Raw genomic sequence first — 51,195 nt, forward strand, 5'->3', positions numbered from 1 at the left:
CCATCGGTATACCACTCTCTTGAAACAAACGCACATACTTGCGCACTGTGTTGCGGGATAGCTCAAAGGTCGCGCTGATACCTTTTATCCCCATCCCCATTGCATAGCAATGAAGAATGTTTGCTAACTTTGTTGTCATTGTAATTTTAGCTTTAACCCATCGACCAGGACGGGAATCTAAATTACATAAAAATCCCCTGTTGGTTTATATTCCGACAGGGGACATTTTTATTTTGGCGAAAAGGGTCAAACATATTTTGGTACATGGGGGCAATTTAGACTGGCACGAGGGGGCAACGCTCACTGGATTTTCCAGTTGCGTTTATGCTTGCAAAGTCAAAAAACGGTCTGAGATCTTAATATAAATCGGTACTTTAATAGAGACTATAAAATACCGATTCGAACTTCACTATTTATACTATATGGAATACGATATACTTAAATTTCGATTTCCTTACCCTGATAGAAATCAAGGATCTTACTTCTGAACACAAAATCGTACTTAGCCTGTAACTGTTCCGATTTACTGCTTATCAGCTTGGTTTGCGACTCGCTGTACTCAAAAACACTGGTCTTTCCTATTTGATAACGTTCCTCAGCATATTTAAAAGATTCCAATGCTGCATCATATGCTTTTTCAGTTGAGATATATTTAGCCTGAGCCGACACTGCATTCTGATACGCCTGCTGTATTTCTTTATAAAGAGCAAGTTTTACATTATCAAGATTAAGTTCCTGATTCTCGATATTCAATCGAGCCTGACGAACCTGATTGCGAACCTCAAACCTATTAAATATAGGAATAGACAGGCTGAATCCTATATACTCACTACCGTTATTATTAAACTGATTCTTGAAACTTACATTATCTGTATTATAAACTCTCTGAAATGCCGTACTATATCCTAAATTAAAGCTTAGTGTAGGCCAATACCCCGATTGTGCGACCTTTAGATTTTTCTTACTGCTTTCGACATTAAAGGCTGCCTCTTTCACATGTGGTTTGATATCCAATGCCCGTTGATATACCTCATCCGGACGCATCAAGCCCGCAAGCACATTATCAGCCAACTGAACACCTTCTACATCTGGAGCTTCTACATCAAAGCCTTCCGCCGATTGTAAGTTTAAAGCCTGAGCCAGATTAAGCAAACTGTTTTTCAGATCATTATCCGAGGTTGTTACATTCAGTTGGTCCTTTGCCAATTGAGCCTTAATATCATACAATTGAGACAATGCCACTTTCCCACTTTCAACCAGAATACTTGTACGTTCTTCTTGTTTTTGTGTCAAGGTAACCTGCTCTTCATACACCTTCAATATTTCTTTTTTGAAAAGCACATCCAGAAAATAGGAAGTTATCTGCAACTCCATATTCTCTTTTGCTTTTTTCAAACCTTCGGTTGCAGCCAAAAGATCAAATTCCTTCGCTTTTATATCATTGGTAATCTTAAAACCTGTAAACAAAGGAGTCGACGAAGAAATACTTATGGAAGTATTAGCCATGTTAGTTGCCATATAACCATTTGTTGACGGAGATATAGCACGCCCGAAGTTAAATGTATGGCTAACAGAACTGTTTAAATTAGGGAGGCGACTGTTTTTACTTGTATTCAAGTCTACCTCTGCTCCTTTTACCTTCAATTCTTCCTGTTTGATTTCTATATTATTCTTCACTGCATAATCGATACATTGCCTCAACGACCATGTAGTTTGGGCTCCTGCTCCTATAGTGCAGAATATCAAACAAGCTGCTACAAAATATTTTCTCATGACTTTACTTTTTTTGTTCTTCCGATTCGGTATTCGGCTTATCACTCTTCTCATTTCCTCTGATCTTATCTCCTTTTTTCAATCCCGATTTCACTTCGATATTGATACCATTAGACAGACCCAATGTGACATATTTTTTATCGAATACCTGCTTCGGCTGTTCTTCTTTCAGCGTATATACAAAAGCAGAGTCGTTACTGAACGAAACACAACTTTCGGGTATCGTCAATACTTTATTTGCCTTTGCAAAGATGATCTGAGCATTGGCACTATAACCTGCACGGATATCAATAGTATCTTTGATCTGTGCAGCAGCCTTTATTTCAAATAATATAGCTCCGTTTTCTTCCACTCCTTTAGGAGCAACATATTCTAACTGAGCATCAAATTTTTTGCCGTCAACCGCACCGATAGATAATTTTATAGGCATTCCTACACGTATACGACCAACTTCGGTCTCATCCACTTTTCCTATAAATATCATATCATTCATATTGGCAACAGTAGCTATGGTAGTACCATCATTGAATGTATTTGCCTGAATAACCGAATTTCCCACTTTTATAGGCACATCCAGAATCATACCATCTATTGTAGAGCGTACCTGTGTATTACTGAACTTGGCAGTAACTTTTGACACCCCGGTTTTGATAATATCCAGATTATTTTTTGCATTTTCGGTATCTTCCACAGCTTTTTTATATGTAGTTTCCGACTGCTCCATTTCTTCTCGGGCAATCACCCCTTTAGCGAATAACTGCTTCTGGCGTTCGTATTCGTTCTTTGCCTGAGCCAGATTGATTTTAGCCACACTCAATTGTGACTCCCCTGCACTCAATTGCGATGACTCCGGTACAACCTGTATCTTTGCTATTACCTCTCCGGCTTTCACAAAATCGCCCGCTTCCTTAAGTACCTCAGTTACAATACCCGATATCTGAGGCTTAATCAGTACTTCATCTCGAGGCGATACTTTTCCGGTTGCTACAGTAGAGCTTTCCAGATCTCCTTCCTGCACCTCCACTATATCATACACCGTTTCTTTAGGCTGACTCTTTTGCCATAGGAAATAAAAAAAACCTACGAAAATCACTCCCAGTAAAGTAAGTCCTATAATGCTGAAAACCTTCTTTACAACACTTTTCTTTTTTCTACCTTGTTCCATATTCTATTTTGATATTTATTTCTCTTTTCAAGGTCTGAGACCTATTTTATTGTTTTGGCAAGGAAAACACACCCAGCCTGTCTAAACTACAAACGCCATTAAATACTATCCAACAATAACTTATCCCTAAAAGGTAACAAAAGTTACACACAAATTGTCCATTTTTCATTGTTACTTTATGTCTCCACGCCCTCATTATCTAATGTATAGATAAAAAACTACTCTTCTCTGATAGCATCTATCGCTTTAATGCTTAATGCCCTCATCGCCGGTATCAGACCTGCTAATAATCCGGAGAAAATTAAGATAGAGATAGAGATCATCGCAGTACCAAAAGAAACGAAGGGTGGAATAAAGATCATTCCATCATCGGGCATACCTTGCATTCCCATATTGATAATTTCCAAAATACCTGCACCTAAAAACAGGCCTCCGAAACCGGCAATAAAAGTAAGAACAAAACTTTCACTCATCACCTGAATCAAAATAGCAATCGGTTTTGCCCCGAGCGCACGTCTCACTCCTATTTCCCTTGTACGTTCCCTGACGGTTACAAGCATAATATTACTTACCCCGATAATACCCGACATCAAAGTACCGATACCGACAAACCAGATCAGCCAGCGAATGCCAAGAAACAGATTGACAAAGGTTTTAAACTCCTGTTCCATATTAAAGCTTCGGGATGCCTTCTCGTCATTGGGTGCTATATTATGGTTTTTCTTTATAATATCTTTTATCTGCTTTTCTATCGCAGTAACCGGCACATCAGCTTTTGCTGTTGCAGACATAAAATAAATAGTATCTCCTTTATTGAATGTTTTTTGCATAGTTGTAAAGGGCAGATAAACTGATGTCTTGGCATCCCCTCCTACCTGAGCCTGAGAATTGGGACGAATCACGCCCACCACCTGAAAATAAATTCCGTTTACACGAATATACTCGCCAACCGGATTCTGATCTTTCTCGAAAAGGTTTTCAGCGACAGTACGCCCGACAAGAGCCACTTTACTCTCATTTTTTGCGTCCAAATCATTAAATAAACGTCCGTGAATGACAGTTTGTGTCTGTATTCTGAAATGCTCCGGATAGACACCCGTTACCTGAGCTCCGGTAGACTTCCGTCCCCAGACAACGTTTTTCGCTGAACTTTCACCGAATAACATAGGCGACACGTCTTCTACTCCTTTAACCTGAGCTTTAATCGTTTCCACATCCTTTCCGTTCATTACCCAGTTCCGTCCTTTTCTGAAACCTTTATATGGTTCACTTGTTGCGTTTGTCCAGAAAAAACATGAATTGGTAGCAAATCCTTTTACACTCTTCATAACTCCACCTTCGAAAGCATTGCCGATACCCACCAGAAGAACAAGCATCAGTATTCCCCAAAACACCCCGAAACCGGTCATTATACTTCTGACCTTATTTGCGGTGATGGTATTCCATATTTCCTGCCACTTATCTAAATCAAACATATTTTTCGTTTTCTATTTTTTATAAAAAGATCTGCCTCTTACTCAGCTCTCATAGCCTCGATAGGGCTTATACGTATTGCTTTTATCGCAGGAATACTTCCGGCTATCACTCCGGCAACAATAAGTATACCGGTAGAAATCATCACAATCCCTAAATCGACCGAAGGATTCTTAAATACCGTAGGGCCGGTGTCTGAAGCGGCAGAAGCAGCACTCTCCATTCCATGATTGATCAGCTCCATCAGTCCTATACCGAACATCATACCTACATAACCGAAAATTGTGGTTATTACGATAGATTCCAGCAGTACCAGATTCAATACCGATATCGGACTTGCTCCTATCGCTTTACGAATACCAAATTCTTTTGTCCGTTCCCTGACAGTTATCAGCATAATATTACCAATACCGACAATACCGGATATCAGCGAACAAATACCAATAATCCATATGACGAATGTTATTCCATTTAATATATTTTCGGTTTGAGCAACATCTTCAGCCGTATTCCATATAGATATGGCAGCTTCGTCCTCCGGATCGAAATGGTGAAGCGCACCGAGTTTCGCTCTCAGTTCTTTTATGAACGCTTCATTCTGCTCTACCGTGGTCAAGCCTTTAATCGTAAAGTCGAGCCTATCCGTTCCATAATTTTTACTGTAAATGGATTGCGCTGTGGAAAAAGGAATGTACGATGGGATATTAGTCCGTCCCGTATTATCTTTATACACACCTATAACCATATAAGACACTTCTTTGGCTATCACAAATTTTCCGAGAGGATCTGTATTAGGAAACAGAATATCTGCTATCTCGGTATTTATCACAATCACTTTTCGCCGCTTCACAATATCAAGGTCATTGATAAAGCGACCTTTTCCGGTCGACATATCTATACTATTTATATATGAAGCATCCGGATGTACACCCAGCATATTCCACGTACCGTAATTATTGCCATTGGACAATATGGAACTGTGGTATATCTGCCCCGACACATGGTCTACTCCCGGTATTTTATATCTGAGCATATCCAGATCCTTATCATCAAACTTGACAACCCTATCGAGCGGCAGCCCCTCGAAGGGTTTGGATGTAGATCCCGGCCATACGCTGACTGCGTTCTTGGCTCTCCTCGAAAAATTCGAAGTGATACCATTCTTCAGTCCGTTACCGGCTCCAAGCAAAGCGATCAGAATGAATATCCCCCAAGCAATAGAAAAGCCTGTAAGGAAAGTTCTTAATTTATTTTTCTTTATCGTGGAACCTATCTCCCGTAGTGAGTCAAAATCTAACATAGATTTAAATATTTACCCGTTTACTGATTTAATCAAAAGGTCTGAGACCTTATTTCTTTACCTCTATCGAACCTATTATACCATCTTTGATATGAATAATCCGATCCGTAGCATCCGCCACGGCCTGTTCGTGTGTTACAATAATCATGGTAATGCCATCTATTGTATTTACCTGACGCAAAATATCCATCACCTCCTGAGATGTTTTACTGTCCAGAGCTCCGGTTGGCTCATCAGCAAGAATGATCTGGGGCTGGGCAATCAATGCCCGGGCAATGGCAACACGCTGTTTCTGCCCTCCGGATAATTCATTCGGCAAGTGTTCGGCTCTGTCTGCCAACCCCATCTTATCGAGATATTCCATTGCCAGCAAATTACGTTTTTTACGGCTTACTCCCTGATAATATAGAGGTAAGGCTACATTCTCCATCGCATTCTTAAACGTTATCAGATTGAATGACTGAAAGATGAAACCGATCTTCTTATTTCTCAGTTCGGCAGCTCTGGTTTCACTGAGGTTTTTTATCAACACATTATCTAGATAATACTCGCCAGTATCATATGTATCAAGTATTCCCAGAATATTCAACAAGGTAGATTTACCAGAACCGGAAGATCCCATTATCGAGATAAATTCACTCCTGTCTATTTGCAGATCAATTCCTTTTAATACATGAAGCGGTGCGCCTCCGTAGTAGGTTTTATTCAGATTTTTTATCGTTATCACTTTTCCTTATTTATAGATGTTCGTGAACTTTATCAACAGATATTTCCCTATATGTCTAAAAACAAATAGAAATATCACACATTGTTGATTATTTTTTCGAGATATTTTACAATTGTTTATTAAATAGACAACCAATGGGTTCATTAGGTTACAAAAAAACAGCATTATTTTTAAAAATGCTTTGCAATATAATAAAAAGGTCTGAAACATTTAATTAAGATAATTTCTCTTTCATGCTCCGATTTTCGCATTATCTTTGTAATAGTTTTCCGAAGGGAAATTTATCTATAAATACTTATTTTTCTTTAAGTACACTGCAATGACAGAAGCGTTAAAGCATGAATGCGGGATCGCAATGATCCGTTTATTAAAACCACTTGAGTATTATCAGGAAAAATACGGCACGTGGCGATATGGACTGAACAAGCTGTATCTGCTGATGGAAAAACAACACAACCGAGGGCAGGAAGGCGCAGGATTAGCTGTTGTAAAGCTAGATGCAACCCCAGGCAACGAATTTATATTCAGAGAAAGAGCTACCGGCTCGGGCGCTATATCCGAAATATTCGGGAATGTTCTGGGCAACTACGAAAAAATACCATCCGATAAATTGAATGATCCGGCTTATGCAAAATCTAATTTGCCATTCGCCGGTGAACTTTTTTTAGGACACCTCAGGTACAGCACAACCGGAAAAAGCGGGATATCGTACGTACACCCGTTCATGAGACGAAACAACTGGGCTTCCCGAAACCTTGCTCTAGCGGGAAACTTCAATATGACCAATGTTGATGAAATATTCGCCGATCTGGTTAAAGAAGGACAACATCCACGCGACTATGCCGATACATTCGTTCTTCTCGAGTCACTAGGACATCATCTAGACAGGGAAGTTCAATACCAATTCGATAAATACGGAAAAGAAACCGGAGTAAAAGGACAGGAATTAAACGATATAATAGAAAAGAATCTGGACATCCCCTTTATGCTTCGCAGTGCCAGCAAAAACTGGGATGGAGGATTTGTTATCGGCGGGCTGATAGGCTGCGGAGATTCTTTCGTATTTCGCGACCCATGGGGAATACGTCCGGCGTTTTACTATATGGATGACGAAATAGCAATGGTAGCATCCGAACGGCCTGTTATCCAGACAACTCTTAACATGGACGTTGCCGATATTAAAGAATTACCTGCCGGACAAGCCATTGTCGTAAAAAAAGACGGCTCGGTATTATTCCCTCAGATCATGGAACGAAAAGAAAACTATGCTCCATGTTCTTTCGAACGCATTTATTTTTCCAGAGGTTCCGATGCTGACATATACAGAGAACGGAAAGAACTGGGAACACTCCTTCTTCCGGATATACTGAAATCAATCGATTCCGACCTTCGTAACACTGTATTCTCTTTTGTACCCAATACTGCCGAAGTAGCCTTTTACGGAATGGCACAAGGACTCGAAAACTATATGCAGCAAGTAAGGTTCCGCAAAATAAAGGAAAAAGAAGACAATATAACAGACGAAGATCTGGCTCGCATACTGGCAATGAAAGTCCGTACTGAGAAAGTTGTCATCAAAGATATCAAACTACGTACTTTTATTGCTGAAGATAAGGGAAGAGACGACCTTGCCGCTCACGTATATGATGTGACATACGACTCGATACGTCCGTATGAAGATAACCTTGTGGTGATTGACGATAGTATTGTCAGAGGAACAACTTTGAAGCAAAGTATTATAAAAATGCTTGACAGACTTCATCCTAAAAAAATCGTGATCGTATCTTCTTCTCCTCAAATACGATATCCGGACTGCTACGGGATAGACATGTCAAGAATGAGCGAATTCGCGGCATTCAGAGCAGCAATCGAATTGTTAAAAGACCGAGGTATGAAAAATCTTATAGATGAAGTATACCGCAAGTCGCTTGAGCAAAAAGATAAACCAAAAGAAGAGATTATCAATTACGTAAAAGAAATATACGCACCTTTTACCGACGAAGAAATATCCGGCAAGATGGCAGAAATGCTGACTCCTGCAGGCACCGAGGCCAAGGTAGAGATAGTGTTCCAAAGCATCGAGAATCTACATAAAGCGTGCCCTAATAACAACGGTGACTGGTATTTCTCAGGAGACTATCCTACTCCCGGAGGAAACAGAATGGTAAATACTGCATTTCTGAATTACATAGAAGGTATAGACAAAAGATCATATTAAAGAATCATTCTGCTTAAGGCTTTGCCAAGCAGGATAGCAACAGCCTGTTAAAACAGGGAAGCACTTCTTTCATTTTATGTATTATGAAACAAAAAGAATCCGCAGTATCTTATATACATACAGACTGCGGTTCTTTTTTTAACTTATATATAATACGAATTTCGTTCTAAATCTCTATTTTTGTAGTTAGCAATCAACAAAAAATAATTATCTTTGTTGAAGGATTCTCGAAATTCGCCCGCATTACTAAAACGCTATTATTCATGAAGGTATTAGTTCTCAATGGTCCAAATCTCAATCTTTTGGGAAAACGTGAACCGACTATATATGGTAATACTTCGTTCGAAGAATATTACCATGATTTAGTGTCGGCTTACCAGACCTCTTGCGAATTATTTTACTATCAATCAAACCACGAGGGATCATTGATAGATAAACTACATGAAGTTGGTTTTGAATACGACGGTATTGTCCTCAATGCCGGAGCATACACCCATACATCCATTGCATTACACGATGCGATAAAAGCTATAACCACTCCCGTAATAGAAGTACATATCTCGAATATACATACACGTGAAGAGTTCAGACATAAGTCGATGATAGCACCTGCGTGTAAAGGCTCGGTTGTGGGATTAGGATTGGAATCTTACAAATTGGCGATTGAATACTTTGTACGGAATGCAAATTAATTTAGGCTTCGTCCTCTTTATAATAAAGAGCATCGATAACTTTCGACATTATCGTTGTCTTTAGCCAGAGAAAAAAAATGGAAACAGGTCAGAGACCTTATTAGAATTTACTATTACATAATATATTAAAAACTAGTTTTATGTTTAAGAAAACGAAAATTGTTGCAACAATCTCAGACATGCGTTGTGATGTTGATTTCATCAAATCGCTATATGCTGAAGGAATCAACGTTGTGAGAATGAATTCAGCTCACATGACTGAAGAAGGTTTTGTTCAGGTTATCAACAACGTACGTGCAGTGTCTAACACTATTGGTATCATGATGGATACTAAAGGACCTGAAATCCGTACTACTGCAACAGAAAGCGGTGAGAAAATTGTTGTTAAAACAGGAGATAAACTTAAAGTTATCGGTGATATCAATGTAAAATCGACTCCTGAACAAGTTTCTGTTTCATACCCAAGTATCGTTAAAGACGTGCCTGTAGGAAACGTTCTTCTTATCGATGATGGTGAAACTGCACTTAAAGTCGTAGAAAAAACAAACGATTATCTTCTTGTAGAAGTTCAAAATGACGGAACTATCGGTAGCCGCAAGAGCGTTAATATACCGGGAGTAAGCATTCAGTTACCTTCTATTACAGAAAAAGATAAAAAATGTATCGAAATAGCAATCAAATACGGAGCTGACTTTATCGCTCACTCATTCGTGAGACATAAAGGAGACGTGTTGGATGTACAAAAAATACTTGACGCTCATAACAGCAACATCAAGATTATCGCTAAAATCGAAAATCAGGAAGGTGTTGACAATATCGACGAAATCTATGAACACGCTTATGGCGTAATGGTTGCTCGTGGAGACTTGGGTATCGAAGTTCCTCAGGAAAACATCCCAGGAATCCAACGTCTGCTTATCCGTAAAGCTATCGAATACAAAAAACCGGTTATCGTTGCTACACAAATGTTGCACACTATGATCGAAAATCCACGTCCTACACGCGCAGAAGTTGCCGATATCGCAAATGCTGTATATTACGGAACTGACGCTGTGATGTTGAGTGGTGAAACCGCATATGGTAAATATCCGGTAGAAGCTGTTCGCACAATGGCTCAGGTAGCTCGTGCTGCAGAAATCTCTAAATTGGAAGAAAAAGATATCCCTGTACCTTTCAAAGATTCAGAATACGACAGAACTTCATTCCTTGCTAAACAAGCCGTTAAGTCTTGCAGCCAGTTAGGAGTTAAAGCAATTATCACTGACAGTGTTACAGGCCGTACAGCTCGTACTCTTGCTGCATTCCGCAGCAAAAGCCCAGTTTACGCATTCTGCAGCAATGTAGAAACTGCTCGTCAACTTTCTGTTTGCTACGGTGTATCAGCTCATTTCCAAGAAGATACCGGTTACACAACAAACAAACACAAAGAGTACTTCCTGAAAGCAATGAAAAAACTTGCTGAAGCTAAAGCTCTTCATGCTGACGATTTCGTGACTTACCTTAGCGGTTCATTCACTGACGGTAAAGGCGGAACTTCATTCCTTGAAATAGAAAAAGTAGGAAGCGTACTTGAAGCAGGTGACAAATATTTCGTTCCTGTTGAGTAATCAGAATTCTTTAGGAAAATCTTATATTTGGAAGTGGTAATTAATTATTACCACTTCTTTTTTATGTATCTAAGATTAATATGACCGATTCAATAGAAGAGTATATACTCCAACATATAGACGAAGAAGGCGACCTTCTAAAAAATCTGAACAGAGACGCTCATGTCAACCTGCTACGTCCGAGAATGCTATCGGGACATTTACAGGGACGGTTACTAAAAATGTTTTGCCGTTTGGTTCAGCCCAAAAGAATACTCGAAATAGGAACTTACACCGGATACGCAACGCTTTGTCTGGCAGAAGGAGCTCCCGATGATGCAGAGATACACACATTAGAGGTCAACGACGAATTGGAAGACTTCATCATGAAACACCTCCATAAATCGAAACTCGAAGATAAAATTCATCTGCACATAGGTGATGCCCTGGAGATTATTCCGACTCTGAACGAAACGTTCGATCTGGTATTTATTGATGCCAATAAACGTCACTACTGTCAGTATTATGATCTTATATTCGACAAAGTAAGACCGGGCGGATTGATAATAGCCGACAACACCCTCTGGGATGGTAAAGTTCTGGAGACACCGCATCATACTGATAAACAAACAATAGGCATACAAGAGTTTAACAACATGATAGCAAAAGACAACCGAATAGAAAAGGTAATATTACCGATGAGAGACGGATTGACTTTGATTTGGAAAAAATAAAGGTCTCAGACCTTTTTATTGAGTACTCAAGCAGAACAACAGCAAATGATTATTGTTTCGAAATACATCATAAAATACGTTCTATTACTTACTGATAAAATAGATTTGTATCTTTGTCTTTCGAATACAAGATTCTCCACTGAGAGAATCAACATTAATACCCAATAATAAATGGAAACAACAAGACAACAAAAAATAAACAGGCTGATACAAAAAGAGCTCGGCGAAATATTTCTTTTACAGACCAAAGGCATGCAAGGGATACTTGTATCTGTAAGTGCGGTAAGGATAAGTCCCGACCTAAGTATAGCCAAAGCATATCTGAGTATTTTCCCGTCAGAAAAAGGAAAAGAACTTTTGACTAATATCAAAGCAAATGTAAAAGCCTTGAGGTTCGACCTTGGCCAGAGGTTAGGAAAACAACTCCGCATCATACCCGAATTGGCTTTTTATCTTGATGATTCACTGGATTATCTTGAGAATATAGACCGTCTCTTAAATAATGATAATAAGAACGAAGATAAAGAGTGAACCTTTCCTTCTACATAGCTAAACGCTACCTGTTTTCTAAAAAATCGCATAACGCAATCAATATTATATCCATGATATCGATATGCGGAATAGCAATTGCGACTATGGCTATGGTATGTACTCTATCTATATTCAATGGGTTTACGAAACTGGTGTCAGACTCTTTCAGTATAATGGATCCGGATTTGCAGATAATTCCGGCAAAAGGTAAAGTATTTGACGCATCATCCGCTATTTTTCAAAAGATTAAAAAATTGCCGGAAGTAGCCGTTGTGTCTGAAACTGTTGAAGACAACGCTCTAGTAAAATACGGAGAGCGCCAAGATCCGGTTCTTATCAAAGGTGTGTCGGATCAATTCAAAGAAATGGTCGATACAAAAAGATTAGTTACAAGTGGAGAATTCAGTCTCCGTGAAGGCGATGTCGATTTTTGTGTTGCAGGTATCGGGGTAGCTATCAACTTAGGTTTAAGAACGGACAACATTACTCCAATCGAGATTTATTCGCCAAAGCGCGACGTAAAAATACAGCTGGCCAATCCCGCGAATGCATTTACCACAGCATATACCTATCCGGCAGGAGTATTTACTCTGAATCAAGCTAAATACGATGATCAGATTATACTTGTTTCTTTAGACCTTGCCCGTGAATTATTCAGATATAACAATGAAGTGACCTCGCTCGACATCAAACTAAAAGAGAATGTATCGGCGAACGATGCAGAATCAAAAATTCAGAAACAACTGGGAGATAACTTCATAGTAAAAAATAGGTTTGAACAACAGGCCGACTCTTTCCGTATGGTTAATATCGAAAAATGGGTTACCTTTCTCATTTTGTCCTTTATTCTTATCATCGCGGTCTTTAATGTTGTAAGTTCTTTATCGATGCTTATACTTGACAAAAGTGCAGATATAGATATCCTTCGGAATATGGGAGCCGAAAACAACCTTATCACCCGTATCTTTAAAATTGAAGGATGGCTCATATCCATGTCGGGAGCAATAGCCGGCATTGTTATAGGATTGGTATTATGCCTTATTCAACAGCACTTCGGAATACTTAAATTAGGACAGACTCCCGGAGCATTCATTGTCGATTCATATCCTGTGGAAGTTATTTTCACGGATATTCTATTCGTATTTATTACAGTAAGCATTATAGGAGGACTAATTGTTTTATATCCGGTCAACAACTTAAAGAAGCGGCTAAAACAGCATCAATAGTTACATAATCACAGTTTACACAGCTTACTGCAAAGTTCAACCAACAATTAAGATTACATTTTGTTTACTTTGATGTTAAAAAAAATTTAATTTTTTATTTTTTTGAATTATCTTTGTGTTGTACGAAAAACCAGATATCTACATTTATAGGATTCTACATATATGAAGAATAATTTTTTCGATCGATTTGTTCCAAAAGAAAACAAATTTTTTCCTCTACTAAGCCAAATGGCTGATGTGATTTTATCAGCATCCGAATTGATTATCGCTTGCGTACAAGCAAAAAATCATACAGAAGCAGTAGAGCTCTACAAAAAAGTAAAAGATCAGGAACGCAGAGGCGATAAACTACAAGCCAAGATCTTTGAAGAGTTAAACAACACCTTTATCACTCCATTCGACAGAGAGGACATTAATGCATTGTCAAACACAATGGATGATGTGACAGACCACATCAACAGTTGTGCAAAAAGAATTATGCTGTACAGCCCCAAAGTAATGCCCGAAAGTGCAAGATTGTTAGCTCAATTGGTAAGAGAATCAGCCGAATGCCTCACCAAAGCGATAGACGAATTGGATGTATTGAAAAAGACTCCGGCAACTGTAACCGAATATTGTTCGAAGCTACATGAAATAGAGTCAAAAGCAGATGATGTATATGAACATTTCCTTATAGACTTATTCGAAAACGAAAAAGATGCTATAGAGGTTATCAAACTGAAAGACATCTTGCATGAGCTCGAAAAAGCAACAGATACGCAAGAAGCTGTAGGTAAGATTATAAAAACTATCATCATCAAATATTCATAAAAAAGCGGATCGATGACATTACTTATAATTATAATAATCCTCGCGCTCATTTTTGACTTCATAAATGGTTTTCACGATGCGGCCAATTCAGTGGCAACGGTAGTTTCGACAAAAGTTCTTACACCCCGTCAAGCTGTACTATGGGCTGCATTTTTTAATTTCGTGGCACTCTTCATTGCTAAATATATTATTGGAGAATTTGGTATTGCTGATACTGTGGCGAAAACTGTAGAACCTCAATTCATCACATCTCATGTTGTTATTGCAGGGTTAATAGCTGCTATCGCATGGAACCTTATCACTTGGTGGTTTGGTATCCCTTCATCCTCTTCTCATACTCTGATCGGAGGATTTGCCGGAGCCGGAATCGCAGGATTCGGACTTCAGGCTGTACACCTTGATACAGTAGGCGTGATTATCCTATTCATATTTGTTGCACCGCTGATCGGTATTGTCGGAGGTAATATTATCACACTTTTGACTTTGCACATTGCAAGGAAAATCAAACCTTGCAAAGCTGACAAATGGTTCAAAAGGCTTCAATTGCTATCTTCCGCTATGCTTAGTATAGGCCACGGGCTGAACGATTCTCAAAAAGTTATGGGTATTATTGCAGTTGCTCTTATAGCGGCAACCAAAGCAGATCCCAATATCCATCATTTCTTTTACACCACAGACATTAATAAGGATCTCCACTTTTGGGTTCCTGTAGCCTGTTTCACGGCAATTGCAATTGGAACAATGGCGGGAGGTTTCAAAATCATGAAAACAATGGGTAACAAAATTACCAAGATCACCCCATTGGAAGGTTTTTGCTCTCAAGTGGCAGGTGCTACCACATTATTTATTACCGAAAAACTACATGTACCTGTTAGTACAACACATGTTATCACCGGTAGTATCATTGGTGTAGGATCTGTAAAACGTCTTGCGGCTGTCCGTTGGGGCGTAACCAAAGACTTGTTGATGGCATGGATAATAACAATCCCCATAAGTGCCGCAATGGCGGGAGGTATTTACTGGGTCTTAGGCTTTATAATCTAAGATTACAAACGTTCTCATTTTTTGGGGGAAGCAATCAACCAAAAACCGATATCACTTATTTAACTTTAAGATATTGAATAACAGCAAGGCATGGTTCTTGCTGTTTGTGTATTTATACGTAACTTTGTATACTTAAGGTCTCAGACCTTTTATTGACTTACGAGCATAACAGCAAGAGCAGGTTATCGCTTTAAAATAGATCATCAAATACTTTCTGTTACTTAGTAGTACGCACATGAAATTCAATATAACATCAGCATATAAACCAACCGGAGACCAGCCTGCTGCGATAAAGTCGCTAGTAGAAGGGGTTGAAGGCCATATTCCGTTCCAAACCTTATTGGGGGTTACAGGATCAGGTAAAACATTTACCGTCGCAAATGTTATCAATCAGATCAATAAACCGACATTAGTTTTGAGCCACAACAAAACTCTGGCGGCACAACTATATAGCGAGTTTAAAGGTTTCTTTCCTGATAATTCCGTTGAATACTTCGTATCATATTATGATTACTATCAACCCGAAGCATATCTCCCATCCACTAATACATATATAGAAAAAGATTTGTCTATAAACGAAGAAATAGAAAAACTTCGTTTATCAACCACATCCGCTTTACTATCAGGTCGTAAAGACATTGTAGTAGTATCGTCTGTATCCTGTCTGTATGGCATGGGCAACCCCGAAGACTTCAAAAGCAATACAATATTAGTTTCTAAAAAGAAAAAACTCGATAGAGATAACTTTCTCCGTTCTCTTGTTGATTGCCTTTATTCCCGTAACGAAGTTGAATTCGAACATGGAAACTTCAGAGTAAAAGGTGATACTGTGGATATTTATCTCGCATACGCCGAGATTATCATCCGTGTTATGTTTTGGGATGAAGATATTGAGTCGATAGAAAGTATCGATCCTCAAAGTGGAGTAAAACTGGAATCGTTCGATGAATACCGCATTTATCCCGCAAATCTCTTTGTTACAACCAAAGAGCGAATAAACCGCGCTATTGATGAAATACAAATAGATCTGGGCAGGCAGGTTGACTTTTTTCAGTCTATCGGTAAGCCATTGGAGGCTAAGCGGCTTTATGAAAGGGTTACTTACGATGTAGAAATGATACGGGAAGTAGGGCACTGTTCGGGTATAGAAAACTATTCGAGATACTTTGACAACCGACCTCCGGGAACACGCCCTTTCTGCTTGCTGGACTTCTTTCCGGACGATTTCCTTATTGTGATAGATGAAAGCCACGTTACACTCCCTCAGATCAGAGCCATGTACGGCGGCGACCACTCACGGAAAGAGAACCTTGTGGAATACGGATTCAGATTACCTGCTGCAATAGATAACAGACCTTTGAAATTCGAAGAATTCGAAGCTCTTGCAAAGCAGGTTATATATGTGAGTGCAACACCTACCGACTATGAGCTCATACAATCGGAGGGTGTTGTGGTGGAACAATTGATACGTCCAACAGGACTATTAGATCCCCCGATTGATGTCAGACCAAGTCTTAACCAGATTGACGATCTGATGGAAGAGATCCAAATCAGGATAGAAAAAGACGAGCGGACTTTGGTCACAACCCTTACCAAACGTATGGCTGAAGAGCTGACCTCGTATTTGACAAATAACGGAATAAGGTGTAACTACATTCACTCCGATGTTGAAACTTTAGACCGTGTGCAGATCATGGACGACCTGCGTAACGGATTATTTGATGTACTTATAGGTGTCAATCTTTTGCGTGAGGGACTAGATCTGCCCGAAGTCTCCCTTGTTGCAATACTGGATGCCGATAAGGAAGGATTCTTACGTTCTCATCGTTCTCTGACCCAAACAGTAGGGCGTGCTGCGCGTAATGTTAATGGCCGTGTTATATTTTATGCAGATAAAATGACCGACAGTATGCAATTAACCATAAATGAAACTAATCGCAGACGAGAAATACAGATAGCATATAATACAGAACACGGTATAACTCCCCAACAGATAAGAAAAGCCAAAGGATCGGCTCTGAACCTGAGAGGATCGGATGGAGAATCGAAAGCCTACATTGAACCTGAACGTATTTCTATCGCAGCTGAACCGAAAGGGACATATACATACCAGAGTATAGACGACTTGAAAGAGGCGATTGTGAAGATGAAAAAAATGATGTCGGAAGCCGCTAAGAAACTTGAATTTCTCGAAGCTGCCCAATACCGGGACGAGCTTATCAAGCTGGAGGATACTCTATATGAACGGACAAAGAAAAAAGGCAGATTAATATAATCTGCCTTTTTGTTTACTATCGAATAAATCGTCTGCCCTACTCTTTTAGAGCACTTTCTTCTGCATTGTACACCGATGCAGTATAGCCCAGCTTCTCAAATGCTTTCTGAAGGTTACCTACATTTGTCTTTTGAGGATTAAAAACAACCATCACAGTCTTTTTCGGAAGATCGACTTTCATGTCCGATACTCCTTTTTCAAAAGCGATATTCTTTTCTATCCTCTTTTTACAGTTTTCGCATGTCATAGACACATTAAAGACGACCTCTTCTTTATTCTTTTTCTGGTCTTTTTTGTTTTGAGCATCTACATTCAGACTTAAAGCTGAAAAGCAGACCATGAGCAATAAAACTATTCTTGTTTTCATATTTATATATATTAAATATCTATTTATTTCCCGATGTTATATCTAAACCCAACATAAAATTTACGGCCTTGAGTAGGTCCCCAAACCATTGTTCCGTCAAAATCCGATCCATATGGGTTATCCGCTGAAATTACAGGATTCTTTTGTGTAAAATCCCCCAGATTTTCGCCTCCGAGGTACACACTCCAATTTCGGAAAAATTTAGTTATCTGGGCATTCATTATTACAAAAGATTTATAATTCTTATCCCAGAGCGGATTATTCGCATCGGGAGTCGGCATCCGTCCACTTCCACTAAACTGAGTGGTGAAATCAAATTGCCACTTTCTCAAAGGAGTCTCGTACGAAGCTGTAGCCAAAGCTTTGTAACGACTGGTTAGCGGTTTGCGCATTTCTTTTCCTTTGTAATTTATCCTCGAATCCATCCACCGGTAAGAAGCCAATAAATTAAATCCTCTGAAAACCGGATATGAGGCTTCTACCTGTATTACATGTGCATCAGACTTTCCGTTTAAGTTATAAAAGCTTACAGCATGCGGATCCGAATCGACATCCATAATTACTTGTCTCGAAAAATCGGTGTAGAACCATTCTCCCGATAATGTCAATTCTTCTCCATTCAATGGAATATGGAAAGAAGTACTTACTCCATAATTCCATGCACTCTCTTGCTTCAGGTTATCGGCAATATGAATGGTACGGCTGCTCGCAAGCATATAACTATTTTCAGACAAAGCAAATACCGAACGGTAGCCTTTACCTGCCGATAACCTCACCTGCATCCACGATGCCGGATCATACTTAATGTGCAAGCGTGGAGTTACAAACCAATTATACAAGGTACTATAATCTGCACGTATCCCAGCCAGAACCGATAGTTTGTCACTCAGACTCAATGTATATTGAGCATAAGCTCCCGACACAGATTCACGTGCGGGCTGATTTCCCATATCCAATCGGGGAATATCTATTGTTTCGGTATATTTATCCCAATTATAACTCAAACCTGTACTCAGTTTATGCATTGGTGAAAAGTCTCTTTCATACATTAATGAAGCATATACATTAGTCTCATACAGATTATAAAGGCTCGATGCATAATTCGACTTCTGATCGTGGTATGAACCAGAAAGAATCAAAGCCACACTCTCATTTTTCTCCGGATTAATGATATATCCATTCTTGGTAAATACCTCTCCCCTATTGGTATAATTGGCTATCTGATAAGGATTATACATTTGCCCTTCTTTCATCGTATGGTCTGTCTGTCCGCTGATACGCTCGTCATTAATGAACTTTACTCCCGATTGTGAGATAAATTTATCAGTCTGGTAATGCCATCTGTTCATCAGATTAATCTGATGTTTTTTCGGCATATCCAGAAAACCGTCACCATTATCGTCGTGCCCTTTTTCTTCATTCGAATAATGAGCAAAAATACCTGTCGATAGTTTATCATTGACCTTGATAGCAGCATCTGCATTTCCCTCGATCCGGCTTGCGTCACTCAGAAATAAGTTCAAGCTCAAGGGATCGGCTGTTGTCGGTTTCTTGTATTCGACATTTACCTGTCCCGATATTGATTCATATCCATTTTTTACAGATGCAGCACCTTTCGATATCTGTATGCTTTCCATCCATGGTCCGGGAATATAATCCAATCCATAAAGTTTTGCAGCTCCTCTAAAATTCGGGTAATTCTCGGTCAGCATTTGTATATAATTTCCTGATATGCCTAACAATTGTATCTGCTTAGCTCCGGTTACCGCATCACTATAAGACACATCTACCGAAGGATTTGTCTCAAAACTCTCAGCTAGATTACAACAAGCGGCACGGGTAAGTTCCTTTGCCGTAACTTTTTCTGTTTTGAGCAATTCTGTTCGGGAAGATATTCGACCTGCCACCGATTTTGTAACAACTACTTCTCCCAGATTTGTATTTTCTTCCAGCCTGATTTTTTGTAATTCGGTAAATTCATGAATATGAGTCACCTTCTCCGAATATCCAATATAAGTCACAACAAGCATATGATCCTGATGGGGAGTTCCTTTTATTTCAAAATATCCATCCTCATTTGTAACAACACTCTTTTTAGAATTGAGCCAATGTATCTGGGCTCCGATTATAGGGGTTTCATCTGCTGCATATACGTAGCCCTTTAGTATTGAAGTTGTGGCTCCTGCACCTAATACAGACACCAATAATAACAATATAATAAGTTTGATTTCTTTCATTTTAATACAATCGTTTGATAAGGTCAAGGTCACAGACCTTTTTATTACTCAGGTAAGTATATATGCAGCCGATAATTATTACCGAATAGTACTGCATAACAATACTTACAATTGACAATAGCCCATAACAGGCAAGTAAAAGAACTATGCAAAATCAATTGCACAGTGTATCAAAAGGCGTATTAAAATCAAATTATAAGAATGCGGATCAGGGATAGATAATCCCTTGGGGGAAGAGTTTTTTGCTCTACAACTTCAGGCTGCATATACTTGTCATTTATTGACAAGTATAGAGAACCACTATTACTAAATGAAATAATAGTCCACACCATCGCATTAGATAAACTATGCTTAAAGGTTGTATTATTGAGATCTATAGATAAACGCTCTTTTTTACAGCATTCAGATTTATCTTTATCTGCATGATGGCTATCACAAGCAAGGCTCTCACTATTTGTTTTTTCACTGCAACAATTGTCGGGCATCTTCATAAGGCCAGAATGCTGCACACAATTTCCCGTTGATTCTGACAAGGATAATAAGCTATCGGCACACTTCGAACAACATAAATCGACAATAGTAACGCCTGCTCCGACAAAAAATATTGCCGCAGCCAAAAATAAAATTACTATGTGATTTACTTTTTTCTTCATCTGCCAATTAAGAGAATACAAAGATGTAGAACGTCTTTATAAAAAACAAATTATTGATCTTCTTTTAGCTTCAAATACCAGAAAGTATTTAATGATATATTTTTAGTTTATAACAGACTTGGATTATTTTTCTTCCCAAGGGCAACGTTTAAAGCAGTGAGAGCAGAGTCAGGTGTTTGATGCAATAAACGACTAATGAATTGAATAAATAAGCCTGACACCTACTTTTCTTATCAACGAGTAAAATATTCATAAAATCACCATAACCTCACATTATTATACTTCGCCTGATTATTCAGACCCTAAATAAGTTCGGATATAAAGAAAATTATTACTTTTAGAAGCATAAGGTCTCAGACTTATTTATTGACCGTACAAGCATAACAGCAAGAGCAGGTTATCGCTTTAAATACGTCATTAAATACTTTCTGGTACTTATTTTAAATAATCCTTGAGATATTTCGGGGACTTATTAACCCATCAATCAACACTTATAAATAGGGATAACTATTTTCACCTGAGATTAACATGTACATGTATGAAAGTCTTTAATGAATATCTAAACCTTGAGGGTATAGACCGAATCAAACAGTTATTTTTAGAAAACGGGACTGTTGAAGAATATAAGAAAAACAGTTTTTTCATTCAACAGGGACAATTGCAAAAAAAAGCAGGCTTTATACCGAAAGGCAGTTTCCGCTATCTGAGGTACACACAACAAGAAAAAGAGCAAGTTGTAGGATATAGTTTCGAAGACGACTTTGTCACCAGTTATGCCGCATTTCAAAGACAAATGCCGTCCGCAGCTTCTGCACAAGCAATAAAAGACAGCATAGTGTACTCACTCACATATGATGATCTGAATACTTTTTTCAGAGAGCAAGATTTCGAAAACCTAAGGGCACAAATAGCCGAAGCATTTTTGTCTGATATATACGGTCGGATGTTGTCGCTCTATTGCGATACACCCGAACAAAGATACACTCAGTTATTACAGCGTTACCCTCAAATTATTAATGAAGTAAATCTGAAGGAAATAGCATCCTTCATAAAAGTAGCACCGGAAACTTTAAGCAGAATTAGAAAGAAAATCTCTTCCCTTTGAATTCCTTGATTTAGATCAAGAGTTTTTATTCCAGATATACATATATTTGTATATAGCCTATTAAAACAGGCTGATTATCGGAATAAAACATACTAGATACATAACAACACTCAATAACTGTATCAAACAGTTTTTTCTACTTAGCACAATGCACTATATTGCAAACATGGAACCGGAATATAGACATTTCGGTTCCATATTTTGAACCGAAAACAGGCTCTATCTTTTGCCAACAACAGCATTAGTATATATGTCCAATAAATGGTTTATCTGTATTTCCAGATTAAATTTCGACTCAAATAATTTTCGAGATCCCCATCCTAAATCTTTTAGTAACTTTTGTTCCTGATCAGCAACCAATTCTACAATTTTATCCACAAACACATTTGTATCTAGATCTAATAAAAAACCATTGACATTATCCTCTACACAATCGATATTCCCTACAACTTTTGATGCAATAATAGGCTTACCTAACGACATAGCTTCTACAATAGCAAGGGGCAATCCTTCGTATAGAGAAGTTGATAAATACAAATCGGAAGAATTGACATATTTCAATATTTCTTTTTGCTCGAGCCAAGGAATCAGTTCAATCCGATCTTCTAATCTGTTTTCTTTAATGATATTCTGAATATCATTAAGAAATGGAGAATAATGACCGACTCCAAGTATCATAAACTTCACATTTGGGCATTGAGAAATAACGTTTTTGGCTACTTCGGCCAGAAATAAGGAGTTTTTTTGATACGAAGGGCGCCCGATAGTACAAATCATAATAGGTTGACCATTATCCTGCTTACTATCTTTTTCAGGTATATTCTTTGCGGCATCAGGTACAGAATTAGTCCAAATCAGTACTCTATCGGGTTTATAATGAGCAACAGTTTGTGCGAGCTCCGCTTCTGATGCAGAACAGGCCAATATGTATGCATTAAATTTAGTATATCTCTCAATTGCAGAAAACAACGATCTTCCTAAGGAACCCTGACTGGATAAAAAGGAGAAAGCATGTGGCGTATAAAATGTTTTTTTACGAAGAATAAAACCGATCAGCCGCCCGACCATTCCACCCTTGGCGCTGTGGCAATGAATAACATCGGGCTTTTCTTTTATAACTATGCGAAGAGTCTGAAAAACACAAAGTATATCTCTCCATCCGATACTCCGATACATCGCAACCTGACACTCTTTGATAGCCTTTCCATTCTTGAGAATAGGCTTTGAGTTATCCTTTTTCCCTCTCACTACAACATACTCGAATTCGGTGTCAGCATAAATTATCGTATTACGAATATAAATATCCAAACCACCGATCATCTGTCCTATATGCAATATTTTCATCAGACCTGTATTTATATATAAATAAAAATTGAGTAATTCTTCTAATAAAGTGAAGAGAAATAACGTTTTAATTTCGTCATCAGCAGTTGCCGTTCGATTTAATTATGACACATTTATATGGGCAACCCAATGAAGCAATACACCCTTGAGGTGAGTTAATAACTATACCGTTCTGACTTTCTAAAATTATCAAATAATGCTGTTCGAAGACTCCTCCAAAATCACATTACAGATAAACACCATAACACATTTTGTTACTTTTCGCTTAATATTTTCATTCAGGATTTTCTGCTGAATATTAGAATCCGGAGTCAGATTAAAATATTTTATCAGATTAGCAATGTAAAGTATTTTTTTAGGTTGATAACTCTAAAATCCGGATGTCCGTTGATTACTAAAGAAGTATATGATTTTCTGTGAATATAGGGCTGTACACATCCAATTTAGAATGACAGTAACTCTCGATATTCATTCAATCTCTTTCGTTTTCATGTTAATTAACGCAAATAGTAATATATTGTTCAAATTACATATATTTTTTTCATTCTGATGATTATCTTCTCAATCTAAAACATCACAGTTCAATTCAGAAAATAAAAAGATCACAAACCTTGCGATGACTACATCAAAATGATCCAGATAAAAGATAAATGTTGTTTTTTTGATAAATAAAATTTATATAGACCAGAGAGCTTTTCTCAGAAAAAATATGAAACACACCTTAAGCAAAAAAAGAACAACGAACTATAATCAAACAAGTTAACATCACAAGTCTGAAGTTATCAAATCGTATACAAATTTAATAAAGAAGCTGAAATTTGATATTTTCGAATAGAAACGAAACCACATTATTAGAATAAGTAAAAAACAAGGCGAACATTTTTTCGGCAAGAGTTGTTATATCGGCAGTTACACAATTTTCGAGAGACTATTGAAAAACATTAGTTCTTAGAAATAATTTACATAACTTATTTCTGTAACTTTTATTTGTCATTGCTCACATATTAATTTGGTAGAGACTATATTTTATCTGCATTGTTTTAAAATATACGAATCTTTTAAGTGGTTACTATATTAAATAGAGTGGTATAATCAACTGGACTTATAGCAAAATCAGTGGAATGGCTATAAGGATACGTGTCGTAATATGATTGTTTTAGAATTCGGAAGGAAACTTAATAAAACCTGTCCTTTTTCGTTAGTTTTGACTAATTTATTGTCATGACTAAGATTAAGCACTAAAGTGTCAGAATACTTCCGTAAAGTGGTTAAATTAAAAAAAATCTGAAATTATTGATTACTCCCCCAATTTATCTTTTTCTGAAAGAGGTGTTTAAACAAAATACACCCATTTTAGAATAGTAAATTAGAACAGTATAAAACCTAGTATCAAATAATATTATTTTATGATTAGAGAAAAGAATAAAGGTTTTCTGGATCTTCATTCGACTCACAAGGTATAACATATACAATGAGTTATTAGATAATCATTATTATTCAAATTCAGTAGTAATTATATATTTCTCTGATTTTTAATACAAAGTTTATGAGCCAGACGGATTCTTTATCCAATAACAAGAGAATAGCAAAAAATACGCTGTTGCTTTATTTCCGTATGATTATTATTATGGGAGTACAGCTCTACACTGTAAGGGTTATTCTAAATACACTGGGCAGTTCGGACTATGGTCTTTACAATGTAGTTGGTGGAGTTGTCACTATGTTTGCTTTCTTAAGCAGTACCATGGCAACGGCTTCTCAGCGTTATTTTGCCTATGAGATCGGAAAAGGAAATAAAGACCAGTTGCAAAAGACGTTTAGTATGACACTCTTGATTTACTGTATGATTGGGGTAATCATCCTATTACTGGCCGAAACCATCGGACTCTGGTTTTTGAATAATAAAATGACCATTCCACCGGATCGCATAGCTGCAGCCAATTGGGTATATCAGTTTGCAATTCTTTCGTTTATATTAACCATGTTTCAGGTTCCTTACAATGCGATGGTTATCGCTCATGAGCGAATGAATATATTTGCATATGTAAGTATTTTAGAAGTTTCAATGAAACTTCTTATTGTATATCTCCTTATAATTCTACCACATGACAAATTAATAACGTATGCAATCCTTGGCTTTATCGTGACCTTCATTATCACATCTACCTACAAGATCTATTGTCTCCGAAATTTTACCGAAAGCCATTTCAAATACTATTGGAGTAAGCCTTTATTTAAAGAAATAACATCTTATTCGGGATGGAACTTATTTGGAGCAATGGCCAGTCTTATGAATAATCAAGGCATAAATATCATTCTTAATATATTTTTCGGACCTATTGTTAATGCCGCAAGAGCCATTGCTTTTCAGGTAAATACATCTTTAAACCAATTTGTGCAAAATTTTCTCACATCTACACGCCCACAGATAACGAAGTATTATGCACAGGGGCAGGTATTAAGTATGGTTAATATGACTCTAAGCGTTGCTAAATATTCTTTCTTTTTATTACTCCTAATATCGTTACCTCTATTGGTTTTCACTAAAGACATATTTGACTTGTGGCTATCATCATACCCTCAATATACAATACTATTCACCAGAATTATTATAATTACCACTCTGGTTGATTCTCTATCATATCCATTAATGGCTACATTTCAGGCAACAGGGCGTGTAAAGAAATATCAAATTATTGTTGGAGGAATAATCCTGTTCAATGTGCCGATATCTTATTTGGTATTCAAATATACAACATTAGATGCATCTGCCTGTTTATGGATTGTATTTTCGGTAAGTCTCATCTGTCTCTTAGTCAGACTAATCTTGCTCCAACAGCTTTTAAATATGGCTATTGTCAAATTATTCTTTCTAAGAGTAATTATACCTATTATTTCGGTGGGTTCAATAATGCTTTTAGCTAGTTACATGGTGAAAACTTATTATATAAGCTCATACAGTTATATACTAATCTCTTTGTCAATACTTATGGCAGTCTATATAGCATTATTATACTGTATTGGTCTGAGTGCAGAGGAAAAAAGTTTTTTAAAGAAAGCATTCGAAAAATTAAAGAATAAAGTAAAGTAATTATGGACAAAATAAATCTATATTATTGGGCTGGTCATAAAAATTTCGGGGACGTTTTAAGTCCCATGCTCATTGAAGAGCTATCAGGAATACCCACGCAACTAAAAATAAGCAAAGACGTGATATTCAACACAAAAAAAGCGCTAAAAGCTTTTTTGAAATTTGACACTAATACCCTGAAAACAATAGAAATGCCATGGGAACATACAATATATGCAGTAGGTTCAATAATAAAGAATGGTAATAAAAGGTCTCTAATCTGGGGTTCGGGATTCATGAATGATCACGAAAGCTTTGGAGGAGGGATAGTGTATGCAGTCAGAGGAAAATTTACAGATGAAAGATTAGAAAATCTCGGACAAAAAAAATGCAATGTATACGGAGATCCTGCACTTTTACTCCCTTTATGGATTAAAGGTGAAACAAACAAAAAGCATAAACTGGGAATAATCCCTCACTGGCTGGAAGCAGATAAATTTATAGATGAATTTTCAACGAGTAAAGTAATAGACTTAAGAACCGATGATATACATGGAGTTATTAAAGATATAACGAGCTGCGAGTATATTCTTTCTACATCATTACATGGTGTAATAGTAGCACATGCCTATGGGATTCCGGCATTATGGATACAGGAAGGCTATATCGAAACTGACGGCTTTAAGTTTAGAGATTATTTTAGCTCTGTGAATATTCCACTATATGAAGGCATTAAGAATTTCGCTGATCAGATCAGAGAGGATACATGGATAAATCTTTTCAATGAGAATCCGACAAAAACAATTATCAATGTCTCTCTGCATGACATGCAAAAGAAATTATTAAAGGCGGCACCTTTTCCTTTGAAAGCTCAATATAAAATTCTAGCCGATGAATAATCCTAAGATCTCAATAATTGTACCTGTTTACAATGCCGAAAGATATATTGAGCAATGTATTTACTCGGTATTGAATCAAACGTTTAACGACTATGAATTAATATTAATTGATGATGGTTCGAAAGACGGATCACTCGGACTTTGTGAAAAACTAAGAGAAGCAGACTCCCGTATTATTATATACTCTCAGAAAAACAAAGGAGTAAGTACCGCGAGAAATAAAGGAATTGAATTAGCGCAAGGTGATTGGATTTCATTTCTCGACAGTGATGATTATTTTTCACAAGATTATCTATCAGAGTCTTATAATTCTATTGTAAACAGTGATATTGATTTCTTAATACAGGGGTTTACCCGATTTAATGAAAATGGAACATTAGAGAATAATATCAGAGTAGAATCAGATGACATAGTCTCAGCAAAAGATTATTATCAGATTTTTGAGATACAAAAGTTCACGAATAAGGGAAATCCTTTCTCCAAACTATTCAAAACCGATATCATAAAAAATAACAACATAACTTTTCCTATAGATTTAACTCTCGGAGAAGATCTATGTTTCAATTTATTATATCTGTCTTGTTCCTCCAAAGTAAAGTTTGAAAAGAAATATAATTACTACTATCGTGAAACTTTCAATTCGCTAAGTAGTAAATATATTGATTTTAGAACAAATTACTTACGTTATATAACCTTGAAGAATATTCTGGCTGAAAATTTCAGACCGATATTCTCTGATAACCTTTTAGACAAACATTTTAAGTATTTAAATTACTCTATTGGTTACAGGCTTTATGAATGCATTCGCTCGTTGTATTTGAAAAGAATGAGACGCTCTTATCGTATTGAGAAAATAAAGATGATTGGTAATCGTGATTTATTCTTATTAAAGAATTCTTCATTCTCAATCTTAAGCAAAATAGCAGCATTTCTATTAAGCTTGAGGATGTATTACATCTTTGATATAATATTCCGAACCATATACCGGTCAAAAAAATTTATCCGTTAATTGTAGATTATGTTCTATTACCTTATTGTTGCAATAGTTATTTTATTGTTTTATATATCGGAGAAAGCAGGGAGTAAGATCTGGGCTTTCGCTGCTATCTTATTATTGGCTTTTGTTGGAGCATTCAGAGATGACACAATAGGAGTTGATGTTATGGTATACGGACAAAAATATTTCGAAACAGCAGTCAGTAGTACCAGTTTCAAAGAATATTCTCTTCTTATCAAAACCGAACCCTTATTTCTTATTCTGAATTTCTTAATATCCAGATTAACAAAAGAATATTATTGGATGCAGTTTGCATGCCAACTACTAACGATATTACCTGTATACTTTTGCTCTTTGTACTGGAAACAGAAATATTCTTTGGTTCTCTGTTTTATAATTTATTTGTTACTATTTCATTTTCAGTCTTATAATAATATAAAGCAATATATCGCCCTATCTTTTTGCCTATGTGCCTATACTGCATTATTACTAGATAAAAAAAAGCTATATATATTATTCACAGCGATTGCCATTACAGCACACCTGACAAGCGTTATCTCTATATTATTTGCTCTGCTGTTTTATGTCCATAAGATTAAAAGCCCTAAAAAAATCATATTGATAGATACAGCTGTACTCGTCTTTTTAATTGGATTCCTTTTTATATTCAAAGACGTATTAAGCATTATGTTATCAAATGGGTTGGATGACCGATATACATTTTATCTGGACAATCAGAATAATTCAGCTGTTTTGGATAAAGCAAAAATCCTAACATGGTTGATAAGCATAGTTTTACTAATCGTCTGTTTTTATAAATCTCCGAAGAAAAGAGAATGTGGGTTTATTATTATGATTGTAATATCCGGCTATATTTTGGATTTTTCGGGTTACATAATGCCATATGCCAACAGGTTATCTCTCTATTTCCTGTTCTTCTCTATTATAGGTATACCATATGCTTTGTATACCATATCATACACATCTTCAAGGAAAAGAGTTTTGGCATTATTATACACATCATTGCTATTAATAAACTTCTATTACCTGTGTATATATAATGGAGGAGTTTTTCGAATATACCCATATACGTCTAAGATTTTAGAAATAAGATTATGAAAAATAAAGTCACTATTTATGTTCCTAGCAAAAACAGAGTCGATTTATTGAAACGGGCTGTCGACTCCGTTCAGGCTCAAACTTACACCAATTGGGAACTGATCGTTGTTAATGATGCATCTACAGATGGCACGTATCAATATTTGGAAGATATTAAATCATCTAAAATCAAAGTCATTCATCAGCCGGAATCACAGGGTGCATGTGTAGCCAGAAATCTGGCTATTAATAGTGCTACCGGCGATTTTGTAACAGGACTGGATGACGATGATTACTTCGAGCCCAATCGTTTACAATTATTTATTGACGGATGGAAAGCCAAGCCTGAAAATGTTTCTGTTCTTTTTGCCGGACGCAAGCATATCAAAGACGGAGTTTTTATTAGAGAAAAGACTAACTCTTTTGATATAGTCAAGCGGAAAGATTTATTTATCAAAAATTTTATCGGCAATCAGGTTTTTACCCCTGTAGAGAATATGAGAAAGATCGGTGGATTCGATACAAATTTACGTATGTGGCAAGACCTTGAATGCTGGCTTAGATTGCTTAATGTATCTGATGCCATGCAGATAAAAGAAACATCTTACTGCATAGACATTTCGGATAGAACAGATAGAATTACAAATTCACAGAAAGAAAAAATAAGAACTACATATAATTATATTGTAGATAAACATCATTTCAACTTTTTCCAGAAAAAAGCATTCGAGTCATATTTCCTTATATATGACAACAATATAAGACTGAAGATTCAGAAACTCGTTTTCGCACTAAGTTTTGGTGTATTTTATAAAGCATATTTAAAAAGTAAATGATTTAACAAGATGAAAAAGTTTTTAATTATACCCAATTGTTCAGATTTAAACAGGGGTGATCAAGCTCTGGTGTGGGAAACGAAACGTTTAGCAGAAGATGCCGGCTGTATAGGTGAATATTACGTTACAGCAGAAGACAATGAACCTGTTGAACAGAGTATTAAACATGGATTAAATCCAATATCAATGCTATTAAAGCATCCTTCTCGTTTTTTCAAGAAAAATGATAATATTACATATAGTTTTTCCTTGAAGTTAAAATGGGGTTTTGTAGCCTTTTTCGACCTTATAGTTAGTCTACTAATGCTGAGCGGATTGCTTCGAAAAGTTCTGTTACCGCTTCAATCAAAAGAAAAAAAAGTCGCATTAAATGTATTTAGCGAATCTGATGCCGTTTTTGTAAAAGGCGGAGGTTTCGTACACTATTATGGAGGTTTAACATCTTTATATTATGCTTATTTCTCTCTATATCATATATTCTATGCTGCCAGTTTGAAGAAAAAAATATATTTCATGCCTAATTCTATTGGACCGCTTGAAGGTCCGGGCATCAAATGGATAGTAAAAAAAGCAATCAAGAAATGTGAATTTGTCGCAGTCAGAGAAACTTTCTCACAGGAAATGGTCAGAAAAGAGCTGGACATTGAATTACCTTATGCTGCCGATCTTGCTTTCTACTTAAAGAATTCATCTCTTACAAAAGCTGAAATTTACGAAAAGTATAATATACCTCAAGGAAGAAAGTTAGTCGCCTTAACTATGCGTCCTCATCGTTTTCCTAAATCTCAGACTCCTAAAGAGGATTACCTTAAATTTAAGTCGGAAATGGCTAAGTTTATCGAATGGCTACATGCTGAAGGATTCATGCCAATGCCGATAGACCATACTTTAGCCATCAACACAAACGAAAACGATGCAGTATGTATAAAAGAAGTAACTGAGATGTGTAATCCAGAGCATTACTTCTACTTCTCGGATAGAAGCCTCAACTGCCATGAACTAAAGTCGGTATATAATGCCTGCGACTACATAGTAGGAACTCGTTTTCACTCTGTTATATTTTCTTTCGCAAATAAAAAGCCGGGACTGGCTATACGTTATACCGGAAATAAAGCCCAAGGTATTATGAATGACATCGGATTACTTGATTACAGTATATCTATAGATGATGTAACTTGTGAGAACTTGAAAACTAAGTTTTCGAATGTACTTGCTAATGAAGAACATATTATACAAAAAATAGAGGCCTTCATAGCAAAAGCAAACGATTCCAGATTGAACTTAATCACCAAGATAAAAAACTCATTATGATTATATTTGCTCATGATCATAAACTAAGGTATGATAATGGTATTTTCTTCACACAAGGGGGATTAGCGGATAACATTACTCAAAGATACACCTCCATATATGGAGACCTGACTATTATATGCAGAGCAATCTCGATAAAGCCGGATGAAAAAAATCTGTCTCGTATCGAAAACCCTTCAGTAAGGGTAAATGCAGTTCACTCATCGTCTCTTGTTATATCGGGAAAAGACAAACAAAAAATAAGAGAAACCGTTGAAAAAAGTGATGGAGTTATTGTCAGATTACCCAGTATTATTGGCGAAGAAGTTTTTAAATGTGCTAAACAATTAAAAAAGCCTGTTCTTGCCGAAATTGTAACTTGTCCTTGGGATTCGCTTTGGAATCATAGCCTAAAAGGAAAGGTCATTGCTCCTGTTATGTGGTTTAAAACCCGTAAATCTACCAAATCCGCAGACTACGTTCTTTATGTTACTCAGCAATTTCTGCAACGACGTTATCCGACTAATGGCATTAATATAGGCTGCTCTGATGTAGAGCTGATCGATAACAAAGACAATATTCTGGAGTCAAGATTAGAAAGCATCGATAAAAAAGCAGAAAACAGCGAGCTTATTCTCGGCACATTAGCGTCTCTCCATACAAAGTTTAAGGGACAGCAATATGTGATGGAAGCAATAGCTAAATTGAAGAGCGATGGCAAAAAGATTAAGTACAGACTAGCCGGAGGTGGTGATGCATCCTATTTACATTCTGTTGCCAAAAAGTTAGACATAGAAGATCTCATTATCTGGGATGGACTAGTTCCCCACAAAGACGTTTTTGATTGGTTTGCCAAGCTAGACCTATACATACAACCGAGCGAACAAGAAGGACTTCCCAGAGCTCTGGTTGAAGCTATGAGTAGGGCATGCCCATGTGCAGGGTCTGACGTTGGAGGAATCCCGGAGTTATTACAGCCGGAGGATATATTCAAAAGAAGTTCATGGAATTCTATTTATTCATACCTCAAGAAGATACGGAAAGATAAGCTCAAAGCCAATGCCAAGCATAATTATGAGAAAGCTCAGGAATACACTAAAACGTCCTTAGCTCCTATCAGGGAAAAATTCTATAAAGACTTTAAGAGCTATATCGAATCCAGATAAATTCTTAAAATATTTTGGATATGAAAAAATTACTCGTTACACATAAGTATAAAATCTCAGTGTTGCTTGTATTAGCAATGTTCTTCCTTTACAACGGGCTGACTTACAGCAATGTTTTTAATACCGGCACTGTATACATTGATCTGAACAACAATACCTATACCCAAAGGTCAATGAGTGGTTTTCTTCATACGTTCAATAACGATAAGCTAGAAGATATCTCGAATGATTTGGAGCCTGCTTACTGGAGGATTGGCGGCGATTGGATTAAGACAACAGAAGAACGGAATAAAGTCATTGACAGCTTTATTTCTCGTGGGATAAAACCCATACTCATATTGAGCAGCCCATATAAGTATAAAAGAATGAATATAAAAGGATGGGTAGATCCATCCGATAACGCACAACCGTTCTTGGATTTAGTCAAGAAGTTATATTTGGAACAGGGAAACAGAGTAATATACGATGTATGGAACGAACCGGATCATCGTAACTATTGGCAAGAATCGGACACATCATTTTTTATCCTGTTTAAAAAAGTACATGACCTTATACGATCTCTGCCAAATGGACAGTCAGCTTCAATAACTGGCCCTTCTATAGCCGGCCTTAATAAAGACTATTTGTCCCGTTTTATTAAATTTTGCAACGACAACAATATACGCCTCGACTACCTCAACTGGCATTATATGGCTGCCATAAATAACTCGGCCTCACTTGATAATTTAAACAGAGAAATAGCTTCTGTCAAAAAAATCATATCCCAATATCCCAATGTTGGGATAAAAAGTATAATATTACCTGAAATAATAGGGGAAGCTCAACAATATTCTCCTACAGCTCCAATCTTATTTTTCAAAACACTAGAAGAGAACGATATCGAAGGCAGCTGCAAAGCATGCTGGAATAACTCGAAAGGAATCAATAATTGTTTTAATAATTCATTGGATGGACTGTTTACAGAAGATGGACAAACCCGATCCGTATGGTGGGCATATCAATTATATGCAAAAAGCCTGAAATTTCGCCTCAAAAGCGTTACAGATAACAATCTAATGGCTTCGATATGCAGCTTAAATAAAGAACAGGACACCTTGACTGTCTTACTGGTAAATACTTCAAACAATAACCAACTGACATGTAATCTACGGATAAAAAATATAAGCAGGCTAAAATTAAGGAATAAGAGCAGAATTGTTTTCAGCCTTTTTGAAATTCCCGACACATCCGAATCGCCATTAGAAAAGCCGAATTTAATTTATACTTCGACCCTTAAATACGAAGATATACAGAACTATAAAATAAACACTAAATTAAATAAAACTTCATTGTATCTTATCCAAATCCACTAAATAAGAAGAGTTCATCAATCGATGAGCTCTTCACTTAATTCTTTTTACTTTTTCTTCTTTTTAGAGTGGTTCGGACCATATCCATATCCGTAGCTGTAACCATACCCATACCGATAACGGTATCCGTATTTCTTACTATTTTTGATAACATCTACATCATTGATTACGAGATAATGATTAGGCAGACGTTTTTCTTTATATAAACTATTGATATAAGTAACTGCTGATTTTGGAGTTGCATTCTCACGTGTTACATAAACCGAAGCATCCACATGTTTAGCTATAAGGAAAGTATCCGAGACTACTCCTACAGGTGCTGTATCAATAATAATATAATCGTATTTCTGGCGGATCTCGCCGATCATATCTCCAAGTTCCTTACGCATAAGCAATTCATTCGGATTAGGGGGAATTACTCCTGCCTGCAGGATATCAAGATTTGGGTATCCTGATACTTTTGTCAGCAAATCTTCCCATTTCTCATCTCCGGCAAGTACTGATGTTACACCTTTTCCTTTTTTAAAGTCCATATCCATTGCTAATTGAGGATTACGGATATCAAGCCCTAACAAGAGAACTCTCTTTTCGGATAGGGCAAAAGATGCTGCCAGATTTATAGAAACAAAAGATTTTCCTTCATTCGGTATAGTAGAAGTAACTATGATCACCTTCTTCCCGGCATCTGCTAAGATAAATTGCAAGTTGTTCCGCAAAGTACGGAAGAGCTCAACAATAGGAGATGTTGAGTCGTATTTGACCACTAGATTTTCCGGTTCTTCTTTGCGCATGATTTCTCCAATCACAGAAGGATCGGCCAGGTGCTCCAACTCCTGACGGTTAGAAATAGTTGTATTCAGTAGATTCTTCAAATAGATCACAATTACAGGAACTGCAAATCCAAGGAACAAGAATACAGCCAAAACAAGATTTCTTCGGGGTGATACAGGAAGATTCGGTGCAACAGGATCTGTTATGACCTGTGCTTTATCCGATGTTGCAGCCAAAGTAATATTTGACTCTTCGCGAGTCTGCATCAGATAAATATAAATAGCTTGTATAACCTGCTGTTGTCTCAGAATTTCAGCCAAGCCGTATTCTTGATCAGGCATTGAACTTTTACGTGATGCCAATAAGCCGGATTGGCTCGCCAGGTCTTTATTATTTATCGCTATTGCCTTTTTCACATTCAACACTGCAGACTGGATATTCTGTCTCATATTTTTAAGAGCAGCTTCCATCCGGACTCTTGTAGGATTGTTCTCTCCGGTACTGCGTTCGAGACGCTCATATGCCAATAGCTGATTATTATAATCGGATATTACCAAAGACAAACCGGGATCATTGATACTGATATTCGGAATCAACTTATTCTTATTCGCATCGTTGTTGATATAATTATCAACCATCTGCACCAATTTCGTCTGAGTTTCTGCCTCCACTCGCTTTGATTCGATATCGGCAGCCTGTCCAATATAAACTTTAGCTTCGGCATCAATATCTGTCAAACCCTTTTTTTGTTTATAAGATACAACCTTTTCCTCAATATTCTTAAGTTCTGAAGATATATCAATCAAACGTTCATTTATAAAATGAGCTGTATTTCGAGCGATTTCATTGCTTTCATATACATTGTTACTATTATAGATAGATGCTAGCTGAGTAAGAAAATCAACACCTTTCCGTGGATTGCCCAGTTTCATGCTAATATCTAATACAGACGAATTTTTACTGGTTGCTGATACACTCAATACAGATGCAATATTATTGACTGTACCCTGAATATCTCCTATCGTAATAATATATGAGTCGTCAAGACTAGCCAAAGTCGTTTCGGGCGATTCCTTACGGAAATCAACAATAATCCGCCCCTTTCCGGTTGGTAAATTAATGGCACAAGGAAGTTTATATTCTCCTGATTCGATGCTGTGATCTTCTGATTCGTAAGTATAAACTCCCGATATCTTTACTTTATCTTTCGATTGATAAGACACATTTAACTCAATACCTCCTTTTAGCTTATTTGAGGTAATGCCATCCAATATCACCTCATAAGGGCTTGAAGTATAGACATCCGTATTACGAAACGTACCTTTTTGGAAGTAGTTTGTATAAAGTTTTAGTGTATCAACAACCTGACGGATCAGATTTGGAGACGAAAACACTGCAACTTCATTGTCTACGTTATTTGTTGTAGTTATTAAGCCCAAACTCTCCAGTCCATTTAAAGCACTTTGAGTAGAACCCGCACCACCTTTATCCTCCTTTAATAAAATAGAGGTAGATACTTCATATTTTTTACTGATACTAAGGTAAACTAAACCTCCAATCGTGACAAATAATATGATAGAGGCTATAAACCAACGCCAATATTGAAAATAAGAAAAGAAAAGTTCACCAAAGTCAAAGTCCTCCCTCTTATCTTCCGAAGTATCATGTTTATCAGTTTGATCAAATAAGTTATTGCTCATAAAGCTGAATTCAAGTTAGTAGATATTATAAATAGATTAACGGGTAACAATAGATATGATGGATATCAATAGCGAAACTCCGGTAAGAGTCATACTTTCGAATGTACCAAACTGAGAGTTATTCCCTTTCGATTTGTTCGGTTCTACATAAAGAACATCATTCTGTTGCAGATTATACAAATTGTTATTCAGCAGAAGATTTTTGTCCTGCATATTTACCACGAAAATCTCTTTTTGTCCGTTTTCATCTGTCCGGATCAACTTTACAGCATCCCGCTTCCCATATATCGTCATGTCTCCTGCAGATGCCAATGCCTCGAAAATAGTCATCTTCGGCAAAACGGAAGTATATGTCCCCGGACGATTAACCTCTCCCAACACCGAAACCTTATAGTTTAGGAAACGAAGTGTCACTATCGGATTTTCCTTTGTGTAAGCCGGATAGATCGAATTGTGTATCAGTAGCTCGGCCTGAGGTTTGGTCAATCCTCCGACTTTCAACTTTCCGAGTATCGGAAAATCAATATAGCCTTGATTATCGACAATGTAATTTTGAAGCGTTCCCTGAACTTCACTGGTCGAAGTTACGTTAGTAGGTAGCACCGAGTTTCCGGTTTGCGGAATCAACGGCAGATTAAAATCCTTTGAGGCTTCGGGCGTAGGTGTATTTACTGTTATCAAAAGGATATCATTAGGCATAACTTTAGCCTCATAATTAGATGCCGCATTTGCTAAAGACTGGGCATCGAGCGTGTCCGCATCCTTTACGTAAGGAATCTTTTTATACGCTGTACAAGAAGATAGAAGTAACACCACGATCAAAATCGCGAAATTCGCGTGGACATTTATTCTCATAGTGTGATAATTAATTGATTAAACATAACTTATGTGAGTTATTACGATTACTTGTCTCAAATCTCCAGATGTCGTGTCCCTCCACCAATGAAGAAATAGTCAAAGCCTGCGTCTTGTAATTCTGTTTTGTTATAAAGGTTACGGCCATCAAATACAACCGGAGTTTTCAACAGCCTTTTCAATGCCGACCACGATGGCATCCTGAATTCGTTCCATTCGGTAACGAGAGCCAGCGCATCGGCTTCTATTGCTGTATCATAGGCATCTTTTGCGTAAAAGACTTTATCTCCGACTATGCGCTTTGCTTCGTGCATAGCTACCGGATCATACACCCTTACTTGAGCACCTGCCGCTAATAAAGAGTTTATCAGTTCCAGAGCCGGAGCTTCTCTCATATCATCGGTTTTCGGTTTAAAGGCAAGTCCCCAAACAGCAACAGTCTTACCTTTGAGGTTACCTCCAAAATATGCTGATATCTTCTCAAATAAACGGTTCTTCTGATACTCATTTACATCTTCCACTGCCTTCAGTACGTGCATGGAATATCCTTTCAGCTCGGCGGTTTTAATCAGGGCTTTCACGTCTTTCGGAAAACACGAGCCTCCGTATCCACAACCCGGATATAAGAATTTTGTACCAATACGGGCATCAGAACCAATACCTTTACGAACCATAGTAGGATCTGCTCCAACAATTTCGCACAGATTCGCAATATCGTTCATAAAGCTGATACGGGTCGCGAGCATGGCATTGGCTGCATATTTAATCATTTCGGCAGATGGGATATCGGTGAAGATTATTCGATAATTATTCAGTATAAATGGTTTGTACAGTTTATCCATCAATTGTTTTGCTGTTTCCGATTCAACACCGACAACAACCCTGTCGGGATGCATAAAATCGTCGATGGCTGCACCTTCTTTCAAAAATTCGGGATTGGATGCAACATCAAATGGAATTTGTACACCACGTTTATCAAGTTCGTCTTGTATAGCGGCTTTAACTAGCAGGGCTGTCCCTACGGGAACTGTACTTTTGGTGACAACCAGAATATATTTATTCATATTGCGGCCGATAGTACGGGCAACCTCCAATACATATGTCAAATCGGCACTACCATCCTCATCCGGAGGTGTACCTACTGCTGAAAAAACGACTTCAACGTCATTGAGAATTTCAGGTAAATTAGTCGAGAAATTTAAACGACCGGCTTGATGATTCCTCAGAACCATTTCCTCTAAACCCGGCTCATAAATAGGTATAATTCCCTGCTTTAGTTTTTCTATTTTTTCTTCGTTAATATCGATACAATGAACCTCTGTACCCATTTCCGAAAAGCAGGTTCCTGTTACTAAACCTACATACCCTGTACCAACAATTGCGATTTTCATACGATTACCTAAAATGTTATATTTTTATATAAGTGATATCTTTTTCTGAGAGAGACAACCAATAAAACAACAATTAAATACACTTTGAGCAATACTTCAATTAAGATTTTGTACCAACTCTTCAACCGGAAAAGCTTTACAGCTATAATCAGTCAAAAATTTTGAAATACGTAATTATAATATTTTCTGATACTTATATTTATCTTGTGGAGATCTGCAAGTTTGAACCTACTGACATTTATAAATCTGATCAGACATTTTGCGTTCCTACCTCTAACACAAAAAGAGAACACACACTCATTCTATTTACTAACACTGATAATATTAGAATAATACCACTCTTTATTCTAAAAAATGAATAATTCAGAAAGTTTTCTGTAATAATTCTATTTTCGGAAATACCCGACCCCCGATTTACTTCTAAAGATCGTAATAAAACTATTTGATCATTGAAACGCAGAAAAGCGGTCTTTTGTTCGGTATCTTTTAAAAAAAACTTCATAAAAGACAAACAAAAACTTTTAATCTAGAGTACTAGCCTATCTTTGAGCAATATGAGCTATTAAAAAAAAATGAAAGAGTCATTCATTTTTCAGTAACTAAAGAATCAGATTCAGCAAAAAATTTCACTGAACCTGATAGAAAACATCCCAAAGGGAATAATCCCCCCGAGTAAAAATATGTGAATGAAAAGGTAGTCGGCAAGATTTGTCGGATTATTCCTCTTTTACACACAGAGGAATAATGTCACGCAACGACTTTAAATAATAAATAAATTCGGTTGTATCCTTATGTATGCCAATCCGGTCATCTAGGTGCGATTGGACAAGCATTATCACATAATTATATAAAAACTCATCCAGCAAACGGGCAAAGTCCTTGGGTAGAATTTCATCTGTAAAAAATTCATATAGCGGTTCTAAGTTAAGGCTGCTTTTTTCTAAGTTTCCCATAAACGTTCGTGTTCAATTCTGTTGTTCAAATCTGAACTGCAAAGAAAAAGTCTAAAACCTTTGACTCCTAACAATCAGACTTATAATAAATCAATAATCTTACTTATATTATCAATATTCTAATTATTAAAATATTATCACCGGAATAAATTATTATTAACCCTAAATCCTTATTTTTGCAGATAAACAAATTTATGAATAGAAAGATATGGAAGATACAACCGCAAAGAAGAGCAATCACGGTGCTAATGTCCGTCGTTGGAGAGAGTGGCGAAATATAAATCAGGATACACTTGCTGAACAGATAGGTGTGTCGCAGGCTACACTATCCGGTTATGAAAAGAAAGATAAACTCGATCAGGATATTTTAGATAAGATTGCTAAGGCGTTGGATATTCCGGTAGAAGCTATTACTGAATTAGAAGTTGGAACGTCTATAAATATTTACTCTGGTACGTGGCAAGATAATGCATCTATCTACAATTTTAATCCTGTTGATAAAATAATTGAACTTTACGAAAGGATGCTAAAAGATAAAGAGGAAGCTATTTCTTTGCTGCATGAGGTATTGAAAGAGAGAAAGTAGATTGTAAAAAAAATTAGGTCTAAATACATAAAAGATAAAGAGAAGCTAATCTCATAATTTGCATTCATAATAAAAAAAGCCTGAGAGATTTCACAATCAGGCTTCTATTATACCCTACTTTAATCAATTTTCACAATTCTGCATTTGATTAAATCAGCAATATTACCTTTACTGAAACTAAACAGACAATTTATGGATAAGAAATTAAATGATTATGTTGCTGCATATAAACATCAATTAGAAATAGGTGATATTCAAGAAGCGTATGTTGGGCTTGTTAAGTATGTAACAAGACTTGGAACAGCGTTGTCAAAAAATCTTTCAGAAAATTATTCATTTGGCAATATCTTTCAGGGCTATATGGATTACACCTATTTTTATTACTCAAACGACTTCTTAAAAAAAAGGAAATTGAGAATGGGACTTGTATTAAACCACACAAAAATGCAGTTTGAAGTTTGGTTGTTAGGGCAAACAATTGCAATTCAAGAAAAATATTGGGAATACTTTAAATCAACAAAGTGGAATAAAAACAGAACGACAAAACCTCAATATTCGATACTAGAAACAACTTTAATTGCAGACCCGAATTTTAATGACTTAGATAAACTTTCAGAACAAATTCAGAATAAATTGGTGCTTGTAACCGATGAAATTCTGCAAGACATAGAAACAAGTAAGCTGAGTTAATAAAATAAAAGCCTGATAGAGAAATCTATCAGACTTTTATTTGTACCCAGAGCCGAGGTCAAAATAGTTAAATCACACACGTCTGTACAAGATTTATTCGAGATCATTTAAACACTTATTTAATTAATATATAGATATATAAGTTCAGATATAGATTTAATGGCATTTAATTAAATTGAAATAAATTTAGGATGTATGGGAACAATTTGGGAACAAATATCTATATTTGCCTATACTAAAATCTATCCTAATGAAAGTAACAGCATTTATAAGAAAAACCGCAAAAAAGAATGATACTGGAAGCCAAGCTACAATATATTTTCGTCTTAGAGGAGATGGAAAGGATATAAAGTCTGCTAGCGAGTTAACAATTAACCCTAATCACTGGAGTGTAGAGAAACAGGGCTATAAAGATCGTGTAGCTTTGGTTTCTGATGATCAGAAAATAAAGCTCAGTGCAGAAATACAAAATATAATTTCACTTATAACTAAAAATTATCATAACGAAGTGGATAGCGAATGGTTGAGTGAGACAATTGACAAATACCATAATCCGAATAAATATAAAACAAAAGAAGAGCTCATTGTAGAAACAAAACCAACTATTGAAGAGCTTCTGGATGAATTCCTCTTGAAACACAAGTTGTCTGAAGTAAGAAGAAAGAATTTCAGAGTAGTGAGAAGAGCGATATTACGTTATGAGTTATATGTTAAAGCAACTAGACGAGGACAGAAAGATTTTGTCCTGGATATTGACAATATTACCTCGGATACATTACGTGATATGTGGGATTTTTTTGAAAATGAGCATAAATATTTTGAATTATATCCTGCTATCTATGAATCGATACCCGAAAAACGTACACCAAAACCAAGAGGTAAAAACACACTAAATGATTGTTTTTGCCGTATACGCACATTTTTCCTTTGGTGCTTTGATAATAAGAAAACCACGAATAGACCATTCGATCAGTTTCGTATTGATGAATGTACCTATGGAACACCTATTTATATAACATTAGAAGAACGTGATAAATTGTTTGAGAAAGATTTATCTGTCCATAAACAGGTCGAGATACAAAGAGATATTTTTGTATTTCAAAGCCTTATAGGTTGTCGTATTGGGGATTTATACCGCATGACCAAACAAAACATAATTAATGATGCCATTGAGTATATACCAAGAAAAACAAAAGAAGGAAACCCTCTGACCGTAAGAGTTCCTCTTAACGACAAAGCTAAATTGATTTTGGAAAAGTATAAAGATTGTGAAAGCAATAAGCTTCTCCCTTTCATTTCGGAGCAAAAGTATAATGATGCTATTAAGAAAGCATTTGAACTAGCTGAAATTAATAGGATTGTAACTATACTAGATCCACTTACCAATGAAGAAGTAAAAAAGCCTATGTATGAAGTAGCTAGTAGTCATATGGCTAGAAGAACTTTTATTGGCAATATCTACAAAAAGGTAAAAGACCCAAATTTGATTGGTGCACTGAGCGGACATAAAGAAGGTAGCAAAGCATTTAGTCGTTATCGTGAGATTGATGAGGATATGAAGAAGGAGTTAGTAAATTTGTTGGGATAATATATTACAGAATATTCATCAATCGTTTATCTTTACTTAAATTATATTATATTATAAAAAAAGATGGAAATGATTACAATCGAGAGAACGAACTCAGACAACAAGGACTTCCGATGGCTTGTACAAAAGCTAGATTCCGATTTAGATGAACGTGATAAAAATGCCCATTCCATTTGTGCACAATTTAACAACATTGAGACGATAAAATATGCTGTTATAGCTTATAACGAAAATAATGCTGTCGGTTGCGGTGCTATCAGGGAATATTCGCAAGATACAATGGAAATAAAAAGGATGTTTGTGCTTGAAAATAATCGGGGAAATGGAATTGCTTCAATCATACTCGATGAACTGGAAAGTTGGGCAAAAGATCTAGGATATAAAAAATGTATTTTGGAGACAGGAGAAATGTTACCCGAAGCTGTTAAACTTTACGAAAAAAATAATTACTCAAGAATTCCCAACTATGGGCAGTATGAATGTCTAGGAAGTAGTATATGTTTTGCAAAAGAATTAAGTACCTAGAAAAGATAAATTTACATTTATAAATACACTCTCTGTATTTATACCACATATTTTTAGAATATACCTTTATTTTGTAATGTATAAATGAAACTATTTAATATATTTGCAGATGTATAATTCATAAACACCCATATGCAGCTAGTAGAATACATAAGAAGAGAAAAATATATTGAGAAGATAAGACCTTTTATTGATAAAAATATCATAAAGGTTCTTACAGGTCAAAGACGTGTGGGCAAAAGTTATATTATCTACCAATTGATGGATGAGATAAGAGAGTCTATCAATAATGCTAATATAATATATATCAACTGTGAACTAGAAGAATTTAGAGGGATTAAAACATCTAAAGACCTATATGATCATATCCAAAGTAAATTAGTCGAAGATAAATCGCTCAACTATCTTTTCATTGACGAGATACAGGAAATTGAATCATTCCAAGATACACTAAGAAGCCTTCTTGCAGAAAAGAAATGCGATATATATTGTACAGGAAGCAATGCTAACCTTTTATCCGGAGAGCTGGCTACATTTTTATCCGGCAGATATATTGATGTGAATGTACATTCTCTTAGCTATCGTGAATTTTTGGAATTTCACAAACTGGAGAACAACCAAGAAACATTGGAGAAATACCTTACATATGGAGGTTTGCCTTTCTTAATAAATCTGGAACTTTCCAGAGAACAATCTTTTGAGTACTTGCGTAATGTCTATTCCACGATACTGTTGAAAGATGTTGTTACAAGAGAAAAAATAAGAAATATATCTTTCTTGGAAAATCTGGTTTCCTATATTTCTGATAATGTCGGCAGTTTATTCTCTGCCTCCAATATTAGCAAATACCTAAAATCACAAAGGATCGATATGTCCACACAGATAGTGATAAACTATCTCAGAGCTTTGACCAATGCTTATTTTATTCACAAGGTACTAAGAGCAGATATAAGCGGACTGAAAATATTTGAAATCGGTGAAAAATATTATTTTGAAGATTTAGGTTTACGCAACGTGATTGGCGGATTCAATGCTGCTCAGGATATTCATAAATTAATGGAGAATGCTGTTTACTTACATCTTATTCAATGTGGCTATGAGGTATATGTAGGAAAATTAGGAGACAAAGAAGTCGATTTTATGGCTCAGAAAGACGGACGAAAGGTATACGTACAAGTTTCGTTGACTGTAATGCAAGAAGAAACAAGAAAGCGGGAATTTGGAAACCTTATGCTAGTCAATGATAATTATCCCAAATATGTAGTTACGCTTAACGATATGATAATTGGTAATGATTATAAAGGTATTCAATATGTCAACCTTAAAGATTTCCTTGATAAAGAGATTTAAAGTTTCATTAGCTAATTAAACGCTTTCAAATCAGTAAAGAATAATTGCGTCCACACTGCGGACGCAATTCAACTGGACTCAATATCGGCTTCTTATACAAATAGATAATGAGGATAAAAGAGAATATTACGAATTAGAGGCTTTTAATAATAATTGGACTGGCAGAGAATTAGAACGCCAAATAAATTCAGGGTTATACGAAAGGTTATTATTAAGCAATGATAAAGAATCGGTTTTAGCAGTAGCACGTAAGGAAAGGATTCCCGAACAAGCATCTGAGATTATAAAAGATCCAATGGTTCTAGAGTTTTTAGGATTGAAAAGCGATTCATCCTATTATGAGAAAGACTTGGAAAGTGCTTTGATCACAAACTTGCAAGAATTTTTATTGGAGCTGGGTAATGGATTTTCATTTGTTTCCCGACAAAAAAGAATGCTACTGGAAGATGATGAGTTTTTCGCTGACTTAGTTTTCTATAACAGGCTTTTACGCTGTTTCGTAGTGATTGAGATTAAGACTCATAAAATCACGCATGAAGACATTGGACAACTGCAAATGTATGTAAACTATTACGATAGGAACGAGAAGCAAGCAGATGAGAATGCTACGATTGGAATTTTGCTCTGTGCAGATAAAAACAATACATTAGTTAAATACTCTCTACCAGAAGATAATAAAACTATCATGGCTAGTAAATACCAACTCTACTTACCAACAGAGAAAGAGCTGTTAAAGGAATTAAAACGAGAGTTGGGTGAACTAGATGTTTAATATTGTAAATTCAATAGTATGGGACAAATAGAATATGACAATTTTAGGAACCGCATAAAAGAGTGGATGGACAACAATCAAGAGGAGTATGATCTTTTTGAAGAGGAGATAAATGAAAAAAACACTTCCGTCTATCAGACTATTATGACTAAAGCTATTGCTCTTGTCCCACAATATCAAAAAGTTATAAGAAAAAAAGCGAATCAAGGAATCTTTAATGACATTTCAGATATAGAGAATCTCTTTGCAGAAAATAAACTTGCAGAATCTCTTATTAAAGAATTTGATAAAGCTGATGAGAGATCAATCATCCCAGCCCTGCTGTCTTGGCTCTATTTTGGAAAGAGCTTTGAAAGAATGGTCGAAAGAGGAGAAGAGATTAGAAAAAGCAAGCAGACTAGCTATCTTCAAAGACAGGTAATTTCAGTTACAATAAAAATGCTTATATCTAAATCCATTAGTCTTGGACTAAGAACTAAAGCGGATTGGCAGGAACACAGTAGACTTATGAAAATAGCCGATAGTGATAATATAATGGATTGGGCAATTGAAGACAACGTTCCTGAAGAAAAGAAAAAAGCTGGCAGAAAAAGCATAGAGAAGCCTTTGGATGAGATGTTATCTTTTTTGATTGGGAATAAAGAAGGATTATTGAATAAAATTGAAGAATATTTAATCATCAAACACACCGATATAGATATGGCTCGCCTAAAAATAGCACTAGATGAACTATATTACATAGAGTCTTGTGACATTAAGTCATACCGAAATGCTTTAGCTTGTCATTATGGAGAGAAGATTCCAATTGTAGGAGAAAGAGGTATCCAGAAAGGATATAAAGACCTGACTAGTCTTGTTCAAGGAAAGGGTAAATTTGTAAAAGATATTGGAGAAGACCGAATTATTATTGACGAATTAAAGGATTTTCTATCCAATTGAATTCGCTTAATTCGCTTAATTCGTTTTATTATTTAACGAATTTACCGTTGCGTAAATAGCTTATAATCAGAATTATTTAGATATACTTTTGTGCCACTGCCTTATTGTAAGGTAGTGGCTTTACTTTTTATATCTGCCGATCGTAAAGCCTAATATGAGCGGATGTAAATATCAAAATGAAAAATTTATTTGAAATTATCGAACAAGGAAAAGCCAACATCAAGTTGGAAGTGAATGGCGAGGATTTATTGGAGTTTTCCAATGATCTGATTAATCGAGCTAAAACTGAATTATCTACAGAGATAGCAGAAGCAAGGAAAGAAAAATATCTCACAAGAGAAGAGGTAAAACAGATTTGTGGAGTGTGCGATGCTACATTATGGCATTGGAACAAGAAAAATTACCTGAAAGCTATAAAAATGGGTAATAAAGTACGCTATCGGATGTCTGATGTTAGACGAATAATAGAGGGTAATGATAATAAAAAATAACCCTGCTCCCATGAAAGAAGAAACCACAGACAAATATTTGCGAGTCGGTACGAACCTGTATAAAATCGTCCGTCGTCCCCTGATGAGTAAAGACTTTATCGAAGAACGCCGCCCATGGAACTATGAGACCCTACGCCAAGACCACTCCAAAGACTTCATCTCCACCATCGAAAAATACGATGGCTTTTGCTCCGTACCCGATCATGTCAACTACCAACGCAGCATCGGCAAGTTTTTGAACCAGTATGAACCCATACCCCATAAACCCATCGAAGGCAATTGTACAATTACCTTTGAGATCCTCTCCCATATCTTTGGCGAACAGCTCGAAATAGGACTAGACTACCTGCAATTGCTCTACCTAAAGCCCTTATACCGTTTGCCTATTCTGTTATTGGTATCCAAGGACAGGAATACAGGCAAAACAACCTTCCTGAATTTCCTCAAAGCCATCTTTTCAGGAAATATGACATTCAACACCAATGAAGACTTTCGTTCCCAGTTTAATTCCGATTGGGCAAATAAACTTATTGTTGCCGTTGACGAGGTCCTGCTAGACCGCAGAGAAGACTCCGAACGCATCAAAAACCTAAGTACCGCCATCTCCTACAAATCAGAAGCCAAAGGAAAAGACCGAAGTGAAGTCGAATTCTTTGCCAAGTTTATCCTCTGCTCCAACAATGAAAACTGCCCTATCCTGATCGATCAGGGAGAGACACGCTATTGGGTGCGTAAAATACCAACCCTTCAAAAAGAAAATGATAAGATGCTGGAATTGCTAAAGAAAGAAATTCCTCATTTCCTCTACTACCTGCAACATCGGACACTATCCACCAAAAGCGAATCCCGTATGTGGTTCAGGAACGATTTGTTGGTAACAGACGCATTGCGGAAAATCATCCACTACAACAAAGGAAAAGTAGAAACCGAAATGCAGTATATCATTTTGGAGATCATGGAAATAAAAGAGTTGGATGAATATAAGTTTTGTGTAACAGATATACACGATATGCTGATGCGTATCTCCATGAAAACAGATACTATCCAAATCCGCAGGATATTGCAGGATAAATGGAAACTCCAGCCCGACAAAACGACTCGCTATACAGCCTATGTATTAGGAGCGAATAATGACATTCTGGAAATTCAGAAATCAGCGCGGATCTATCGGATCTCACGGCAATACTTAGATGAGATTATGCTACTTTGTTGAACTTCACTTACAACATACTCTAATACTATTATTTAGATGTGTAACAAATAAGTAACAAAGGCATTACAGAAAAAGAGATGTTACCGTCCGTAACAAATCTCATATTGTGTTACAAGTTTGTAGCAGATGCAATAATCACATAATTAGTCTATTAATGGGTATTTGTAACAAAATAATCATTACTCACAACGCTACGGAATAATACCGTGAAAGAAAAAAATCATTAATCATTATCAAAAAAAACAACATCATGACCACAATAGAATTAAACAACCTCTCCATTAAACAGTATCTATCCGAACTAAACATCCATCCCGTCAAAGACAGAGGATACTACGGCATGTACCACTCACCATTCAGGACAGATAACAACGCCAGTCTCAAAGTAGACTATCAAAAGAACCTATGGATAGACTTTGGCAGCAATGAAGGAGGCACAATGATTGACCTTGTTATGCGATTAGACAACAGTACCGTAAAAGAAGCCATAAACAAGCTTGAATGCAGATACGCAAATATGCAAACAGGCAGCAATCCCGATAATCAGCCCGAGTCCTTCTCTTTTCACGGTAATAACCATTTCGAAAAAGTCGAAAACAAACAACAATCAGGAATATCCATCCTGAAAATAGTACCTATTACCAACCAAGCATTACTCGATTACCTCACAAAACGAAAAATCAATATCGATATCGCTAAGCAACACTGTAACGAAGTCCATTACTCAGCCAACAACAAATCCTATTTTGCCATCGGCTTTAAAAACGATGCAGACGGCTATACCCTCAGAAATAAATATGCAAAAGTATGTACCGCAAGCGATATAACCACCCACCAAAAATCCGACACCAATACCGAAGCCTGTTTAGTCTTCGAAGGCTTTATGGACTACCTCTCCTATCTGACCATGAAAAATATCCAACACTCAAAAGTAGACGTTGTCGTGTTAAACTCCATATCCAATCTCTCCAAAGCCATAGACTTTATAACATCACACCAAAAAGTCTATACCTATCTTGATAATGACGAGGCAGGAAAAAATACAACCCAACAGATCAACAAGTATAGCAGTACACACAACTGTATACACATAGACAAGTCAACAGACTATGCCAACTACAAAGACCTAAACGAGTGGCTCTGTAAAACCAAGCTAAAAGAGAAAGAACAGCAAGTACAAAAACAAGAGCAGACACGGAAACCTTCGAGAGGAATCAGGCGGTAATCTTCGTCAGCTATCCAAACGGGCTTTTGAAGAAAAGCCATAGCTCATTAGGGCATTTTCTTAACGCTCCGTTGCACTACACTAAAAAAGCCCTCCTGAGTCAAGGGGTTTCACCCCTTTGAAATCCCCTTAGCGGTCTGATGACCGCAGTCGCCTTAAGCGACTTGAAGAAGGCTAAAGGTAAAATAAAGATCGGGAATATTCCCGATTTATATAAGCATAATCAATGAATTATATTAATACAAACCGATAATTATTACTTAAAATATGGGATATGTAGTACTTCATTTACAGAAAGCCAAGGGGAACGATGCCCCCATGTCGGCACATATCGAACGGACAATCGAACCCCATAATGTCGATAAAAACCGTACACACCTCAATAAGGAATTAATACACTTTCCCCAAGGAGTCAATAGCCGGACAGAAGCAATCCAACATAGAATAGAAAACGCAGATATCAAACGAAAGATATCCAAAGATCAGGTACGTGCTATCCGTATTATGCTCTCAGGAACACATGAAGATATGAAAGACATCGAAGAATCAGGAAACCTCGATAACTGGTGTACCGATAATATCGATTGGTTAAAACAGACCTACGGAGAAAAGAACCTTGTATCTGCCGTTTTGCATATGGATGAGAAGACGCCTCATATTCATGCTACTGTTGTACCTATTGTTACCGGTGAAAGAAGAAAAGAAAAAACTCAGAAACAAGATAAGCCTGATAAACCAAATAAAAAGCAATACCGAAAAAAAGATAGAAGCATATCCAGACTTTGTGCGGATGATGTGATGGCAAGAAACAAACTTAAAGAATATCAGAACTCGTATGCGGAATGGATGAAACCCTACGGACTGGAACGGGGCATTGATGGGTCGAAAGCGAAGCATACGGAGACGTATGAATATTACAGGAATATATTTCTACAAACCGAAACCATCAAAGAGGAAATAGGTTCGTTGCAGCAGGAGAAAGAACAGGAACGGCAAGCCGTCAAGCTTTTACAGCAAAAAGAAGCACAAGAGCAACTTCGCTTGTCTGCCCTGCAAGAACAGGCTGACAAAAAGCAGAGTGAACTGAAGGAAAACCAAAAGCTAGTTCAAGAAGCTAAAACCGAAGTGAAAATGTTAGGTGTGGAAAAATCTTTGAAGAAAACAGCTAAAAATATTTCGGATGGTATAGGATCTTTGATGGGAAACCCCAAAGCCAAAAAGCTCGAAGCCCGGAACGATGAGCTAAGACAGGAAATTGAAACCTTACAGGAAGAAAAAGAAACTATCAGTAAACAGGCAAAAAGAGACATTGCCGAAAAAGACAGAGCCATTCTTGAAAAGGACAGTGCTATTAATATTCTAAAGAGTAAACTGGATAAGCTGTTCGATTGTATACCTTCATTAAAGGAATATGATTTTATATTACGAGTGTGTGAGACGATAAAATTACCTTATCATATAGCCAAGCAAGCGTTTTCGGGTAAAGATGCCTTCTATACAGGTAAATTATTCTCTCCCGAACACAGTCAACACTTTGAAGCCGATAATGCCAAAATAACGATTGATAAAAGCCCAAAAGACAATACACCGTTTCTGGCTATTGAAGGAAAAGAGTATAGCGGTTGGTTCAGGGAGCAGAAACAGAAATTCTTTGAGTATTTAGGCATAAAGGTGAATCAACCCAAGAGTCAGCAAGGACAGAGAAGGTAAATAATGATATGGTATAAAGTTGCCATTTTTTCAATATTCAGGCAAGACCCTAGATCCTGCCTGAATTATCATAGAAATACCTATTTTCAATAAAAGGACACGAAGTAAATATCGTCTTTCGTCCTTTTTATGGAAATGAAAGAGTTTGGTAATACCTGGAAAATCCAGTGAGCGTTGCCCCCTCGTGCCAGTCTAAATTGCCCCCATGTACCAAAATATGTTTGACCCTTTTCGCCAAAATAAAAATGTCCCCTGTCGGAATATAAACCAACAGGGGATTTTTATGTAATTTAGATTCCCGTCCTGGTCGATGGGTTAAAGCTAAAATTACAATGACAACAAAGTTAGCAAACATTCTTCATTGCTATGCAATGGGGATGGGGATAAAAGGTATCAGCGCGACCTTTGAGCTATCCCGCAACACAGTGCGCAAGTATGTGCGTTTGTTTCAAGAGAGTGGTATACCGATGG

At 36.7% G+C, this 51,195-nt stretch carries 42 protein-coding genes; 29 read left to right on the forward strand and 13 right to left on the reverse strand.

Features of this window, described 5'->3' with window-relative positions; all coding sequences use genetic code 11:
- Positions 1-438: 438 nt before the first annotated feature.
- The 5 genes from K322_RS0112340 to K322_RS0112360 all read right to left on the reverse strand — a co-directional run bounded on the left by K322_RS0112340 (position 439) and on the right by K322_RS0112360 (position 6,438).
- A complete protein-coding gene (locus tag K322_RS0112340; protein WP_026627175.1) occupies positions 439-1,773 on the reverse strand; it encodes a TolC family protein in 1,335 nt (444 codons plus the stop codon).
- 4 nt (positions 1,774-1,777) lie between these two features.
- Positions 1,778-2,938, reverse strand: coding sequence for an efflux RND transporter periplasmic adaptor subunit (locus K322_RS0112345; RefSeq protein ID WP_035332031.1), 1,161 nt, complete (start codon positions 2,936-2,938; stop codon positions 1,778-1,780).
- 218 nt (positions 2,939-3,156) lie between these two features.
- The gene (locus K322_RS0112350) at positions 3,157-4,413 is read right to left on the reverse strand and encodes an ABC transporter permease (RefSeq protein ID WP_026627177.1); all 1,257 of its coding nucleotides are present in this window, start codon (positions 4,411-4,413) and stop codon (positions 3,157-3,159) included.
- A gap of 38 nt (positions 4,414-4,451) precedes the next feature.
- Entirely contained in the window at positions 4,452-5,711 is a 1,260-nt protein-coding gene (locus K322_RS0112355; protein WP_026627178.1) for an ABC transporter permease, read from the reverse strand.
- A 49-nt stretch (positions 5,712-5,760) separates the two neighbouring features.
- On the reverse strand, positions 5,761-6,438 hold the full coding sequence (locus tag K322_RS0112360) for an ABC transporter ATP-binding protein (RefSeq protein ID WP_026627179.1): 678 nt from the start codon (positions 6,436-6,438) through the stop codon (positions 5,761-5,763).
- A 319-nt stretch (positions 6,439-6,757) separates the two neighbouring features.
- Between K322_RS0112360 and K322_RS0112365 the strand changes: the two genes are divergently transcribed.
- The 9 genes from K322_RS0112365 to uvrB all read left to right on the forward strand — a co-directional run bounded on the left by K322_RS0112365 (position 6,758) and on the right by uvrB (position 17,554).
- Entirely contained in the window at positions 6,758-8,656 is a 1,899-nt protein-coding gene (locus K322_RS0112365; RefSeq protein WP_026627180.1) for an amidophosphoribosyltransferase, read from the forward strand.
- Positions 8,657-8,919: 263 nt separating this feature from the next.
- Positions 8,920-9,348 carry a type II 3-dehydroquinate dehydratase gene (gene aroQ, locus K322_RS0112370; RefSeq protein WP_026627181.1) on the forward strand — a complete coding sequence of 143 codons (429 nt, stop codon included), beginning with the start codon at positions 8,920-8,922 and terminating at the stop codon, positions 9,346-9,348.
- Between the two features lie 140 nt (positions 9,349-9,488).
- Positions 9,489-10,955: a pyruvate kinase gene (gene pyk / locus K322_RS0112375; protein ID WP_026627182.1), complete on the forward strand. Its 1,467-nt coding sequence runs from the start codon at positions 9,489-9,491 to the stop codon at positions 10,953-10,955.
- Between the two features lie 80 nt (positions 10,956-11,035).
- Positions 11,036-11,668, forward strand: coding sequence for an O-methyltransferase (locus tag K322_RS0112380; protein ID WP_026627183.1), 633 nt, complete (start codon positions 11,036-11,038; stop codon positions 11,666-11,668).
- Between the two features lie 171 nt (positions 11,669-11,839).
- A complete protein-coding gene (gene rbfA / locus K322_RS0112385) occupies positions 11,840-12,199 on the forward strand; it encodes a 30S ribosome-binding factor RbfA (RefSeq protein WP_026627184.1) in 360 nt (119 codons plus the stop codon).
- Positions 12,196-13,425: an ABC transporter permease gene (locus K322_RS0112390; protein WP_026627185.1), complete on the forward strand. Its 1,230-nt coding sequence runs from the start codon at positions 12,196-12,198 to the stop codon at positions 13,423-13,425. The genes rbfA and K322_RS0112390 overlap by 4 nt, the downstream gene beginning before the upstream one ends.
- 162 nt (positions 13,426-13,587) lie before the next feature.
- On the forward strand, positions 13,588-14,235 hold the full coding sequence (locus tag K322_RS0112395; protein WP_026627186.1) for a DUF47 domain-containing protein: 648 nt from the start codon (positions 13,588-13,590) through the stop codon (positions 14,233-14,235).
- A 12-nt stretch (positions 14,236-14,247) separates the two neighbouring features.
- Entirely contained in the window at positions 14,248-15,279 is a 1,032-nt protein-coding gene (locus K322_RS0112400) for an inorganic phosphate transporter (RefSeq protein WP_026627187.1), read from the forward strand.
- Positions 15,280-15,514: 235 nt separating this feature from the next.
- Complete coding sequence (gene uvrB, locus K322_RS0112405) at positions 15,515-17,554, forward strand: excinuclease ABC subunit UvrB (protein ID WP_026627188.1); 2,040 nt, start codon at positions 15,515-15,517, stop codon at positions 17,552-17,554.
- A 37-nt stretch (positions 17,555-17,591) separates the two neighbouring features.
- Here uvrB and K322_RS0112410 read toward each other — a convergent pair whose 3' ends face one another.
- The 3 genes from K322_RS0112410 to K322_RS0112420 form a co-directional block, all read right to left on the reverse strand.
- A complete protein-coding gene (locus K322_RS0112410; protein WP_246037509.1) occupies positions 17,592-17,921 on the reverse strand; it encodes a heavy-metal-associated domain-containing protein in 330 nt (109 codons plus the stop codon).
- Between the two features lie 23 nt (positions 17,922-17,944).
- Positions 17,945-20,158, reverse strand: a complete 2,214-nt coding sequence (locus K322_RS0112415; RefSeq protein ID WP_026627190.1) for a TonB-dependent receptor — start codon at positions 20,156-20,158, stop codon at positions 17,945-17,947.
- 188 nt (positions 20,159-20,346) lie between these two features.
- Positions 20,347-20,811, reverse strand: coding sequence for a hypothetical protein (locus K322_RS0112420; protein WP_026627191.1), 465 nt, complete (start codon positions 20,809-20,811; stop codon positions 20,347-20,349).
- Positions 20,812-21,349: 538 nt separating this feature from the next.
- Here K322_RS0112420 and K322_RS0112425 point away from each other — a divergent pair.
- Complete coding sequence (locus tag K322_RS0112425) at positions 21,350-21,916, forward strand: Crp/Fnr family transcriptional regulator (protein WP_026627192.1); 567 nt, start codon at positions 21,350-21,352, stop codon at positions 21,914-21,916.
- Between the two features lie 219 nt (positions 21,917-22,135).
- On the opposite strand, the gene K322_RS20660 is transcribed toward K322_RS0112425, so the two are convergent.
- Entirely contained in the window at positions 22,136-23,260 is a 1,125-nt protein-coding gene (locus tag K322_RS20660) for a glycosyltransferase (RefSeq protein WP_026627193.1), read from the reverse strand.
- A gap of 1,546 nt (positions 23,261-24,806) precedes the next feature.
- On the opposite strand from K322_RS20660, the gene K322_RS0112435 reads away from it, so the two are divergent.
- Genes K322_RS0112435 through K322_RS0112470 form a run of 8 tightly spaced genes read left to right on the forward strand, consistent with a single transcriptional unit; the run spans position 24,807 to position 33,968 of the window.
- Positions 24,807-26,351 carry an MATE family efflux transporter gene (locus K322_RS0112435; protein ID WP_026627194.1) on the forward strand — a complete coding sequence of 515 codons (1,545 nt, stop codon included), beginning with the start codon at positions 24,807-24,809 and terminating at the stop codon, positions 26,349-26,351.
- 2 nt (positions 26,352-26,353) lie between these two features.
- Positions 26,354-27,229, forward strand: coding sequence for a polysaccharide pyruvyl transferase family protein (locus tag K322_RS20345; RefSeq protein ID WP_051290780.1), 876 nt, complete (start codon positions 26,354-26,356; stop codon positions 27,227-27,229).
- On the forward strand, positions 27,222-28,238 hold the full coding sequence (locus K322_RS0112445; RefSeq protein ID WP_026627195.1) for a glycosyltransferase family 2 protein: 1,017 nt from the start codon (positions 27,222-27,224) through the stop codon (positions 28,236-28,238). Before K322_RS20345 ends, K322_RS0112445 begins: the two co-directional genes overlap by 8 nt.
- Before the next feature lie 9 nt (positions 28,239-28,247).
- Positions 28,248-29,345, forward strand: coding sequence for an EpsG family protein (locus K322_RS0112450; protein WP_026627196.1), 1,098 nt, complete (start codon positions 28,248-28,250; stop codon positions 29,343-29,345).
- A complete protein-coding gene (locus K322_RS19345) occupies positions 29,342-30,160 on the forward strand; it encodes a glycosyltransferase (RefSeq protein WP_035332035.1) in 819 nt (272 codons plus the stop codon). The genes K322_RS0112450 and K322_RS19345 overlap by 4 nt, the downstream gene beginning before the upstream one ends.
- A gap of 9 nt (positions 30,161-30,169) precedes the next feature.
- A complete protein-coding gene (locus K322_RS0112460; RefSeq protein WP_026627197.1) occupies positions 30,170-31,471 on the forward strand; it encodes a polysaccharide pyruvyl transferase family protein in 1,302 nt (433 codons plus the stop codon).
- Positions 31,468-32,616 (forward strand): glycosyltransferase family 4 protein, encoded by a 1,149-nt coding sequence (locus K322_RS0112465; protein ID WP_051290781.1) that lies wholly within the window; start codon positions 31,468-31,470, stop codon positions 32,614-32,616. The genes K322_RS0112460 and K322_RS0112465 overlap by 4 nt, the downstream gene beginning before the upstream one ends.
- 20 nt (positions 32,617-32,636) lie before the next feature.
- On the forward strand, positions 32,637-33,968 hold the full coding sequence (locus K322_RS0112470) for a GH39 family glycosyl hydrolase (protein ID WP_026627199.1): 1,332 nt from the start codon (positions 32,637-32,639) through the stop codon (positions 33,966-33,968).
- Positions 33,969-34,012: 44 nt separating this feature from the next.
- Here K322_RS0112470 and K322_RS19350 read toward each other — a convergent pair whose 3' ends face one another.
- The 4 genes from K322_RS19350 to K322_RS0112495 all read right to left on the reverse strand — a co-directional run bounded on the left by K322_RS19350 (position 34,013) and on the right by K322_RS0112495 (position 39,635).
- Positions 34,013-36,436 carry a GumC family protein gene (locus K322_RS19350; protein ID WP_051290782.1) on the reverse strand — a complete coding sequence of 808 codons (2,424 nt, stop codon included), beginning with the start codon at positions 36,434-36,436 and terminating at the stop codon, positions 34,013-34,015.
- 36 nt (positions 36,437-36,472) lie between these two features.
- On the reverse strand, positions 36,473-37,291 hold the full coding sequence (locus tag K322_RS0112480; RefSeq protein ID WP_051290783.1) for a polysaccharide biosynthesis/export family protein: 819 nt from the start codon (positions 37,289-37,291) through the stop codon (positions 36,473-36,475).
- 56 nt (positions 37,292-37,347) lie between these two features.
- The gene (locus tag K322_RS0112485) at positions 37,348-38,682 is read right to left on the reverse strand and encodes a UDP-glucose dehydrogenase family protein (RefSeq protein ID WP_026627201.1); all 1,335 of its coding nucleotides are present in this window, start codon (positions 38,680-38,682) and stop codon (positions 37,348-37,350) included.
- Between the two features lie 716 nt (positions 38,683-39,398).
- Positions 39,399-39,635 carry a hypothetical protein gene (locus K322_RS0112495; RefSeq protein ID WP_026627203.1) on the reverse strand — a complete coding sequence of 79 codons (237 nt, stop codon included), beginning with the start codon at positions 39,633-39,635 and terminating at the stop codon, positions 39,399-39,401.
- Positions 39,636-39,843: 208 nt separating this feature from the next.
- On the opposite strand from K322_RS0112495, the gene K322_RS0112500 reads away from it, so the two are divergent.
- The 11 genes from K322_RS0112500 (at position 39,844) to mobV (ending at position 50,724) form a co-directional block, all read left to right on the forward strand.
- Positions 39,844-40,221, forward strand: a complete 378-nt coding sequence (locus tag K322_RS0112500; RefSeq protein WP_026627204.1) for a helix-turn-helix domain-containing protein — start codon at positions 39,844-39,846, stop codon at positions 40,219-40,221.
- A gap of 192 nt (positions 40,222-40,413) precedes the next feature.
- Entirely contained in the window at positions 40,414-40,911 is a 498-nt protein-coding gene (locus tag K322_RS0112505) for a DUF7000 family protein (protein ID WP_026627205.1), read from the forward strand.
- Between the two features lie 250 nt (positions 40,912-41,161).
- A complete protein-coding gene (locus K322_RS0112510; protein WP_026627206.1) occupies positions 41,162-42,499 on the forward strand; it encodes a site-specific integrase in 1,338 nt (445 codons plus the stop codon).
- Between the two features lie 63 nt (positions 42,500-42,562).
- The gene (locus K322_RS0112515; RefSeq protein ID WP_260203840.1) at positions 42,563-43,024 is read left to right on the forward strand and encodes a GNAT family N-acetyltransferase; all 462 of its coding nucleotides are present in this window, start codon (positions 42,563-42,565) and stop codon (positions 43,022-43,024) included.
- Positions 43,025-43,156: 132 nt separating this feature from the next.
- Positions 43,157-44,374 (forward strand): ATP-binding protein, encoded by a 1,218-nt coding sequence (locus tag K322_RS0112520; protein ID WP_026627208.1) that lies wholly within the window; start codon positions 43,157-43,159, stop codon positions 44,372-44,374.
- A gap of 55 nt (positions 44,375-44,429) precedes the next feature.
- Complete coding sequence (locus K322_RS19355; RefSeq protein WP_260203847.1) at positions 44,430-45,146, forward strand: PDDEXK nuclease domain-containing protein; 717 nt, start codon at positions 44,430-44,432, stop codon at positions 45,144-45,146.
- Between the two features lie 18 nt (positions 45,147-45,164).
- On the forward strand, positions 45,165-46,085 hold the full coding sequence (locus K322_RS0112530) for a DUF6043 family protein (protein ID WP_026627209.1): 921 nt from the start codon (positions 45,165-45,167) through the stop codon (positions 46,083-46,085).
- Positions 46,086-46,261: 176 nt separating this feature from the next.
- On the forward strand, positions 46,262-46,576 hold the full coding sequence (locus tag K322_RS0112535; protein ID WP_026627210.1) for a helix-turn-helix transcriptional regulator: 315 nt from the start codon (positions 46,262-46,264) through the stop codon (positions 46,574-46,576).
- Positions 46,560-47,789 carry a primase-helicase family protein gene (locus K322_RS0112540; RefSeq protein WP_260203844.1) on the forward strand — a complete coding sequence of 410 codons (1,230 nt, stop codon included), beginning with the start codon at positions 46,560-46,562 and terminating at the stop codon, positions 47,787-47,789. Before K322_RS0112535 ends, K322_RS0112540 begins: the two co-directional genes overlap by 17 nt.
- Before the next feature lie 250 nt (positions 47,790-48,039).
- On the forward strand, positions 48,040-49,014 hold the full coding sequence (locus K322_RS0112545) for a toprim domain-containing protein (protein ID WP_026627212.1): 975 nt from the start codon (positions 48,040-48,042) through the stop codon (positions 49,012-49,014).
- A gap of 267 nt (positions 49,015-49,281) precedes the next feature.
- A complete protein-coding gene (mobV, locus tag K322_RS0112555) occupies positions 49,282-50,724 on the forward strand; it encodes a MobV family relaxase (RefSeq protein ID WP_026627213.1) in 1,443 nt (480 codons plus the stop codon).
- The last annotated feature ends 471 nt before the right edge of the window (positions 50,725-51,195 follow it).

Source organism: Indolivaga capnocytophagoides DSM 22835 (genome assembly GCF_000426485.1).
GTDB classification, from domain to species: domain Bacteria; phylum Bacteroidota; class Bacteroidia; order Bacteroidales; family Dysgonomonadaceae; genus Dysgonomonas_A; species Dysgonomonas_A capnocytophagoides.

Coding starts and splice junctions, on each gene's coding strand:
- K322_RS0112340 (WP_026627175.1), bottom strand. CDS start 1,773: ATGAGAAAATATTTTGTAGCAGCTTGTTTGATATTCTGCACTATAGGA.
- K322_RS0112345 (WP_035332031.1), bottom strand. CDS start 2,938: ATGGAACAAGGTAGAAAAAAGAAAAGTGTTGTAAAGAAGGTTTTCAGC.
- K322_RS0112350 (WP_026627177.1), bottom strand. CDS start 4,413: ATGTTTGATTTAGATAAGTGGCAGGAAATATGGAATACCATCACCGCA.
- K322_RS0112355 (WP_026627178.1), bottom strand. CDS start 5,711: ATGTTAGATTTTGACTCACTACGGGAGATAGGTTCCACGATAAAGAAA.
- K322_RS0112365 (WP_026627180.1), top strand. CDS start 6,758: ATGACAGAAGCGTTAAAGCATGAATGCGGGATCGCAATGATCCGTTTA.
- aroQ (WP_026627181.1), top strand. CDS start 8,920: ATGAAGGTATTAGTTCTCAATGGTCCAAATCTCAATCTTTTGGGAAAA.
- pyk (WP_026627182.1), top strand. CDS start 9,489: ATGTTTAAGAAAACGAAAATTGTTGCAACAATCTCAGACATGCGTTGT.
- K322_RS0112380 (WP_026627183.1), top strand. CDS start 11,036: ATGACCGATTCAATAGAAGAGTATATACTCCAACATATAGACGAAGAA.
- rbfA (WP_026627184.1), top strand. CDS start 11,840: ATGGAAACAACAAGACAACAAAAAATAAACAGGCTGATACAAAAAGAG.
- K322_RS0112395 (WP_026627186.1), top strand. CDS start 13,588: ATGAAGAATAATTTTTTCGATCGATTTGTTCCAAAAGAAAACAAATTT.
- K322_RS0112400 (WP_026627187.1), top strand. CDS start 14,248: ATGACATTACTTATAATTATAATAATCCTCGCGCTCATTTTTGACTTC.
- uvrB (WP_026627188.1), top strand. CDS start 15,515: ATGAAATTCAATATAACATCAGCATATAAACCAACCGGAGACCAGCCT.
- K322_RS0112410 (WP_246037509.1), bottom strand. CDS start 17,921: ATGAAAACAAGAATAGTTTTATTGCTCATGGTCTGCTTTTCAGCTTTA.
- K322_RS0112415 (WP_026627190.1), bottom strand. CDS start 20,158: ATGAAAGAAATCAAACTTATTATATTGTTATTATTGGTGTCTGTATTA.
- K322_RS0112420 (WP_026627191.1), bottom strand. CDS start 20,811: ATGAAGAAAAAAGTAAATCACATAGTAATTTTATTTTTGGCTGCGGCA.
- K322_RS0112425 (WP_026627192.1), top strand. CDS start 21,350: ATGAAAGTCTTTAATGAATATCTAAACCTTGAGGGTATAGACCGAATC.
- K322_RS20660 (WP_026627193.1), bottom strand. CDS start 23,260: ATGAAAATATTGCATATAGGACAGATGATCGGTGGTTTGGATATTTAT.
- K322_RS0112435 (WP_026627194.1), top strand. CDS start 24,807: ATGAGCCAGACGGATTCTTTATCCAATAACAAGAGAATAGCAAAAAAT.
- K322_RS20345 (WP_051290780.1), top strand. CDS start 26,354: ATGGACAAAATAAATCTATATTATTGGGCTGGTCATAAAAATTTCGGG.
- K322_RS0112445 (WP_026627195.1), top strand. CDS start 27,222: ATGAATAATCCTAAGATCTCAATAATTGTACCTGTTTACAATGCCGAA.
- K322_RS0112450 (WP_026627196.1), top strand. CDS start 28,248: ATGTTCTATTACCTTATTGTTGCAATAGTTATTTTATTGTTTTATATA.
- K322_RS19345 (WP_035332035.1), top strand. CDS start 29,342: ATGAAAAATAAAGTCACTATTTATGTTCCTAGCAAAAACAGAGTCGAT.
- K322_RS0112460 (WP_026627197.1), top strand. CDS start 30,170: ATGAAAAAGTTTTTAATTATACCCAATTGTTCAGATTTAAACAGGGGT.
- K322_RS0112465 (WP_051290781.1), top strand. CDS start 31,468: ATGATTATATTTGCTCATGATCATAAACTAAGGTATGATAATGGTATT.
- K322_RS0112470 (WP_026627199.1), top strand. CDS start 32,637: ATGAAAAAATTACTCGTTACACATAAGTATAAAATCTCAGTGTTGCTT.
- K322_RS19350 (WP_051290782.1), bottom strand. CDS start 36,436: ATGAGCAATAACTTATTTGATCAAACTGATAAACATGATACTTCGGAA.
- K322_RS0112480 (WP_051290783.1), bottom strand. CDS start 37,291: ATGAGAATAAATGTCCACGCGAATTTCGCGATTTTGATCGTGGTGTTA.
- K322_RS0112485 (WP_026627201.1), bottom strand. CDS start 38,682: ATGAAAATCGCAATTGTTGGTACAGGGTATGTAGGTTTAGTAACAGGA.
- K322_RS0112495 (WP_026627203.1), bottom strand. CDS start 39,635: ATGGGAAACTTAGAAAAAAGCAGCCTTAACTTAGAACCGCTATATGAA.
- K322_RS0112500 (WP_026627204.1), top strand. CDS start 39,844: ATGGAAGATACAACCGCAAAGAAGAGCAATCACGGTGCTAATGTCCGT.
- K322_RS0112505 (WP_026627205.1), top strand. CDS start 40,414: ATGGATAAGAAATTAAATGATTATGTTGCTGCATATAAACATCAATTA.
- K322_RS0112510 (WP_026627206.1), top strand. CDS start 41,162: ATGAAAGTAACAGCATTTATAAGAAAAACCGCAAAAAAGAATGATACT.
- K322_RS0112515 (WP_260203840.1), top strand. CDS start 42,563: ATGGAAATGATTACAATCGAGAGAACGAACTCAGACAACAAGGACTTC.
- K322_RS0112520 (WP_026627208.1), top strand. CDS start 43,157: ATGCAGCTAGTAGAATACATAAGAAGAGAAAAATATATTGAGAAGATA.
- K322_RS0112530 (WP_026627209.1), top strand. CDS start 45,165: ATGGGACAAATAGAATATGACAATTTTAGGAACCGCATAAAAGAGTGG.
- K322_RS0112535 (WP_026627210.1), top strand. CDS start 46,262: ATGAAAAATTTATTTGAAATTATCGAACAAGGAAAAGCCAACATCAAG.
- K322_RS0112540 (WP_260203844.1), top strand. CDS start 46,560: ATGATAATAAAAAATAACCCTGCTCCCATGAAAGAAGAAACCACAGAC.
- K322_RS0112545 (WP_026627212.1), top strand. CDS start 48,040: ATGACCACAATAGAATTAAACAACCTCTCCATTAAACAGTATCTATCC.
- mobV (WP_026627213.1), top strand. CDS start 49,282: ATGGGATATGTAGTACTTCATTTACAGAAAGCCAAGGGGAACGATGCC.